Raw genomic sequence first — 57671 nt, forward strand, 5'->3', positions numbered from 1 at the left:
GCTCGACCCCTGGCCGGCCGGTGGCTCGACGGGCCCGCGCGCGACCGCGGCGTGACCGCCTACCTGGCCGCTCACCGCGCTCCCGACCGGGTGACCGACACGGTCCTGCGCAACTCGCTGCGCGTGGTCCTGCACTCGGGTCACGAGTCGACCGCCAGGCTGCTCGGCAACGCCCTGCCGGCCTGCCTGGACTCCCCCGGCTCCCTGGACGCCCTGGCCGGTGGCGTGACCGACACCGCGCTGCACGAACTCGTGCGGTGCGCCGGACCGGTCCAGGCCGAAGCCCGCGGGTGCGTCGAGGACACCGAGGTCAACGGGAACCCGGTCCGGCGCGGCGAGGTCGTCACCGTCCTGATCGCGGCGGCCGACCGGGACCCGCGCGCCTTCACCGACCCGGACGCCCTGCGCCTGGACCGCCACCCGAACCCGCACCTGGCCTTCGGGCGCGGCCCGCACGCCTGCCTGGGCGCTCCCCTCGCCCTGCTGGTGACCCGCCTGGCGCTCGGCGCCCTGGCCCGCCACCACCGACGACCCCGGCCGGTCGGCGAACCCGTGTTCCGCCGCAACGCCACGCTGCGCGGCCTCGACCGGCTCGACCTGGCCTGGGGCTGACACGCGAGCCCGCGGTTCGGCGGAGGGAGGAGGACGTCATGCGTCACCTGCACTGAACCGACACCGTACGGCGGTGCCCGTCGCGCAGTTCGGCAACCGGCACCGCGCCGTGCCCGGCGGCCGGTCCGCCGGTCGCGTCGCCGGACCCCCGTCGAACAGCCCGGCGTCGTCCGGTGGTCCCGGGTGGCCGGCGCCGCACGTCCGGACCCCCACCGGCGGAGGAGCGCCCCGCCACCCGGTGCGGGGCGGCGAGGCGTCCCGGTCCGGTCTCAGCCTCGCCACTCGCTGGGGCGACCGGTCCTTCGGGTCCACTCGCTGGGGCGGCCGGTGCGGGGGGACTTGAGGTTGTCGATCACGGTGATCTCCCTGGTGGGTGACGGATGTTCCCTGGTCGTGTCCCCCGACCAGCCCCTGACACTGCGTTACCGGTCAGTTACAGTCGATTGTCCTGTGGAGGGATCGGGGGTAGAGCGTGAGTCGGCTGGACCCACGCCGTTGGGCTCTATGGTCGCTGCCCGGCGGCGTGCTGGCATACGTGGTCGCCGTTCAGGTGATCGCGTACGCCGTCCTGCTCGCCACCGCTGTGACTACCCCGGTCTCGACGCGGTCGTGGACGTGGTTGGGCGTGCTGGTGGTGGCCTCGGTCATCCACCTGGAGGCGGCCCAGGGCATCGAGCGGGTCCGGGAGCTCGCCGCGGAGGGCACCCCGTACACCCACCTGCAATCGGTGTGGTTCTTCGCCGGGGTGCTGCTGCTGCCCGTGCCGTTGCAGGCGGTGCTGATCGGCGCGTCGTTCGCCCACGAGTGGCTGCGGGTCTTCCGGCGCCGGGCGGTGCCCCACCGCAAGGTGTTCTCCGCGTGCACCGTGCTGCTGGCCACCGCGGGCGCGACCCTGGCGCTGGCCGCGTTCTACCCCGGCGTCGACCCCGGCCAACCGCTGGTCACGGCGCTGGACGGGCCGCGCGGTGTGGTCGCCCTGGTGCTGGCGGGGCTGATCTACCGGCTGGTGAACTACGCGCTGGTGGTCGGCGCGATCATCGCCACCAACCCCGACGAGCCCGCGCACCGGGCGCTCGGCCCGGCCTCGGACCAGCTGCTCATCGCCGCGGCCGTCGGGTTGGGCTACGCCGTGACGGTGGTCATGGTGCACCAGCCCTGGACCGCGCCGCTGCTGCTGGTCACCGTCCTCGCGCTGCACCTGGGCCTGCTGCTGCCGCAGTTCCGGGCGGCGGCCCGCACGGACGGCAAGACCGGACTGGTCTCCGCGCAGTGGTGGCACGACCAGGCCGCCGCCGAGCTCGAACGCGCCCGCCGGCTGGGCGGCCCGGTCGGCGTGCTGATGCTGGACCTCGACCGCTTCAAGCGCATCAACGACCGCTTCGGGCACCTGGCCGGGGACGAGGTGCTGCGCGCGGTGGCCGAGGCCGTCCGCCGCGAGGTGCGGGGCACCGACCTGGTCGGCCGCTGGGGCGGTGAGGAGTTCGCGGTGCTGCTGCCCGGCGTGGACGCCACGGGCGCGACGAGGACCGCCGAACGCATCCGGGCCGCTGTCTCCGTGCTCCACGTGACCGCCCGCGACCACACCGGCCAGGACGTCGTCATCACCGGCTTGAGCCTCTCGGTGGGCGCCGGGGCGTTCCCCACCACCGCCACGACGGTGACCGACCTGCTGCTGGCCGTCGACGCCGCCCTCTACGAGGCCAAGGACCACGGCCGCGACCAGGTCCGCGTCGCCGGCGCCGGCACGGCCTGAAGGACGCGCGCCACGTGACCGGGGAACGGCACGGCACGGCCGGGTACCGGGAGGTCTTCGCCCTGCGCGCGTTCCGGGCGCTGTTCACCGCCCACGTGGTCTCGGTGGTCGGCGACCAGCTCGCCCGCGTCGCGCTGGTCGTGCTGGTCTACGACCGCACCGGCTCCGCCGCCCTCTCCGCCCTGGCCTACGCGTTGACGTTCCTGCCCGCGCTGGTCGGCGGCCCGCTGCTCGCCGGGCTGGCCGACCGCTACCCGCGGCGCACCGTGATGATCACCGCCGACCTCGTCCGCGCCGCCGTCGTCGCGGCCATGGCCTGGCCCGGCCTGCCCTGGCAGGCGGTGTGCGCGCTGCTCGTCGTGGTCCAGCTGGCCGGCGCCCCGGCCGTGCCCGCGCGCTCGGCGCTGCTGCCCGCGCTGATCCCCGACTCGGCCGTGATACGCACCGGCATCGCCGCCCTGTCCACCGTCACCCAGCTCGGCCAGGTCCTGGGCTTCGCCGTCGGCGGCGTCCTGGTCGCCGCCCTCGGCCCCGGCGGCGCGCTCCTGCTCGACGCCGCCACCTTCGGCGTCTCCGCGCTGCTGGTCGCGGCGTTCGTGCCGCCGGTCGCCGTCGCGGGCCCGCACGCCCTCGGGTGGTGGGAGCGGGTGCGGGCGGGAGCGGGCGTGGTGTGGCACGACCGGCGCCTGCTGGTCCTCGTCGGCTACGCCGCCCTCTCCGGCACCTACATCGTCGGCGAAGCCCTCGCCGCCCCCTACGCGGCCCACCTCGGCGGCGGCCCGGCCGTCGTCGGCGTCCTGTTCGCCGCCTACTCCGCCGGCTGCGCCGCGGCCTCGCTCGCCGTCGCCGCCCTGCCCGAGTCCGTCCAGCTCCGGCTGATGCCGCTGCTGGCCGTCGGCACCGGTGTGCCCCTGCTGGGCTGCCTGGCCGATCCCCCGCTCCCCGTGGTCGTGGGCCTGTTCGCGCTGTCCGGCGCCGCCTCCGGCTACCACGTCGTGGCGCAGCCCACCTTCGTGCTGCGCACACCCGACGCCCACCGCGGCCAGGCCGTCGGCTTCGCCATCACCGCCATGCAGACCGCCCAGGGCATCGGCATCACCCTCGGCGGCCTGGCCGCCGAACGCACCGCACCGCACCTCGTCACCGGTGCGGCCGGGGGCGTCGGCGTCGTGGCGGCCCTGGTCCTGGCGGCGCGGTGGCGAGCGGTTCAGCGCCGGGCGTGATCCCCCGGGAACGGGTCCCGCTGAGCAGCATGGGCCGATCCGACCGACGGGATCTTCGCCGGGAGTGAAGAGCCGCCGTGCCGCACCCACCTCCGCCGCCGCACCCGCGGGTGACACCCGGGGCGGCGCCGTGATCGTGATCACCGGCGGCGCACGGGGGGTGGGAGCCGCGACCGCGCGGCTGCTGCGCGAGCGCGGGCGAACGGTGGTCACGGTGGACGTGCTGGACGGCGCCGACCGGACGCTGGACGTGCGGGACGCGGTGGCGTTGGCGCGGCTCGTCGACGAGCCGGGCGCCGTGGACGTGTGGATCGACAACGCGGGCGTCCTGCCGTTCGGCAGGTTCACCGATCACGAGGCCGAGGTGATCGACGCGGTGATCGACGTCAACTACCGGGCGCTGGTGCACGCGTGCCGCCTGGTGGTGCCCGGCATGGTCGCGCGGGGCCGAGGTCAGGTGGTCAACATCGCGAGCATCGCGGCCGTCGAACCGGTCCGCGGCATGGCCGTCTACAGCGGGACGAAGGCGGCGGTGCCGGCGTTCTCCGAGTCCTTGCGCCGTGAACTGCGGGGCACCGGCGTGGCCGTGTCGGCCGTCCTGCCCCCGTTCGAGGCAACCGTGACGACGAGGGACTTCCGCCCGCTGATGCCGGTGATCACCGCGGAACGCGTCGCGCACGCCGTCGTCCGCGTGCCGGCGACGCGCAGCGCCGCGGCGGGCGTGCCACGGGGGGGTGGGCGCGGCGCTGCGGCTGTACGCGGTCCTGCCGCGAGCCCTCCCGGGCCAGGCTCGACCGCGTCGCCGGGGCCTGGCAACCGTAGGACCCCGACGAAACCGGCGGTGGCGCACTTCGACGACGGCCGAGCCGAGCAGGACGGCCACGCCCCAGATCCACGGCGCACACCCGGGCCCGACCCGGGTGGCACCGGTCGCCGCGTTGCCCGCCAGTGCGATGAGGACGATGGTGACCACCGACGGCCGCCTCACGCCATCCCCCCATCAGGATCCGGGCAGGTGTGCGGCAGTGTGCCAACCTCCGCCATCCGGCCGGCGCGGTTCCGCCGGCGGTCACCCGGCCGCGCAAGGCCCTTACGCCCTACGCGCACACTCCGGCAGACGATGGCGCGCTGCGCACTGAGCCGTACGGCTTTGCGAACGCCACGGTCGGCCCACAGGGCGTCCAGGTCGGTCGCCGCACGGCCCACAGGGCGTCCGGGTCGGTCGCCGCCCGGCCCGTCAGCCGCGGTAGTGGTCGGCCAGGGCGGCGAAGGCGGCCTTGGGTTCCCAGGTCATGTCGGGGTAGGTGTGGCCGTGGCCGTGTTCGAGGACTTTGACGATGCCGAGACTGGCCAGGTCGAGGTCGCGACGGGGATCGTCGGGGCGGTGGGGGAAGTTGTAGAGCGCGAACAGGTGCACGAAGGCGCTGTCCACGCCCTCCTCGTCGAAGACCTCCAGCAGCTCGCGCAGGTAGGTGGCCTGGCCGGGCTCGTCGCGGAGGTAGTCCCCGTTCAGCCCGACCGGCCGACCGGCCGCGTCGTGCTCGACGATCTCCATGCTGCGCGGGGCGACGTCGCCCGCCCCGCGCCAGGTGGCCGTGCCGAAGCCGGTGATCGCGACCGGTTTTCCCGACGCCACGAGGGTGTGCACGCCTTCCCGGAACCGGTCGGCCACCTCGGCGGATCGGATGAGTTCGACCGACATGAGGTCGAAGCGCGTCCAGTCGACGCGCTCGAACGGCACGCAGGCGTAGGTGACCCTCCCCCCGAAGTGCTCGCGGACCGCGGCGACGGCACGGCCGAGGAAGTCGTCCAGGCGGGCGCTCGCCCCCGCGATCCGCTCGGCCCGGCCGGCCGGCTCGCCCAGCAACCGGCCGAGCCGCTCTTCGAGGGTGTCGCCGGGCAGGAACTCCCGGTTCATGATGGTCAGCTCGACGCCGGTGACGAACACGACCTCCGCGCCCGCGCGCCGGACCCGTTCCGCCCGCCGCGCGCAGTCCGTGAGCAGCGCCAGCGCCTCCGCGGTCGTCAGGTTCAACGGGTAGGGCGAGAACCAGACCTCCAGCCCGAGTTCAGCGGCCTGGCGGGCGGCCTGTTCCAGCCGCTGCGGGACGCCGCCGATGAGCTGCACGGCGGTGCAGTGCAGGTCGTCGCGGATGATGGCCAGTTCCCGCCGCACCACGTCGAGGTCGAAGTTTTCGCGGGAGAGCTCTCCGTCGAGGAGCAGGCCGGTGTCGTAGGCGATGCCTTTGGCGCGCATGGATCCGATCCCTTCGCATCGGGGTGTGAGGGCCCGAGACTAGGGATGAAAAGTGCGTGCGCGCAAGTTTGCGTGTACGCGCTTTTCCTGCGATGCTGGGCCCGTGGCGACACGGCGGACGGGGCTGCGCGAGCAGAAGAAGCAGGCCACCAGGGAGGCGTTGCGCGAGGCAGCCCTGCGGTTGGCCCTGGCGCGCGGACCGGAGAACGTGCGCGTCGACGACATCGCCGAGGCGGCCGGGGTCGCGCCGAGGACCTACAACAACTACTTCTCCAGCCGCGAACAGGCGATCGTCGCCGCGGTCACCGCCGAGCGGGAGGCACGCGTCGCGGCGGCGGTGGCCGCCCGGCCCGCCGACGTCGGCCTCGCCGACGCCGTGGTCGAGGCGATCGTGGAGCAGTACACCGACCCCGGCGGGCCCGACCGCGACGCGCTGCTGCTCATCACCACCCACCCCCCGCTGCGCGAGGCGTTCGTCGACACCGCCACCGCGCTCGAACACCCCCTCGCCGACGCGATCGCCCCGCGCCTCGCCGACACCGACGAGGACACCGCCCACGTGCTCGCCGCGAGCGTGGCCGCCGCGGTTCGCGTCGCGCTCCAGCGCTGGGTGCGGCTCTCGGCCACCTCACCTGCCGCCGGCGGGCTCGTCGTGCCGTCCGGTTCGCTGCCCGACCTGCTCCGCGCGGCACTCTCGCCGCTCGGACCCGCCCTCGACGCCGCGGCGGAACGACCGAACCGGCGTCCCGACGCGTGATCCGGCGCCCGCTGCCCGACCACCGGCCGGGGCCGGGTCATCGCCGTTCGGACGTGTCGCCGGCGGGGGCGTTGGTGGCGGTCCAGCTGGCCAGGAGGCGGAGCTTGTCCTCGGCGTCGCTGCCGGGTTCGGTGCCGTAGGCGATGAGGGTGAGGCCGTCGGCCGACAGGTCCAGGGACTCGTAGGTGAGGTCCAGGGTGCCGACCAGGGGGTGCAGGAAGGGTTTGGCGCCCTGGTGGTGCTGACGGACGTCGTGGCGGGCCCAGCGGGTGCGGAAGTCCTCGCTGCGGGTGGACACCTCGCCGATGAGGTCGGTCAGGTTCTTGTCGAAGGGGTCGCGGCCGGCCTGGGCCTGGAGGAGGGCGACGGTCTCGTCGGCGGCGCGCTCCCAGTCGCCCCAGAAGTGGCGGGAGCGGGGGTCGAGGAAGATGAACCGGGCGTGGTTGGGGACCTCGCCGCGGGCGGCCTCGATCATGGGTGCGTAGAGGGCGCGGCCCAGCGCGTTGGTGGCCAGGACGTCACCGCGGGCGTTCATGACCAGGGCGGGGGCGTCCACGATGGAGTCCAGCAGCCGCTGCACCGAGGGGCGGACCGCCGTGGGGGCGGGGCGGCGTCGGCGGCGCGGCGCGGGACCGGCGGCGCGGGCGAGGTCCTCCAGGTGGGTGCGGTCGTCGTCGCCCAGCCGCAGGGCGCGGGCCAGGGAGTCCAGGACCTGGTCGGACACGCCGGACAGGTCGCCGCGTTCCAGGCGGGAGTAGTACTCCACGCTCATCCCGGCGAGCTGGGCGACCTCGGAGCGGCGCAGTCCGGGGACCCGGCGGGTGCCGTGGGAGGGCAGCCCGACCTGCTGCGGGGTGATCCGGGCCCGGCGGGAGGTCAGGAACTCGCGGATCTGGCTGCGCTGGTCCACCTCCCCAGGCTAGGTGCTCCCACCCGCGGCAGGGGTGCCCTGCCGGTACACCTCTCAGCAGGAACTCCCTCGTCGCGGACGCCGGTGGTGTGCTGGGCACCGGGGCGGTCGGCCGTTCGTCGCCGCTCACCCCTTCGGGGCAATTCCCGACGTGGGACGCCCCGACCCCGGTTCCGGCCGCACCAGGCGGGCACCCGAACGGAAAGAGTTGAGGAGAACCACATGCTCGGTGCTGTCCTGCACGCCCCCGGCGACGTCCGGGTCGAACAACGCGAGGACCCGAGGATCGTCAACCCGACCGACGCGGTCATCCGGCTGTCCGCCACCTGCGTCTGCGGTTCCGACCTGTGGCCCTACCGCGGGATCGAGCGGGTCGACGGGCCGAGCCCGATGGGCCACGAGTACGTCGGCGTCGTGGAGGAGGTCGGCGACGAGGTGCGCGACGTCAGGCCCGGCCAGTTCGTGGTCGGCTCGTTCTTCGCCTCCGACAACACCTGCGAGATCTGCCGCGCCGGCTACCAGTCCTCCTGCGTGCACCGGGTGCCGATGGGCGGTATCGGCGCGCAGGCGGAGCTGCTGCGCGTGCCGCTGGCGGACGGCACCCTGGTGGCCACCCCGGAGATGCCCTCCGACGACCTGGTCCCCTCCCTGCTGGCCGCCTCCGACGTGCTGGGCACCGGCTGGTTCGCCGCCGTGGCCGCCGAGGTCGGCCCCGGCAAGACCGTCGCGGTGGTCGGTGACGGCGCGGTCGGGCTGCTGGGCGTGCTCGCGGCCCGGGAACTCGGCGCGGAGCGCGTCATCGCGATGAGCCGCCACGAGTCGCGGCAGAAGCTCGCCCTGGACTTCGGCGCCACCGACGTCGTCACCGAGCGCGGCGACGAGGGCGTGGCGCGGGTCAAGGACCTCACCGACGGCCTGGGCGCGCACTCGGTCATCGAGGCCGTGGGCACCCAGGAGTCGATGATGCAGGCCATCCACTCCACCCGCCCCGGCGGGCACGTCGGCTACGTCGGCGTCACCCACGACGTCGCGCTGCCCGGCATGGAGCTGTTCTTCTCCCACGTCCACCTGCACGGCGGCCCCGCCCCCGTGCGCCGCTTCCTGCCGGAGCTGATCGACCTCGTCCTGGAGCGGCGCATCGACCCCGGCAAGGTCTTCGACCTCACCCTCCCCCTCGACCAGGCCGCCGAGGGCTACCGGGCGATGGACGAACGCCGCGCCGTCAAGACCCTGCTGCGCCCGTAACCCCCGGTGATCCGCCGTCCGGCTCCGCGGAGCCGGACGGCGCGCGGGTCAGTGCTCGTCGTAGTGCTCGCCGTGCACGGCGTGGCGGTGGCCGTCGTGCAGGTAGTCGACGTGGTCGCCGTGCGGGACCGCGACGTGGCCGCAGCCCTCGCCGTGCCCGTGGTCGTGCTGGTCGTGGGCGCCGTGGCCGGCGGGCTCGCACTCGTCGAAGTGCCCGTCGTGCGCGCGGTGCAGGTGGCCGTCGTGCACGTAGTCGACGTGGTCCTCGTGCGGGAAGGCCACGTGGCCGCAGCCCTCGCCGTGGCCGTGGTCGTGGCTGGTGTGCTCCAGGTGCGCGGTGGTCATGGGCGATCCGCCTTCCGTGTCACCGGGCCGCTGCGTGCACCCGGTTGCCTCAACGCTGTTGACCGAACGCAGCAACACATTAGGCCATGCGCATGTATGTCGCAGATCCCGACACGCCCGGAAGGCGTTGCCGGGGGCCGGTCGGTCGGGGCACGGCTCCCCCTCACCCGTTGAAGCCACGCGAACCCACCACCGGTCGCGGATCATGGGTGCGTGGATTCGACGACGGGAGCGCAGGACCCGGCCACCGAGGTGACCCGACCACCGGTACTGGGCGGTCACCCGGTACACGAACGGCTGACCTCCGAACTGCCGTCACTCGTCGAACGGGTGTTGGTCGAGCTCGTCACCCGCATACCGGACTACGACCGGCTCCCGCGCGAGGAGTTGACCGGCGACATCGCCCGCGTGGTCGAGCGGGCGCTGCGGTCGTTCACCACCTTCCTGCGCAGCGGCACCGCGCCCGGCCGGGCGGAGTTGGCGTTCCTGCGCGAGTCCGCAGCCCGCAGGGCCGAGGAAGGGATACCCGCCGAGGTCGTGCTGACCGCCTACCACGTCGGCGTGCAGGTGGTCTGGGACTCGTTGGCCCCCGACGTCCGCCCCGGGGACATCGGGGCGGTCATGGCGGTCAACTCCCTGGCCCTGCGCTACCTGGGGCTGGTCACCCCGGCGGTGGCCGCCGGGTACGTGGACGAGCGGCAGGCGATCGCCGAGGACGAGCGGTCCGCCCAGCACACCGTGCTGTCCGCGCTGCTCTCCGGCGAGGGGGTCGACGCCGCGGTGGCGCAGTCCGGAACGCCCCTGCCGCCGTGCTACCTGGTGCTGGCGCTGGGGGTGGGGCCGCACCGGGACGAGGCGGTCGAGGGCGTGGACGCGGTGGTGGCGGGGCGGCGCAAGCTGCGGAGGCTCCGGGCGCGGCTGGACCGGCGCGGGCCGGTGCTGTCCGCGCTGACCCCCGAGGGCGGGACGGCGCTGCTGCCCCGCAGGGTCGGGCCGGGGGTACTGCCCGAGCGGACGTGGGCCGAGGTGGACGAGCTGGTGGGTGAGCTGGGTCGGGCGGCGGGGGCGGTGGTGACCGCGGGGGTGGTGGCGGCCGAGCCGTCCGATGTGCCGGAGGCGGCGGTGACGGCCCGCGAGGTGCTGGACGTGGCGCTGCGGTTCGGCCGCTCCCCCGGTGCCTACCGGCTGGACGACCTGCTGCTGGAGTACCAGATGTCGCGCCCCAGCCGGGCGCTGGGCCGGCTGGCCACCCTCCTGTCCTCGCTGGAGGAGAACGACGAGCTGCTGCGCACGCTGGAGGTTTTCCTGCGCGCGGGCGGGCGGCGGCAGGCGGCGTCCGAGCTGCACGTCCACCCCAACACCGTGGACTACCGGCTGCGGCGGGTCCGGGAGCTGACCGGCTTGAACCCGGCCGAGCCCGGTGATGCCGCCCTGGTCAGGGCCGCGCTCGTCGCACGGGCGGCGAGGCGGACCTGATCGGGGGGCGATGTGGCCTCAGCGGCGGGCCGCTGCCGCGACGGCCTCACCGAAGGCGGCCATCCCGGCGGCGTTGGGGTGCAGCGGGGCCGCGGGCCGCGTCGGGATCAGCCCTTCCAGGTAGCGGGCGGCTGGTGCGGCGCAGATGTCGTGGCCGACCGAGACCGCGGCCAGGTCCACGAACGCCGCGCCGTGCCGCCGCGCCTGGTCCCGCGCCGCCGCGTTGATCGCGTCCAGCAGCCCCTGGAGGTGGTCGGCGTCGCGCGCCCACACCGGCTGGGTCGGGAAGCACCCACCGGGCCGGATGTAGGTGGCGTAGCCGGTGACCAGCACCTGCGCCCGCGGTGCGCGGCGGCGGATCTCCGCCAGCGCCGTGCCGAACTCCGCCTCCCAGGCCGTGACCGCTCCGCGCAGGTCGGGGCCGTGGTCGGCGCAGGAGCGCCCGTAGGGGTCGGGCAGGAGGTTGACGCAGCCCAGCGCCGCCTGGAACATGCCGACGTCGTTGGCGCCGATGGTGATCGACACCAGGTCGGTGCCCGGCCCGAGCGCCGTGAACTGCGGCGGCAGGAAGCCGAACCGCCGGCCGGCCAGGTCGTCGGTCGTGGCGCCCGAGCACGTGACGTCGACCAACCGCGCCCGCAACGCGCGGGCCGCGACCGCCGGGTAGTTCCGCTCGGACCTCAGGCACAGCAGGTTGACGTCCTGGACCGGCACCAGCGGACCGGCCGCCGCGGAATCGCCCAGGGCGACGTACTCCAGGGGCTCGGCCGCCTGCCCGGCGGGCGCCACCAGCAGGCAGGACAGGAGTACCGCGGCGCCCGCCGCCCATCGTTCGCGTAGCCGCACCACTACCTCCGAATTCGCCGGACCACCGGCAGGTGGGGATTTCCCCCACATCCTGTCGGCGTTCCCGCCGGTAGACAGTAGGGTCCCCGCCAGAAACACCCCGGCTGATTTGTGACACGTCACAAGGCCGGACCTCACCGGACCTCAGCCGAAGAAGCGCGCCACGTTCCCGGACCCGGTTCCCACGGGCCGGCCCCCGCGTGGTCCTGCGACGAGGCCGGGCGGGCGGTGGACGCCGACCACGCGAATAAATTGAGGATCCCCAGCCAATTCGCCACGTCTGGCCAGGGGCCGGGCGCACCGGGATGGTGACCGCAGGCGGCCGCCGCCCGATCACCCTGTCCGCGGCCGCCGCACTTCGCGGCGGTGCCCGCGGGGTGTGGTGAACGGAGCACACCGATGCGTTCGAGAGATCCAGGGCGCCTGCCCACCACCCGCGTCACGAGCGGACGCCCCCCGCGGAGGGGAACGCCCCCGCGGTCCAGGAGGATCACGACCGTGGCGCTGGGGGTGGTGCTCGGCGTGGTGCCGATGACCGCGGTGGCCACGGCCGCCGCGCCCGCCGCCGCACCCGCCGCCGCGCCCGCCCACGACCCCGGCAACTCCTACGCGGACGACTCCGTGTCCACCTGGGACGGGGTCACCGGCCAGATCTACCGGGGACAGGACGCCACCGTGTCCGAGTTCCCCGCCGTCATCGCCAACCTGCGCGAGGGCGGCAGCCGCCCCCGGGGCCAGTCCTGCACCGGCGCCGTCATCGGCCCGCGCCGCGTCCTGACCGCCGCGCACTGCCACGACCTGGCCGGCGCCAAGACGTTCCTGCACGGCCTCGACGACCTCGCGGTGGGCACCGGCACGACCCTGACCACCCGGTCCTACGTCAAGCACCCCCGCTACACCAACTGGGACCGGGGCTACGACGTCGCGGTGGTCACGACGAACGAGGACATCCCGCTGCCGCCGGAGAAGTGGGCCCGCTACGCCACCTCCGCCGACGCCGGGATCTGGCGGGTCGGCGACACCGGCCGCAGCTACGGCTACGGGAAGAAGACCCACGACGACGTCCCGGCCGACGTCTCGCTGGACAAGCAGGACTTCCCGATCGTGGACGGGGCGAGCCGGTGCCAGGGCGTCGCCGCGGGCTTCAAGGCGGCCACCATGATCTGCGCCGGCCACCCCGACGGCCGCACCACCATCCTCCAGGGCGACAGCGGCGGACCGTTCGTGGTCGACGGGAAGATCGTCGGCCTGGCCTCGTGGAGCCGGTCCGACTTCCGCTGGTACGGCGTCTTCGCCCGGCTCGACAACGAGATGGGCGACTGGGTCCGGGAGCAGGTCGGTGACCCGCAGCCGGTGGAGTTCGGCGTGGCCGTCGACCCGTCGTCGTTGGCCGTGGCGGCCGGTGAGAGCGCGTCCGGGGCCGTCAGGACCACCGCGGGCGCGGCGCCCGAGGAGCTCTCCCTGTCGGCGGCGGACCTGCCGCCCGGGGCGCAGGCGGTGTTCCAGCCCGCGTCGATCACGTCCGGCGGCGCCGCGAAGCTGACCGTCACCACCTCGTCGGGCACTCCCGCGGGGACCTACCCGGTCCGGGTCACCGGGACCTCGGGGTCGGTCAGCCGCGAGGCGACCCTCACCCTGACCGTCCGGGGCACCCAGCAGCCCGGCGGTCTGACCGTCGCGCTGTCGCCGTCGTCGGCGAGCACGTTCCGGGGCGGCTCGGCGTTCCCGTCGGTGGTGGTCACCGGCGCGTCGGGCCCGGTCGCGCTCGCCGCCGCCGACCTCCCGCCGGGTGTCTCGGTCCGGTTCCTGCCCGCGACGGTGAACCCCGGCGAGACGGCCCGCGCCCACGTCATGACGTCGTTCGCGACGCCGGCGGGGACCTACCGGATCAGGGTGACGGCCACCGGCGGTGGGAAGTCGGGCAGCGCGGACTTCACGCTCACGGTCACCTGACGGGTCCCGCGCGACCTCGTCGGTGAGGGCGAACGCGACCCGGGCCGCTCCGCGATCGCGGAGCGGCCCGGGTCTCACCCGACCGGGGTCAGGTCGTCAGGCTCCAGCTCTCCAGCGTGCCGACGTCGAAGCGGTGGACGTCCCGCACTCGCAGCCTCCAGTCGCCGTTCCTCGGCTCGGCCGACAGGTCCACCGGGTACGCGGTGCGCACGTCGTCGGCGTGGTCGCCCGGAGCGGCCTCCTTGAGCCGGTAGGAGGTGCCGTCCGGGGCCACCAGCTCGATCACCAGGTCACCTCGGTACGGGTGGGCGATCGCCACCTCGACCCGGGCCGTCGACGAGCCGTTGCCGGTGCAGCCGGAGACGGAAATCGTGCTGGTCACGGCACTGCCCGCGTCCGGGACGGGCACGTCGGCGTCGTTGGTCCGCCGGGCGCAGGTCGGGTCGGGGCCGGGGCCGGGACCGCCGGTGAGGCCCCTGGCGTTGAGCAGGCGGTTGGGCGTGCCCGAGCCGGCGTTGCCGACCTTGCCGGGGGTGGCCGAGTCGACGACGGCCCGGTTGACCTCGGCCTGGTCCGCGCCGGGGTGGCCCTGGAGGTACAGCGCCACCGCGCCGGTCACGTGCGGGGTGGCCATCGACGTGCCGGACATGCCCGCGGTGCCGGTGTTGCTCGCGTGGGACAGCGAGGTGATGTTGCCGCCGGGGGCGAACAGGTCCACGCAGGTGCCGGTGTTGGAGAAACCGGAGCGGCTGTCGTCGGCCTCGGTCGAGGCGACGGTGAGCACCTCGGGGACGCGCGCCGGGCTGTAGCCGCAGGCGCCGGCGCCGTTGTTGTTGCCCGCGGCCACGACGTAGACGTAGCCGGCGCGGACGGACGCCTGGACCTGCTCGTCACCGAGGCCGGTCTCGTACTGGCCCAGGCTCATGTTGACCACCGAGGGCTTGACGCCGTTGGCGGTCACCCACTCGACCGCGTCCACGGTCACCGAGTCGGGCCCGGCGTTGGAGCAGTCGAACACCCGCAGGGACACCACCTTCGCCTTCTTGGCGACGCCGTAGGTCCTGCTCACCGCGGTGCCGGCGGTGTGGGTGCCGTGGCCGTGGCAGTCGGAGGCGTCGCCGTCCTGGTCGAGGAAGTCGTAGCCGTGGCTCGCCCGGCCCTCGAAGTCGGTGTGGGTGACGCGGACGCCGCTGTCGATGTTGTAGACGGTGACGCCCTCACCGGTGGCGTCGTACTCGTACCTGCGGTCCAGCGGCAGGTTCGCCTGGTCGACCCGGTCCAGGCCCCAGGTCGGGTTGTCCTGGACGGCGGCGCCGCGCCGCTTGCCGTCCTCGTGGACGCCGCGCACCCGGGGGTCGGCGGCCAGCCGCTTCGCACCCCGCTCGCTCAACCCGCGCACCGAGAAGCCGTGCAGGGACACCTTGTAGGTCGAGCGCACGGTGCCGCCGTGCTCCCGGGTCAGCGACGCCGCCGCCGACTCGATGGCGGCCCCGTCGGCGGTCGCGGCCGTGCCGTCGCGCAGGACGACGATGTACTGGCCCTCGTAGTGCTCGCGCGCCTGCACGACCACGCCTTCCGGTGGCGCGGCCACGGCCTGCGGCGGCAGCAGGACCGCCGACGTCGAGGCCACGGCCAGGGCCGCGAGCAGGGTGCGCGTTCTCGTTCGTCGCATGGGATCGACTCCTCGTCCGGGCGGCGAGAGGGCAGGGTGGCGATCTGCTCGCCGCTCGTCCCACCTTGCGTCCACGGCGGAGTCGCGCGCATCGGCGCGGGCGATTGTCGGGAATACCCAATCATTGCGGAGGCCCGCCGGGTCACCTGCCGGGCGGGCCTCCCGTCGGCAGCGGTTCCGCTTCGGGCGCCGATCTCCGGACCACCAGGGCCCTGAGCGAGGTCGGCTGCGTCGGCGACCACCCCGACGACCGGACGACCGGGATCAGCGTCTGCCGATCCGCACGCCGCGAGCACGAAGCCGTGGTGGCCGGTCCGGAACACCGGACCGGCCACCACGGCTGAACGGGCTCTACCTGCGCAAGGTCACGCGGGCCAGGGCCGCGTTGTTGCGGTAATCGGGGTCGAGCACCCTGGTGGACGCGCCGGCGGCGGCGATGTCCCGCGTGCCGGTGAGGGTGCGGTCCGAGGTGATGGTGAGGGTGTGGGTGATCTCCCCGCCGGAGTCGAGCGAGGACAGGCGGAAGGCGACGGCGCGGCCGTTGTCGGTGACGAGGCCGCCACCCCCGTTGGTCACGCGCATCCCCTTGGGCAGGGTCAGGGCCGAGTAGATGGAGGTCGCGGTGGACGGGCCGTTGTTGCGGACGGTCAGGGTCGCGGTGAACGGCGAGCCGCTCCTGGCGCCGGTGGGCGCGGAGATGCTCACGACCACGTCGGCCCTGGCCGCGCCCTGGGGTGCGGTGACGGTCCCGGTGAAGGTGGTCGGGGTCGTCACGCCGCCGGCGGTGGCGGTGACGGTGACCGGACCGGTGGTGGTGCCCGCGGTGAGGGTGGGCGCGGTCGCCCGCCCGTCGGCGTCGGTGCCCACCGTCGCGGTGGTGGCGCCGCCGGGGAAGGTGGCCGTGCCGCCGGTGACCGCGAAGGTCACCTCCGCGTCCGCCGAGGGGGTGTTCGCCGTGGAGGTGACGGTGGCGACCAGCGGTGCGGCGAAGGCCGTGCCCGCGGTGGCGGACTGGCCGCCGCCGGAGGTGGCCGCGATGGACGCCGGGACGGGGGCGGTGACGGTCGCGGTGAAGGTGGCCGGGGTCCGCACCCCGGCGGCGGTGGCGGTGACGGTGACCGCGCCGGTCGTCGTCCCGGCGGTCAGGGTGGGCGCGGTGGCCAGTCCGTCGGCACCGGTGCTCGCCGTGGCGCTCGTGGCGCCGCCGGGGAAGGCCGCCGGGCCCTCGACGGTGAAGGTGACCGGGGTGTCGGCCGAGGGCCGCGCGTCGGAACCGGTGACGGTCGCGGTCAGCGCGGTCGGGAAGGGGGTGCCCGCCGGGGTCGACTGGCCGTCACCCGTCGTGGCGGCGATCGTCGTGGGGCCGTCCGGCGGCGTCGGGTCGGCGATCTCGGCGAAGATCTCCGCGAGCGCCGCGGCGAAGTCCGCCTCGCCGCCGTACGGGAGGTAGAAGTACTTCCCGCCCGTCTCCTCGGCGATGCGCTTGAGCACCACCTGGCTGGACACCTGCTCCGCCGCGGCCGCGACCGCCGTGCCCTGGCCCGGTTGGCCCGCCGCCGCGACCGCCGCGCCCTCGCCGCAGTCACCGGTCAGCAGGACGTTGACCTTGGCGCCCGTGGCGCGCGCGGAGGCGATGATCCCGTCCACGTCACCCGAGTGGGCGGACGCGTCGGTGGCCACGATCATCTGCCGGTCGATCTCCGGGTCGTCGCCCAGCGACGCCAGGCCCGAGGAGATGCCGCCGAGGGCGTCCTCCGGGCAGTCGTCACCACCGTCGGCGCTCAGCGCGTTGACCCAGCCCAGCGCCTGGGCGCGGTCGTCGGTGGTGCCGACGTCGGAGGGGCTGTCCTTGAACGTGGTCAGGCTCCACCGGGTGTACTCGTCCTCGGGACGGGCGGAGATGTAGTTGGCGAGCGCGCTGGAGACGCTGCCGATCACCCCGCTCATGGACCCGGTGTCGTCGATGACCATCGACACCCGCTTCGGTTGGCAGTCGATCTCCCGAGGCGGCGAGTAGATCGGGCCGCCGAGCACGAAGCCGACCCCTCCGGTCACCTGGGCGGAGCGCTCCAGCCTGCCCCGGTAGACGCCGGGGACGCACGGCATGACCGCGAACAGCTCACCGCGCCGCCAGGTCTGCGGGGTGCCCTGGATGCTCTTGGTGATCGGCGCGCCCGCGGCGACCGTCTGCCAGATGCCCAGGAAACCCTGTCGCTCCAGCGTCATCGTGGCGGTGACGAAGATCGGGTCGGAGGAGGGTTGGCAGCTGCCCTGCGTGCTCGCCTTGATGTCGATCGCGTTGTTGTTCTTCAGGTTGTACGATGAGATGTGCGGGTACTCCGGCGTCAGCCACGTGCAGGTGACGAGGTCGATGGCCGATGCGGGCGGCGCGGTGACGACGCCGGCCAGCATCGTCAGCCCTAACAGCAGTGTCAGTCTCTTCCTCAAGACAACGTCTCCTGGTGACTTGATGGCGGGAGCGGGTGAGCGTGGACCGGGACGAGATGGGACGACGGCTGGTGGACAGCGCCGCCGCGTTGCGCGACGCCGGTGCGGCGATCGACGCCGTGCTGCGTGATGAGCAGCGGCTCGCCCACTTGGTCGACAACCAGGACTCCTCACCGGAGGCGGCGGCGACCGTCTCCGCGTTCGGGCGTTCCGTCGAGACCGCCCTCGCGGCCCTGGTCGACCTGGCCGCGCACGACAGCCCGGATCGGGACCACCCCGACCTGACGTGGTTCGAATTCCGTTGTGCGAACGCGGTTTTCGGCAAGCACACCGATGTGATCGGTGAAGAACCCGGGCGCTGATGGGTCAGTCGTGAGGCTGGTCGCGGGTGTTACACCCGCCTGCGGTCCAGCGCCGGGTGACTGCGGGTCCACGAACGCACGGAGCCGCGCTCCGGGTTGCTCGGGCGGCGGTGCTCGGTGGCGTCGTGCTCGGTGGCGTCGTGCGGCATGATCACCCCATGGCGATCCAGCCGACCGACCGCGATCCCGACGCGGACGCGCGAGCCGCGCACGAGCCGGGTACGAGCGGACCGGTCGTGGCCTGCGGCACCTACGTCAACGGCGTGCGGCAACCCGGCCACCGCTCACCGGCCGAGGCGATCGCCGAGGTCCGCGCCAGTGGTGAGGGCTTCGTCTGGATCGGTCTGTTCGCGCCGGACGAGGAGCACGTCCGCGACCTCGCCGACGCCTTCGCGCTGCACGAACTGGCCGTCGAGGACGTCCTGCACGCCCACCAGCGCCCCAAGCTCGAACGCTACGAGCACAACCTGTTCATGGTGTTCAAGACGCTGCGCTACGTCGAGCACGAGTCGCCCACCACCGCCAACGAGATCGTCGAGTCCGGCGAGATCATGGTCTTCCTCGGCCACGACTACGTCATCACCGTCCGCTACGGCAGGCACTCCGCGCTGGGCGACCTGCGCACCGACCTGGAGGCCCGGCCCGAGTGGCTGGCCACCGGCCCCGCCGTGGTGCTGCACGGCATCGCCGATCGCGTCGTCGACGGCTACCTGGAGGTCGTCGAGGCGTTCCAGAACGACCTGGACCTGGTCGAGGCCGCCGTCTTCGCGCCTCGCGACGCCATCGGCGTGGACCAGGTGTACCTGGTCAAGCGCGAGCTCATGGAGCTGCGGCGGGCCGTGATGCCCCTGGCCGGGCCGCTGCTCGGGCTCAGCGACGGCACCAGCGGCCCCCTGGTGCCCGACGGTGTGCGCTCCTACTTCCGCAACGTCGACGACCACCTGACCACGGTCACCGAGCGCGTCACCGGCTTCGACGAGCTGCTCACCACCCTGGTCAACGCCACCCTGGCGAAGGTCTCGCTGCGGCAGAACAACGACATGCGCAAGATCTCCGCCTGGGCCGCCGTCATCGCCGTGCCCACCATGGTGGCCGGCGTGTACGGCATGAACTTCGACCACATCCCCGGACTGCGCTGGAAGTACGGCTACCCCCTGGTGTTCGCGACGACGCTGGCCGTCTGCCTGGTCCTGTACCGCCTGTTCAAGCACAACCGGTGGCTGTGAAGGACCGACGACGCGAGGGGCGGGTGCGCGAGGGGCACGTCGACGCCGAGCCCGACAGGGCGCGGGGTGCCTCGGGTGATCAACCGTCCCCCCTCGTCGCGGCCCGCCCTCCGCAGCACGCACTCCCGAGCCCGTCCGCGGCGAACTACCGCCCCCGGGCCCGGGACACCGGTGCGCGCCGGCGGTCGTCCTCTTCCCGCCGACCACCCGCGGCGGCTCCGCTACGGCGCCGGGACCGTGAGCTTGACCTGGACGGCCGGGTGGCCCCTGCTGGCGAGGCCGAGCTGGGTCAGGCAGCAGTTCCGCAACCGCGGCGAGTACATGAACCCGTCGATGCGCTCGCCGAGGTCGGGTCCGTTCGGTTCGAGGCCCGAGCGCCTGCCGATGGCGTTCGGGTCGTCGTCGACGACCTTGTTCCAGTCCGCGCCGAGCACGGTGGGCATGTCGGTCAGGTCGGCGAACGCGACGACGCTGTCGGCCATCCTGTCGTACGGTCCGCCGGGCCCGGTCTGGCAGCGGAGCGGCGGCATGTGCAGCGACGCCACCCGGATCCACCGGCCGTTGGTGAGCTTCACCTTGATCTTGGCGAGCCACCTGGTCATGATGCCCCCGCGCGGGCACGGACTGGCGTCGACGCCCTTCACCAGTCCGTAGTCCGCCACCTCGGTGGCGACGGCTCGGCGGATGAGCAGCGCGCTGCCGAGCTTGTCCTCGCTGTCGTCCTCCGCCGCCGACGTGCCGTGCCGGATGATCCAGGTCGACGTCTCGACGAAGTCGGAGAGCCTGACGTTCTTGGCCTCCTGGAGGAACACGACGTCCGCGTTCGGGGCGATGAGGTTCCTCCACTTGTCGCGGACCACGCTCTGGTCCGCGTCGAAGTTGATGTTCGCGGTGACGAAGCGGAGCTGTACCGCCCCGGCCGCCGACGCGGGGGCCGACGGGGCGAACGCGGTGAGGCCGGAGGCCACCAGGGCGGCGACGGCGGTGATCAACGTACTTCTCCTGTGCACGGACATGCCTTTCGTGGTCAGAAAAACGCACCGACTGAGGGGGTGGCGCCGCTGCCCCAGTGCAGGATCGCCGCGTAGAGCGCCCGCCGGCGATCGGCGCCGTTCTCGATCTGCGCGGTCGTGCACGGTGCCGTGCCGGCACCGCACACCCAGCCGTGCAGGAAGATCCGCCACCCGCCGTCCAGCGACGGGGTGACGTCCGCACCGCCGGGACCGCAGATCCCGGTGCCCGCGGTGGTCGTCAGGGCGTGCTCGGTCGCGCCCGCGAAGTCCCACTTGTCGCGCGAGCGCAGCCAGACCGTCGCGTAGCTGCAGTTGTGGTACCCGTACCGGGAGGCGAACAGGACGTACTCCGACCCGCGCTGCACCATGACCGGGTTCTCGACGATCCCGTCGCGCCGCAGGAGCTCACCGCTGGGGTTGCCCGTCCAGTGCAGTCCGCCGTCGCCGAGCCGCAGCATACGCAGCGACGACGGGGTCTGCTGGGTCTTGTACAGCAGGAACCGCCGCCCCTCCCCGTCCACGAACGGGGAGGGGTCGATCACGCCGGCACCCGCGACCGGGCGGCCCGGCACGGTGTCCTCACCGTCGTGCCTGCCGCCGGGGCACACCAGCGGGGTGTCGCCGACCGGCGTGTACGGGCCGCCCGCCTGGTCCGACGTCGCGGCGCCGATGCAGCGCTGCCCGCCGAAGCCCCTCGCGGCCGCCGAGTAGTACAGGACCCAGCCCGCCGAGGTGCGCCACGCGTCCGGCGCCCAGACCGCCTGACCGGTGTCCACCCAGGACGGCGGGTCGGACAGGTCGACGGCCGGGCCGACCTGACGCCACGGGCCGTTCGCCGTGTCGCCGCGGCTGACCCTGCCGTTCCCGGCCGTGCTGAACACGTAGAACTCGCCGTTGACCCGGAGCACGCCGGGGTCGGCGACGGATCCCTCCGGCGCGTAGACGGGCGACGGGCCGGCCGCCGTCGCCGGGGGCGTCACGAGCACGAACGCGCTCACCACCGTGAGCAGTACGGCACCGAAACCGGTCTTCCGGTACATGGACATCCTCCGAACGGATCAGCTTTCCCGGTTGAACGACCGCGTGCCGGACTCCCGGACGACCCGCCGATCGGCCCCAGGCGGGTGCGCGGGTCGTCGAGGTCCGGGCCCGCGCTACGCGGACGCGGCTCCCATCAGCGTGATCGTGATGACCGCCAGGACGGCCGGGATGATCACCGCGGTCCAGATGAGGATGCGGCGGATGGAGTGCAGGACCATGACGGTCTCGGCGGCGGCCTGCGCGGTGGCCTCGGCGGGTCCGCCCGCCTCGTTGATCCGCCGCAGGGACCGGGCGGCGTGGGCGGGTGACCAGGTGGGGCCGTTCCCGTAGTGGTCGCGCGGCGTGTCGGCGGCGGCCTGCCACGTCGGCGCCTGGGTTCGTTCCTCGCTCATGTGCTCTCCGCGTCGTGTGGGAGGTCAGTTGTCGGTCTCGTGCCGGTGGAGCCGGATCAGCGGGCCGGGTGCAGCGTTACCCCGGTCGGGACGGCGAAGACCGCCACCGCCCCCGGAGCGCCCGGCGGGCGCGGGGTCGGGCCCGTCCCGACCAGCACCGCCGCGCCGCCCGCCACCGTCGCGGAGGGCACCGAGGCCAGCGGCCCGTCGGGGCCCGTCCGCCACGACGCCGGCCCCACGGCGAAGCCCTGCTCACCGGCGGGTTCGTCGACCTCCACCCCCGACGGCCCGACCGACCGGGACGGGGACGACGGTTCGGGAGGTGGCGGGGTGCACCCCGTCACCACGAGCACCGCCGCCGGCAGGGCCAACCGCACAACGGCTCCTCCCGACCCGCGAACTCCGGCGGCTTCGACGTCCCGGGAGGGCCGCGGGTTCCGACCCGAACGGGTCGGTTCGGGGGAGGTCCTACGGCGTGCCGGGGAGCCGGACCGTGACGACCAGGCCGCCGGTCGGGCCGGGGGCCAGGTCGAGGGTCCCCTCGTGGGCGCGGACGATGCTGTGCACGATGGCCAGGCCGAGGCCGACGCCGGCGTGTTCGCCGGTGCGCACGCGTTCCGTTCCGCGCTGGAAGGGTTCGGTGAGGGTCGGCACCAGGTCCGGTGGGAGCCGGTGCCCCGTGTTCTCGACCTGCAACGTGCTGGTGCAGCCGTGCACCCCGGTGCGCACGGTGACGGTGCCGCCGGTGGGCAGGTTGTGGACGATGGCGTTCTGGACGAGGTTCGTCACCACCCGCGACAGCAGCTCGGTGGAGCCGTTGGTCCGGGCCTCCCCGCCGATGACGTCCAGGGTGGTCCGGCGCTGCTCGGCCAGCGGCAGCAGGGTTTCGGCGGCTTCTTCGGCGAGGAGGGAGAGGTCGACGTCCTCGCGGGTGAAGTTCCCGCGGTCGCCGCGGCTGAGCAGCAGCAGGGCCTCGGTGAGGTGGACGGCCCGCTCGTTGACGGCGTGCAGGCGTTCGACGAGTTCGCCGGGGTCGTGGGTCGGGTCGTTGCGGGCGACGTCGAGGAGGGTCCGCGAGATCGCCAGCGGGGTGCGCAGCTCGTGGGACGCGTTGGCGGCGAACCTCTGCTGCTCGGCGACGTTCGCTTCGAGCTGGGCCAGCATCGAGTCGAACGCGTCGGAGAGTTCGCGGAACTCGTCCTGGCCGCCCTCCAGGCGGATCCGGTGGGACAGGGACCCGCCCGCGGCCACGCGGGTGGCGTGGGTGATGCGGGTCAGCGGCGCGAGCATCCGGCCGGCCAGGACCCACCCGCCCAGCAGGCCGAACACCAGCAGGAGCGCCAGCACGACGGCGGCTCTCGGGGCGAAGGCGCGGAGCAGGTCGGAGCGGTTCGGCACGAAGCTCACGGGGAGGCGGGAGCGGCCGGGCGCGGGCGGCTGGGGGTTGTTGATCACCTCGGGCACGTAGCGCAGCAGGAACACCCACACCGTGACGAAGAGCAGGCCACCCGCCACCACCGCGAACCCGGCGTAGCTGAGGGTCAGCTTGAGCCGGACGCTCAACCCGGGCTCCCTGTTCACGATCCCCTCCCCCGCACCCGGCTGTCGGGCGCTGTGCCGATGCGCGGGTGAGCCTCGTCCTCCACGATCGGTACCCGCGACCCGGGGCCGCGATTCACCCCGCCGGGGTCGGCGCCGGGCGGCGCGGGTCCGCCGGCTCCTCCGCCCCGGTGCGCCACCAGCGGCGTGACGCCAGCGCGGCCAGCACGGCGCCGGTGGCGTTGACCAGCACGTCGTCCACGGAGGACACCCGGTCCAGCCGCAGGACGTACTGCGCGACCTCGACCAGGGCCGAGCAGCCCGCCCCGAGCGCCAGGACCCGCGGCACGGACGCCAGGGCCGCGAACCTCATCGGGGCGAAGAACCCCAGCGCCGCGAAGATCACCAGGTTGCCGCCGATGCCGAGCGGTCCCATGGTGACCAGGTCCCGCAGCGGGACCAGGCTGAACCGGCCGGGGACGGTGCCGGCGCCCGGTCCCGGCATCATGGTCAACCACACGAACGGCACCGTCCCGTAGACCACGCCCACCTCGGCCAGCGACAGCCGCCACGCCGAGGTGACGCCGGCGGCCCGGCGGCGGCGCGCCAGCGCCCACACCACCAGACCGGCCAGCGGCACCCCGACCAGCACCATGAGCACCACACCGTTCTCGGTGTCGTAGCAGCCGCGCCACCGCCCGGCCAGGCACCTCGGGGCGGCCATCAGCAGCGGCCGCCGCAGGGCGAACAGCACGCCCGCCAGGCCGAGGACCACCAGGCTGATGAGCACGATCCGGCGCGTGCGGTGGGGCGGTGCCGGCGGGGGTGGGCTCTGGGTCACACCTCCATTGGAGACGGAGGGCCGTTGCGGTGGCGTATGCGGTTTTGGATACGCCCGCGATACGCGAACCCGGCGCCGGCCCACCCGCCCTCGCGTCACACCACGTGCTTGTCCGCGTGGTTCAGCGCCTCGTCGAGGATCGCCAGGCCCTCCAGGGCCTCCTCCTCCGTGGTGTTGCACGGCGGGACCACGTGGATGCGGTTGTAGTTGTACACGGGCCACATGCCGGCCGCCTTGCAGGCCGCGACCACCTCGTTGACCGGCTGGTTCTCGGCGCCCGAACCGGCGTAGGGCACCAGCATCTCCCGGGTGCCGCGGTCGCGGACCAGGTCCAGCGCCCAGAAGACGCCCAGGCCGCGGACCTCGCCCACGGACGGGTGGTGGGCGGCGATCTCGCGCAGGCGGGGACCGATGACCGACTCGCCCAGCCACGCCGCGTGCTCGATCATGCGCTCGTCGCGCATCGCCTCGATGGTGGCGACGGCGGCGGCGCAGGCCAGGGGGTGGCCGGAGTAGGTGAGCCCGCCCTGGTAGACGCGGTCGCGGAAGGTGTCGTGGACGGCGTCGGAGATGAGGACGCCGCCCAGCGGGACGTAGCCGGAGTTGACGCCCTTGGCGAAGGTGATGAGGTCGGGCGCCACGTCCCAGTGGTCGACGGCGAACCAGGCGCCGGTGCGGCCGAAGCCGGACATCACCTCGTCCGCGATGTAGACGATGCCGTGGCGGTCGCACAGCTCGCGGACGCCGGCGAGGTAGCCGGGCGGGGGCACCAGGACGCCGGCGGTGCCCACGACGGACTCCAGGACGACGGCGGCGATGGTGCCGGGACCCTCGAACCGGATCACCTGGTCGAGGTGCGCCAGGGCGCGCTCGCACTCCTCGGCCTCGGTGGTGGCGTGGAAGTGCGAGCGGTAGAGGTAGGGGCCGAAGAAGTGGACGATGTTGGGTCCGCTGTGGGCGGCGGCGTCGTTGTCCCAGCGGCGGTGGTCGCCGGTCAGGCCGATCGCGGTGGCCGTGGCGCCGTGGTAGGAGCGGTAGGCCGACAGGACCTTGGGGCGACCGGTGTGCAGGCGGGCCATGCGGACGGCGTGCTCGTTGGCCTCCGCGCCGCCGCTGGTGAAGAACACCCGGTCGAGGCCGGGGGGTGCCAGCCCGGCGATCAGCCGCGCCGCCTCGCCGCGCACGTCGTTGGCGAAGGTGGAGGCGATCATGCAGATGCGGTCGGCCTGCTCCTTGATCGCCGCGACCACCTTCGGGTGACCGTGGCCGATGTTGGAGTTGATGAACTGGGAGGCGAAGTCCAGGTAGCGCTTGCCGTCGTAGTCCCAGAAGTGGCGGCCCCGCGCCGCGGCCACCGGGATGGGCGACACCGCGTCCTGGGCCGCCCACGAGTGGAACAGGTGTGCCCGGTCCAGTTCCCGGACCCGGACGCCCTCGTCGGGGTCCGGGGTGAACCCGTCCGGCAGCGCGGTGTTCGCCTCGCCGATGATCATCGTGGCACCATCCCTCGGTCTTGTTGGAAGTAGTGGATGTCGGCGCTGGTCGCGGCGAACACGCTGCGGTCGTCCCCGGGGCCCAGGAGCGCCGCGTTGCGGCGGCGGACGGGGTCGGAGAACGGGAGGCGGGCGCTGTCGCCGTAGCGGATGGCGCCGCTCGGGTCGCGGCGCGGCACCACCTCGGCGCGCGCGTGCCTGCTGGCGCTGAACGGCACGTCCAGCCGGCCCGCGGCGAACGCCGCCTCGATGCCCAGGGCCAGGTCCGGTCCCTGGAGCACGGGGTCGACCAGTTCGGCGACCTCGCGCTCGATCCAGTGCTGCTCCTCGGCCACGCGGTCCTCGTCCAGGCGGGCGAAGCCGAACAGGTCGGCCGCGCCGAGGGCGGCCAGCGCCAGGCCGTCGGCGTTGGCGCGCGCGTCGGGGATGCCCTCGGCCTCCTGCTCGGTCTTGGTGACGACCTTCGCCGCGCCGCCGAGCCGGGCGACGAGCCCGCCCTGCACGATGAGCGCCGAGGCCGCCGGGCGGCTCCTCGGGAAGGGCCCCATGTACTGGTGCAGCACCGCGTGGACCTCGACGCCGAGGTAGCGCCGCGCCAGCGAGCGGATGGCGCGCAGCGCCGCGACGTCCTGGTGGGTCTCGCCGCCCTGCGGGTAGGAGACGGACAGGCACCGCACGCCCGCCTCGACCGCGCCCACCGCCTCCAGCAGGGTCATCGCGATGCTGGTGGACGGCGGGACCAGGACCGCGGTGAGCGTGCCGAACAGCTCGCGGTCGACCACCACGCCGTGCTCGGCCAGCAGGCCGCACACCTGGTCGACCTCCCGCCACGCGCGCAGCGAGACCGCGAGCGGCACGTCCTTGGCGTAGGGCAGGTTGTAGCCGATCGGGCCGCCCTCGAAGGAGGTGATGCCGGCCGCGAGGGCGACGGCGAACAGGTCCCGGGGGTCGGGCGAGCCGTGCCGCACCTGGAGGGGGACGCCGACGGACGCCACCAGCTCCCGGCCGCGCCGCCACCCGTGGGCGACGAGCGGGTAGCCGTTGAGGTCGGCGGGGCTCCCGGCCGCCAGCCGGGCGGCGGTGGCGAAGTCACGCAGGCGGGTGTGCGAGTCGATGGTGATGGTGAGGATGCCGGGGCCCGCGCGCTCCAGGGTGCGCAGGAGGTCGACCATGCCGTCGTGCGCGCCGATCCCGCAGCGCGGCTGGGTCACCGGGACGCCCGCGGCGCCGGCGTCGGCGAGCACGTCGGCGACGCGTCGCCGCCCCGGGGTGGCCAGCCGCTCCAGCACCTCCGACCACGGCGGCAGCGCCGCGGCGACCTCGGGGTCGAGCGACAGGCCGGGCACCTCAGCCATCGACGGCGCCCACCGGGGTCGCGGCGCGCAGCACGTCCAGCAGCAGGACCAGCTCGGTGGCGTCGGTGAGCACGTGGTCGACGCCGAGTTCGCGCAGCCGCTCCGCGGCGCGGCCGTCCTTGCGGCTGCCCACCGACAGGTTGCCGCCGACGACCACCGGCCGGTCGAGCAGGCCGGCGGCGCGCAGCCGCGGCAGGTCGGCCAGGTCGGTCACCGCGTGGCCGTTGACGCTGCCGATCAGCACCGCCTCGGCCTCCGGGTGCTCCAGCAGGGCGGTGGCGAACTCGGTCAGCGGCGTGCACACGCCGAGGTTGACCACGGTGAAGCCGTGCCCGGTCAGCTGCATGGCGATCAACCGGTTGGCGACGGCGTGCGCGTCGCTCGCGGCCACGCCGAGGATCACCGTCCGTCCGGTGGGTTCGTTCACGGGGGCTCCTTTGCCGTCCTGCGGGATCACGTCCTGCGCCATCATGTCCTGGGGGATTCCGTGTCGCGGGTTCCGTGCTGCGGGATTCCGCGCCGCGGGTCAGTCGTCGAACGCGGCGAACAGCTCGCGGCTGGAGACGTCGGCCAGCCGGTCCGGGTCGTACTCGGCCGGGTCGGCGACGCGCAGCGAGTCGAAGACCGCGTCGATGGCGGGGACCAGGCCCCAGACGTGCCGGTAGGGCGGCCAGCCCGGCGTGCCCGCCGCGGCGTCGGCCTCGCGGGCGAAGATGTAGTCCGCCCACTGCCGGCTCATCGGGAAGCGGTGGTGGAAGTCGTGGCAGACGGTGTCCCCGGTGAGCACGAGGTAGCGCGCCGGGAAGTGCACCACCAGCAGCCGCGCCCACCACCGGGTCCACGCCGCGGCGGCGCGCGGCCCGCGCAGCGCGCGGTCCGGGGCGCGCTCCCCGATGAAGATCGCGTTGGTCAGGCTCGCGAAGTACGCCCGGCCGCGCCGGTCGCGCTGGTCGGCGGTCGGGAAGGTGTGCTTGACGCACAACCGCAGGGTGTTGCTGACCTGGAAGAACACCGTGAGCGGCAGCAGCCAGCAGACCAGCAGGAACACCGCGGCGTCGGCGGCCACGGCGGTCGCCGCGACCGAGCCGTGCAGGGCAACGGCCCCGATCCTGGCGCGGGTGGACGAGCCGTGCGCGTAGGAGCGGACGCGGGCGATCAGGAACGTGGTGTGGAACCGCGGGGAGACCAGCAGCCCGAGCACCCGCCGCCACATGTCCCGCCGGGACATGCCCGGCCGCAGCCGCAGCGTCAGCAGGAACGCCTGCACCGTCGGGTCGCGCAGCGTCATGTGGTTCACCGCGTGGTGGTCCACGACGTGCTCGCGGCTGTAGGCGGTGAAGCCCTGGATGACCAGCAGCGCCGCGATGAACCGCCCCAGCGCCGAGTCGGCCCGGCGCCGGTTCCACATGTTCCGGTGCGCGCACTGGTGGAACATCATCATGCGCAGGTTGCGGATGCCGTGCAGCACCATCGACCAGCAGGGGACGAGCAGCAGCAGCGCCCAGCCCGACCAGCGCAGCGCGAACCACCCCGCCACGAGCCCGCAGCCCACCGAGAGCAGCGCGTTGACCAGGTGCGCGGTCGGGGTGAAGCGGAACGGCCGCTGCCCGGCGGTCGGCTTGCCGGTGAGCAGGGTCAGCGGCAGCGCCAGCACCCCGAGGCGCGGCATGGAGTCGCGGACGGACACCCCGTCCCGGTGCTCACCCATCGGGACGTCGTGCACCGGGGGCAGCGGCGCGCCTCCCCCCGCCGAGCCGATCACCGCTCCCCCGCCGCTCTGGTGTCGAGCTCCTCCGCCAGGGCCAGCAGGTCCGCGATGACGGCGTCCACCTGGGCGGGGGTGGTGTCCGGGTTGAGCATGATCAGCTTGAGGTAGACCCGGCCGCCGTTCAGGTGGGTGCGGGCGATCAGCGCGCGGCCCTGCTCCATCACCCGGCGGCGCAGCGCGCCGTTGAACGCGTCGGGGTCCTGCGGCCCGTCGGGCAGGTAGCGGAACAGCAGCGCCGTCATGGGCGGGTCCACGGGCACCTCCACCCGCGGGTGCTCGGCCAGCCGGGCGGCGGCGTGCCGGGCCAGGTCGTGGCAGGTGTCGACCAGCTCGGCCAGCCGGCGCGCGCCCAGGGTCCGCAGCGTGACGGCGATCTTGAGCGCGTCCACCCGGCGCGTGGTCTGGAGCGAGGTGTTCTGCGAGCCGATGTAGCCCGCCAGCGTGTCGTCGTCGGCGCTCAGGCAGGTCGTGGGGTCGAGCCCGAAGGACGCGAGGGTGTCCGCGGCGCGCACCAGCATGACCGCGGCCGAGGCGGGCACCCAGCCGAACTTGTGCAGGTCGAGGGTGACCGAGTCGGCGCGCTCGATGCCCTTGAGCAGGCCGCGCAGGCGCGGGGAGAACAGCGCGCCACCGCCGTAGGCCGCGTCGGCGTGCAGCCACACGCCGTGCCGCTCGGTGACCTCGGCGATCTCGTCCAGCGGGTCGACCACGCCCAGGTCGGTGGAGCCCGCGCAGGCGATGACCGCCACGGGGACCTCGTTCTCGGGCAGCCCGGCCAGCACGCGCTCCAGGGCGTCGCCGCGCATCCGGCCGTCGGCGTCGGTGGGGACCGTCCGCAGCGCGTCCTCGCCGATGCCGATGATCCGGGCGCCGCGCTGGATGGAGAAGTGGATGCCCTCGGGGCACACGACCACCGGCTGCACGCCCAGGGCGGGCAGGCCCTCCTTGGCCGCGAACCGGACGGTGCGCAGCCCGAGGGTGGTGTCCCTGGCGGCGATGAGCGCCATCAGGTTGGACACGCTGCCGCCCGCGGTGAGGGTGCCGCCGCAGGTGGCGGGGTCGTAGCCGACCAGCGCGCCGAACTCGGCGATGACCCAGCGGTCCAGGGCGAGCCCGAACGGGCCGCTCTCCCACGCGTGCAGCGACTGGTTGAGGGTGGCGGCGACCACCTCGGCGGCGACGGCCGCGGCGGTGGGCGGGCACTGCATCCGGGCCAGCGCGGCGGGGTGGGTGACGTCGACCGACCAGTCCGCGAACGGGCCCGCGAGCGCGGTCAGCGCGTCGGCCGGGTCGCAGCCCTCCTCGGGGAGCAGCGGCCCGGACAGGACGGCGTCGGCGGCGGCGCGGGCGCCGGCGGGTCCGCCCGCCCGGACCGGGCCGGGGCGGTCGACGGCGGCCTTGGCGACCAGGTCCAGTGCCGTGTCGAGCAGGGTGCGCAACTCGACGAGCCCGGCCGGGGTGCCCGCGGGGCTGTACGACGTCTCGGATCGTGTCATGGTGATCTTCCTCGGTGCGTTACGCGGCGGGTGCCTTGCTGGGGACGCTGTCGGGGTGGTCGGGGAATTCGGTCAGCCGCGGGACGGGCGAGAACACGACCCACAGCAGGGCCAGCACGAAGGAGCAGGCGGCGGCGAAGAGGGCCGGTCGCAGCCCGATGGACTCGCCGAGCACGCCGCCGACGAACGCGCCCAGCGGCAGCGGGCCCCAGGCCAGGAACCGGCAGCCGGAGTTGACCCGGCCCAGCAGCCGCGCCGGGGTGATGGCCTGGCGCAGGCTCACCACGTGGATGGTGGCCGTCGTGGCGCCCAGCTGGCCGAGGAACAGGCCCAGCGCCATCATCGCGATGCCCGCCGCGCCCCCGGGCGCCAGCGGCAGCAGCAGCGGCGCCAGGCAGCACAGCAGCACCTCGGCGACGATCGCCCGGCCCAGGCCCAGCCGGCGCTTCACCGCGCCCGCGGTGATCGCACCCAGCAGGGAGCCCAGCGCGCCCAGGGCGAACAGGAGGCCGATGGTCGACGACGACAGGCCGAGCTGGCGCGCGGCGTAGACCACGAACACCGTCTGGAGGGCCATCCAGCAGAAGTTGTAGGTGCCCGCCTGGAGCGCGCACGCGCGCACGTAGGCGTTGCCGAACACCAGGCGCAGCCCCTCGCCGATGCTGCGCACGACGGACGTCCGCTGCTCCGGCCGCTCCGGTTCGGGTTCGGGGCGGCGGATCGCGGTCAGGCCGAGCACGGAGACCACGTAGGAGGCGCCGTTGACCAGCAGCGCGATCGGCGCGGTGAGCCACCCGACGAGCACGCCCGCCAGCGCGGGTCCGCCGACCTGGGCGACGGAGCTGCTGGCCTGGAGCTTGCTGTTGCCCTCCACCAGGTGCTCGCGCGCGATGAGGGAGGGCAGGTAGGACTGGTAGGACACGTCGAAGATCGCGGTGAAGGTGCCGATGGCGAAGGCGACGGCGTAGAGGTAGCCGATGTGCAGCACGTCCAGCACCGCGCACAACGGGATGCTGGTCACCAGCACGGCGCGGGCCACGTTGCTCCACACCATCAGCGGTTTGCGCGCCCGCCGGTCGACCCACACCCCGATGAGCAGGCTCAGCCCCAGGAACGGGGCGTAGGACGCCGCGTTGAGCAGGCCGAGCTCCGCGGGGCCGGCGTCGAGCTGGTAGACCGCCGCCAGCGGCAGCGCCAGCTGCGTCACCTGGGCCCCGAACTGGGAGACGGTCTCACCGCCCCACAGGCACAGGAAGTCCCGGTCGCCCCACAGGGCGCCCATGCGCCTCTTCACGCGCCGCCGTCCGGGTGGTCGACGTGGAAGGCGCAGCCGATCTGGGCGCCGTTGGACATGCTGACGATGCCGGTGTGCACGTCCGGGATGCCGCGCACGAGCATCCCGGCGTAGCGGGAGCCGACCATGAGCACCCCGTAGGCCACCACCATGTCGCGCAGGCCGGGCGCGTCGTCGGCCACGAACCGCTCGGTCAGCGGGTAGACGCGGCGCTGCACCACGAAGGGGCCGTCGACCGCCCCGGTGACGACGCGGTGCCACTCGTCGGCCGGGGTGGTCCACCCGGTGACGACGCCGACGCCGCCGTAGAGCAGGGTCGGCTTCAGCACCAGGTGCTCCTGGTTGGCCAGCGCGTAGGGCAGCAGGTCGACGGTGTCGCCGTCCACGTGGACCTTCTCGTCGCGCACGAACCGCGTCCACGGCAGCACGCGGTCCACCAGCGCCCGCTCGGCCTCGTCGAACGCGCCCGCGTTGCGCTCGTCGCTGAGCATGGCGAGGCTGCCCTTGTTGCCGTACAGCTCGCAGTCGAGCCCGGCGAACATGAACGTGTGCCCGGCCTCGTGGGCGGCGAGCAGCGGCGCGACGAGGTCGTGCCCGCGCTGGTCGTCGGTGATCTCGCCGGGCAGGAAGATGCGGTAGACGATGTCGACCTTGCGCCCGTGGACGTAGGGGACGCCGTCGCGGTACTCCAGCTGCCCCAGGTGGCACACCACCGGGTCGAAGCCCAGGCGCATCCACACCGGGACGGTGAAGTCCAGCCACGGCTTGCTCTTGTCGAACCCGTCGGGCCACTCGGTGATCGCCAGCAGGGGCCGCGACGGCATGTCCCGGTCGGCGCACTCGGCGCGCAGCAGGTCGGCGATGGCCTCCAGCGGACGGGCGGCGACCAGGTCCTCCTCCGCCATGAACCGCCGGAAGGGCAGGTCGTGGCGCATGGCGTCGGTGAACTCGGTCATCTGCCACCCGCCGAGCGCGCTGCCGGTGTTCAGCTCCATCAGGCGGAACCCGTCGGGCTCGCGGTACATGTCGGCGCGCGACATCGGCGCGGGCGGGCGGTCGGCGCCGCGCAGCACCAGGTCGGTCTGGGTGCGGGACATGCCGACGGCGGTGGCGAACGCGCGGCGGTCGCCGCCGAACAACCGCTCGGGCAGCGCCGTCAGCAGGTCGAACACGCCGTTGAGGTCGTCCTCCACCCGCTGCCGCTCGGTGGTGGACAGGAACACCGGCCGGTTCAGCGCCTCCCCGCCGCCCGCGCCGTAGCGGAACCACTCGACCCCGCGCACGCCGGAGACCACCATCCGCTCCCGGCCCCGCTCGGCGGCCAGGAACCGGCGGGTGACCGCGTTCTCGGCCCGCGCGCCCAGCGCGGCGGCCGGGCCGCCCGACTGCACCACGCGCACGGCGTCCTCGGCCAGGTCCAGCGCCACCGAGCAGTTCCGCGCGGTGTCGGCCACCGCGATCAGGGCGGCCGTGCGCGGGGTGAGGGACTTCGGCGGCAGGGCCAGGGCCGTGCCGGGCGCGGCGAGGGCGACGGCCTCGGCGATGCCGGGGACGGCCTGGGCGGTGGCGAGGTCCACCGACTCCACCACGCCGTCGCGCAGCGGGTACAGGAACCGCACCTCCGCCCACCCGGTGACGCGGGGGGTGAGGTCCGGCGTCGCGCCCATGGCCAGGTCGGCGGCCGCCAGGGCCAGGTCGATCCCGGTGGCGAGCCTGCCGACGTGCGGGATCAGGTCGCCGCCGAGCCGGCCGTTCAGCTCCACCACGCGCGGCCCGGCCGCGGTCAGGCGCAGCTCGGTGTGGGTGACGCCGAGGGTGACGCCGAGCGCGGCGTGCGCGGCCCGCACCTGCTCGGTGACGGCCGCCGCCCAGGGCTCGTCCCGCCACGGGCCGACCAGGTGGCCGACCTCCTCGAAGTAGGGCGGGAACCCCAGGCGCTTGCGCGCGACGAACACCGGGTGGACGACGCCGTCGACCACGCAGCAGTCGACGCTGATCTCCGGGCCCGCCAGGAACTCCTCGACCAGCACCCCGGGTTCGACGCGCAGGCCCGCGAACCCGGTGCCGGCCGCGGTGGCGTAGGCGGCGTCCAGGCCGTCGGCGTCCTCGGCGACCACGACGCCCAGGCTGCCCGCCAGGGAACGCGGCTTGAGCACGACCGGGTAGCCGATCTCGGCCGCGGCGGCGCGGGCCTCCTCCACGCCGTGCGCCAGGCGGTGGCGGACCGCGGGCAGGCCGGCGTCCCGCAGCGCGGTCCTGGCCCGGTACTTGTCGCGGCAGGCCGCGGCGGCCGACGGCGACAGGTGCGGCAGCCCGAGCCGGTGCGCGACCTCGGCGGTGGCGGCCAGGGACACCTCGTCCCAGGTGTAGACGCCCTCGACGCCCAGGTCGGCGACGGCGGGCGCCAGCGCCTCCGGGTCGGTGGTGTCGGCGGTGCGCGAGTCCACCAGGTACGGGGCCTCCCAGGTCACCGGCTGCCCGGTCACCAGCGCCACGTCGTAGCGGGCCGCGATGGCCGCCAAGGCGTACTCGCGGTACTCGCGCAGCCTGCTGCCCACCACGGCGATCCTGCGGCGCCCGACGCTCATCCGGCCATCCCCTCCTCCTGGCCCGGAACGTGTTCCAGGACCTGTTCCACGACGTGCTGCCACCCCGGCTCCGGCACCGGCACCGGCTCCGGCACCGGCGCGCACCGCAGGCGCAGGGCGGCGAGGGTACGGCCCACGGCGGCCTCCACCTCGGCGCTGGTCGGGCCGCTGAACCGGAAGCGGGCCCCGACGTGCTCGTAGCCGCCGACCCTCGGGATGACGCTGCCCTCGGCCGGGACGACGGCGGCGTACGGGCCGTCGGCGAGGTCCAGGCCCGACTCGACGACCACGCAGGGCGTGGGCACCGGGACGGGGACCAGCAGCCAGCCGCCGATCCCGCCCAGCCCGGGGTCGGCGCACACCGGGGCGCGCCCCAGCTGGATGTCGACGGCCGCCGCCATGAGGTCGATGCCGTGCACCTCCCGCCACAGGAACGGGATCTCCGCGCCGCCCACCCGGGCGCCCGCCTCCAGGAAGGTCAGCAGCACCCCCTCGGGGGTGCGCTCGGCGAACGCCTCCAGGTGGAACACCCACGGCCCGTCGCCGAGGGCGGCCCCGACCCGCGCGGCGAGGCTCCCGGCCGCGGCGCGCACCGCGTCGTCGTCGGACTCGACCGAGCCGAGCGCGACGCCCTCGGTGAACTCGCGGCAGGTGTTGACGTAGCGCGAGACCCGCCACGGCCCCAGCGCCTCGCCCGTCCACAGCCCGTCGACGTGCAGCACCTCGTGCGGGACGTGCGCCTGCACCAGGTGCGGCTCGGCGGCCAGGTCGGCGGTGAGGTCTGCGCCGGCCAGGTCTGCGCCGGCCAGGTCTGCGCCGGCCAGGTCGGCGGGCCCGCGCAGCACCCGCACGCCCCGGCTCGCGGTGCCCCGGCGCGGTTTGACCACCACGGGCCAGCCCTCGTCGTCGGCGAAGGCGAGCACGGCGGCGGTGTCCGGCGCGGCGGCGGTGGGCGGGACCGGCACCCCGGCGGCGGCCACGGCGGTGACCATCGTGAGCTTGTCCCGGAACGGCGCCAGCGCGTCCGGGCCCTGACCGGGGCAGCCGAGCTCGTCGCGCAGCGCGGCGGCGGCGTCGAGGTCGCCCTCGTTGAGCGCGACGACCCGGTCCGGCCTGCCCAGCCGGTCGACGGCGGCGCGCAGCTGGGCCAGGTCGTCGGTGGCGGCCACGACCACGACGTCGGCCGCGGTCGGGGGCACCGACTCCGCGCCCAGCGCCGTCGTCACGTACGACACGCGGTGGGCCGCGTGGTCGAGGTAGTCCGCGTACCGGGCGTGGTGGTCGCGCCAGCGGTGGACCACGAGGATGTGCTCACGGGTCATGGTGCCGTCCCGCCTGTAGCGCTCCGGTCTTGGGCGCTCCGGTCCTGCGCGCTCCCGGCCTGCGTGCTCCGGGCGTGGGCGACGAGGACCTGGCCCAGCGCGATGCCGCCGTCGTTGGTGGGCACCTGCCGCTGGCAGTGCGCCGCCAACCCGGCCCGCCGCACCTCGACCAGGCAGTTGAGCAGGAGGAACTCGTTGAGGAACACGCCGCCGGAGAGCACGACGTCGCGCGGGGCGCCCGGGGCGCCCGCGATCAGCGCGCACTCCTCGGCCACCACCCTCACCACGGCGCTGTGGAAGCGCCTGCTCAGCTCCGGGGTGCCGACGCCCGCCGCGAGGTCGTCCGCCAGCGCCCGCACCACCGGGGCGGGGTCGAGCTCCACCAGGTCGTCCACCGGGGTCCGGTCGAAGCGGTACCTCGGGTCCGGGGCCGCCAGGGTGTGGTCGCGGTCGAGCAGGCCCTCCAGCTCGATGGGGCCCTGCGCCTCGTACTCGGCCAGCGAGCACACGCCCAGCAGCGCCGCCACGGCGTCGAACAGCCTGCCCATGCTGGAGGCCGGCGGGGCGTTGACGCCGCGCCGGGCCATGGTGGCGAAGACGTGCCTGCGCTGCTCGTCCAGCTCCGCGAGCGCGGGGAAGGCGGCCACGGCCGCGCCCGGCTCGCCGAACACGTCGAGGGCCAGGGCGTAGCCGGTGCGGATCGGCTCGCGCACGGCCTGGTCGCCGCCGAGCAGCGGCAGCCTGCGCAGCCGGGCCACGCGCACCGCGTCCGCGTAGCCGCCCACCAGGAACTCGCCGCCCCAGGTGGTCTCGTCGGGGCCGTAGCCCGCGCCGTCGAAGACCACGCCGATGGCCGGGCCCGCCACGCGGTTCTCCGCCATGCAGGAGGCCATGTGCGCGTGGTGGTGCTGCACCCGGTGCACCTCGTCCACCGGCTGCTCGCCGACGGCGAAGCGGGTCGCGCGGAACTGCGGGTGCAGGTCGGTCGCCGCCACCCGGGGCGCCAGCTCGTGCAGGTCGGCGAGGTGGCGGGCGGTGCGCCGGTGGGACTCGAAGGTCTCGTCGTTCTTGAGGTCGCCGATGTGCTGGCTGAGGTAGACGCGGGTGCCGTGCGACAGCGCGACGGTCGTCTTCAGCTCGGCCCCGTAGGCCACGACCGGGGTCAGCGGCACGCCGGTGTCCACCGGGTAGGGGGCGTAGCCGCGCGAGCGGCGCAGGAAGCTCACGACCGGCTCGTCCAGCTCCGGGTGGCTGGACCAGCGGACCACCGAGTCGTCCACGCGGACCTCGATGTCGCGGTCGTGGTGCAGGACCAGGTCCGCCACGGCGAACAGCCGGGCGAGGGCGTCCGCGTTGCGGTACTCGATGGGGAAGCCGGAGATGTTGCCGCTGGTCATCACCAGCACGTCGAGGCCGGGCCGGTCGACGAGCAGGTGGTGGTGCGGCGCGGACGGCAGCATCACGCCCAGGTTGGGGTTGCGCGGGGCGATGGTCCCGGGCAGCGCGCCCGGCCGCTTGCGCGCCAGCACGACGGGGCGCGCGGGCGAGTCGATGAGCTCGACCTCGCCGGGGGTGGGCGCGGTGACCTCGGCCGCGGTGGCGAGGTCGCGGACCATGATGGCGAACGGCTTGGCGTCGCGGCGCTTGCGGGACCGCAGGCGGGCGACGGCGGCCCCGTTGCGGGCGTCGACGGCGAGGTGGAACCCGCCGACGCTCTTGATCGCCACCACCTCGCCGCGCGCCAGCGCCGCCGCGGCGGCGTCGAGCGCGGCCGGTCCGTCCACTGCCGACCCGTCGGCGGCGGTCGCGGTGAGGCGCGGCCCGCAGTCGGCGCAGGCGTTGGGCTGGGCGTGGTAGCGGCGGTCGAGCGGGTCCTCGTACTCGGCCCGGCACGGGTCGCACATGGTGAACGCGGCCATCGTGGTCTGCGCCCGGTCGTAGGGCAGCGCGCGCACGATCGAGTAGCGCGGCCCGCAGTTGGTGCAGTTGATGAACGGGTAGCCGTGGCGGCGGTCCGCCGGGTCGCGCAGCTCGGCCAGGCAGTCCGCGCAGACGTAGGAGTCCGCCGGGACGATGGCGGACCTGTCGCCGCCCAGCCCGCTGGCGCGGATGGTGAAGGCGTCCTCGCCGGGGACGGGGACGACGTCGCGGGTCACCGCGACCCGCTCGACCCTGGCCTGGGGCGGGGCGAGCGCGGTGAGGCCGTCGGTGAAGGCGTCGAGTGCGTGGTCCGCGCCCTGCACCTCGATCAGCACGCCCTGCGGGTCGTTGAGCACCCAGCCGGTGACGCCGAGGTCGACGGCCAGCTTGTAGACGAACGGCCGGTAGCCCACGCCCTGCACCACGCCCGCGACCCGCACCCGCCGGCGGGCGGCGGTCCCGGTCAGCACAGGCGCGGCAGCTCGGCGCCGAGCAGCTCGTCCACGCGGGCCGCGGTGCCGTCCTCGGCGCGGGAGAAGACGCCCGCCCCCTCGTCGGTCCCGACCTCGCCGATCGTCACCGCGTGACCGCCGTAGCGGTGGGCGCGCAGCGCGGCCAGCACGTCGGCCTCGGCCGCCGGGTCGACGAACAGCGCCAGGCAGCCCTCGTTGGCCGTGTGGATCGGGTCGATCCCGAGCATGTCGGTCGCCATCCTGGTCTCGAACTGCACCGGCAGCGCCGCCTGGTCGAAGCGCACCGGGCGGCCGACCGCCGCCGCGTACTCGTGCAGGACCGCGGCCAGCCCGCCCCGGGTCACGTCCCGCATGGAGCGCACCGCGCCCGCGGGCACGGCGGCCAGCAGCTCGTCGACCATGCCGTTGAGGGGCGCGCAGTCGCTGAGCACGCGGGTCTCGAAGCCCAGGCCCTCGCGGATGGACAGCAGGTGCACGGTGTGGTTGCCGATCGGCCCGGACAGGACGACCCGGTCACCGGGCCGCACGTGCCGCATCCGCAGCGGCTCGCGCTCGAACACCCCGACGCCCGCGGTGTTGAGGAAGATCTTGTCGGCCTCGCCGCGCCCGACCACCTTGGTGTCGCCGCACACCACGTGGACACCGGCCTCCAGCGCGGTGTCCCGCACCGAGGTGACCACCTGGCGCAGCCGCTCCATCGGCAGCCCGGCCTCGATGATCATGCCTAGGGTGAGGTAGAGCGGGCGGGCGCCGACCACGGCCAGGTCGTTCACCGTGCCGCAGACGGCGATCTTGCCGATGTCGCCGTTGCCGAAGAACGGCGGGTCGACGACGAAGGAGTCCGTCGTCATGGCGATGCGCCCGCCGGGCAGCGGCAGGGTGGCGCTGTCCTCCATCTCGCCGAGGTACGCCTCGCCGAGCAGGTCGACGATCTCGCCGATGAGTTCCTGGCTGAGCTTGGCGCCGGTTCCGTGGTCGAGCACGACCTCGGCGGAGGTGGCCAGCGTCATGGGAGTGGTCCCCTTTGTCCTCGGTCTGTCCTGGTCTGCGTGCCGGCCGGGGGCCGGGCTCTTCGGGGGCCGGGCTACGGGTAGATGCTGACCTTCTTGCGCGGCAGCTCACCGGACTCGTCGAGGATGCGCAGGATGTCGGAGGACTCGGCGATGGTGGCGCAGTAGCCGTCCAGCCACGCCAGCGACCGCTCCTTGGCCTCCGGGTCGCCGGAGACCACGCAGTCGGAGGGGACCCACACGTTGTAGCCGCGGAAGAAGGCGTCCGCCGCGGTGGTCTGCACGCAGATCTGCGTCTGGAGGCCGGTGACCAGCACCGTGTCCACGCCCGCCGCCTGGAGCCGTTCGTGCAGCTCGGTCTCGTAGAAGCCGCTGTCCTTGTGCTTGACCACGACGTCGTCGGCCGGGTCGAGGAAGTCGGCCAGGATCGCCGCGCCCGGGGTGCCCAGCTGCACCGGCAGGTGGCCGTTGGCGTCCCACTCCGCGTTGGGGTCCTCCGGCAGGTTGATCAGCTGGAGGTGGAACACGCGGTGCCCCCGGCTCCTCATGCCGTCGAGGAACGCGACGAAGTCCGCCTTGGCCTCGGCGATCCCGGCGGCGCGCTGCGGCGTCTTGTCCACGATGTCGGACTGGAGGTCGTTGGTGAGCACGGCGACTTTACCCACGGCAATTCCTCGATCTGGACAGGGCGGCAGACCCGTACCGGCAGTACGGGTAGCGGCCATTCGGATCAGCGGGACCGGCATTCGGACAGGGACCAGCCCCCGCCGCCCGAAATGGACGGCAGCGAGAACATACCTAGCCGATCAGCCGCTTACAACGAGGCAATATAAATTGCTTGGAGTGATCAGCATCACATAAAACTCCGGCCACTCGACCGCTTGACAGGGTTGTTTTGTTGCCTTTTTTCCAGGTCGTGAACATTCCCGCAATCCGCTGGTCACACCGGCTCCGGTGCGAGGTCCCGACTGGTCAGGAGAGCGGTTCGGGATGCGCCCCGGGCGGTCGCGAACGGTTCACCGGGACTTCTCAGGATCGTGCGGTGCGCCATCCCGTGATGTTCGTCGCCACGTGCGCCGCCGCAGCGGAGAGTAGGCGGTTGATGACCGGAAGGGGTGGGAAAAGAACACCACAAGCACCTGGGTGATGCGCGGACAATGACCCGCGAGGGTGATTTAACGGTTACCCGTCGCGCGGGTGCCGAGGCGGTCAGGACGGGTCACCGGCGGGGAGTGCGCGCCGAAGACCGGCACGTCGGCGTCGCGCCGGCGGACCCGGTCGCAGCGCATCACTGGAAGACGACGTCCGTGCAGGAGTAGTAGGCCCGGTCCGAGCCGGGGGCCTGCCACACCGAGTAGATCACGTGGCGGCCGGTGCGGTCGAGCGCGTTCACCGTGAACGAGACCTGGTCGACGTTCGTGATACGACCGGTGGTCACGACCAGGTCGAGGTGGTTCCAGCCCAACGGCGAGGTCGTCGCGTCGTAGCCCTGCTTCGTCAGGTACACCCGCAGGTGGTCGGCGCCGAGGCGGGGCCGGTCGGTCACGACGACGGTGGACAGCCTGCCCCTGACGGCCGCGCGCCACCCACCCGGTTCGTCCAGCGCCGCGTAGCGCGCCTGCCCGGCGCTGCACAGCCGGCCGTTGGGGACCGGACCCGCCGCGCCGTCGCGGTACACCCCCTCCGTGTACCACCTCCCGCTCGGGTCGGCCTGCCAGAGCCGCCGGCACATCGGGTCGGCCTGGGGCATCGTCGGGTCCAGGGGGTTGGTGTTCCACCGCTGCCAGCAGCCGTAGGTGCGCGACGGCGGATCGGTGGGGGTCCCGTACGCCTCGGCGAGGCCGGTCGACACGCTCGCCATGAGCGCGCCGACGACCAGGAGCGTCGCGGAGACCCGGGCGAGCAGGCTCCTGCCGTTCGCCGGCAGCGGTGTGAGCGCCACTTTCTCCTCCTCGTCGGCGAAGTCGACCTCACCGAACGCCCGGGTGGTCGGACGCGCGTCACGCCCGGGTGAACACCGCCTCGAAGCCCTTCGGCACCAGCAGGTTGTGGAACTCGGGCGTCGACCGGTCCGCGTCGGGCGCCGACACCCGGTGGTGGCGGGTGAGCCAGAACGCGGCCAGCGTCAGCTGGACCATGCCGAGCTGCGTCCCCACGCACACCCGCGGCCCCGCGCCGAAGGGCACGTACGAGTGCTTGCGCGGCGTCCTCCGGGGGTCCAGCCAGCGGTCCGGGTCGAGCACGTCCGCGGCCGGCCACCACCGCGGGTCGCGGTGCAGGAGGTAGGGGCTGAACATCACCTGGTCCTCCGGCCCCAGCTCCCACTCGCCCAGCGTGGTCGGCCGGACCGCGGTGCGGCCCATCAGCCACGTCGGCGGCCACAGCCGCAGCACCTCCCGCACCACCGCCTCGGTGTGCGGCAACGCCGTCGGCGGCGGCTCCCCCGCGCCGTCCCACGCGGCCGATTCGGCGGCCACCCGCGCCCACAGGTCCGGCCGGACGACGAGGGTCCGGACCAGCCACGTCAGCGACGCCGCCGGCACGCCGTACGCGGCCAGCAGGAGGCCCCGGATCAGCCGCTGGACCCGCAACTCGTCCAGCCGCGGTGCGCGCGCCGCCAGCAGGACGTCCAGCAGGTCACGCGGTTCGCCCGACGGGCCGGCGGACAGCCTGCGGCGGATCCGCGCGGTGATGGTGTCCAAAGTGGCGTCGCGGGCCCGCACGAAGCGCTTGACCTTCCGGGACGGGAACCACTCGGGGAACAGCTGCGAGCTGCCGGACAGCGGCTCGATCGCCTCGGCGTTCTCCGCGACGACCCGCGGCACGCCGTCGGCGTCGGCCCCCAGGCAGAAGTCCGCCGCCGCCCGCCCCGAGAAGGACTTCATCAGGGCGAGCACGTCGACCCGCCGGCCGCCGGACTCGTCCAGCGTCCGCTCGAACAACGCGCGCAACCGTCCTGTGTGGGCGGTCGCGGCGGCCCGGTTCAAGCCGTGCCAACCCGAACGGCGGGCGCTCATCCAGGTCTGCGCGTCGTCCGAATCGCGCCGCGCGTCGAACCGCGTGGCGACCGCGGAACTCGCGCTGGAGAAGTCGTCGTTCGTCCTGGCGAACAGCTCGTGCACGAGGTCCGGGTCCCGGACCACGATCGTGCGCTCGTCGAACGAGAAGACGTCGCCGTACTCGTCGTGGCAGCGCCGGAGGAACCCCATGCGGTCGCGGTCGTAGTCGATCGTGTTGCCGACGAGCCACCGCCCCGCCGGTCCGGGCGGGCGCGCCCTCGTGCTGGTCAACGGTGCTCCAGGGGTCCGCGGCCGGGGCGGGCGGGCAGCCCGCCCCGGCGGCCGGTCAGTCGGCGATGGCCCAGTACACGTAGAAACCGCCCATGCGGGTCTTGCCCAGCAGGCGGGCGGCGACGTGGCGAAGGTGCTTCATGGTCCCTCCAGTGGTCCGAGCCGTTCCCTGGTGAACGTCACCTTCATCATGCCCACCCACCACCGGGTTGTGAACAACTCCATTGGAGTGGAATGCAAACCCGCGATGTCATGCTGTTCGAGCTGGAATTCCCGGGTATTTCGACAGAAGAGCCCCGGTAGGCGCACCGGCGGGCACTTCGGTTGATCGAATTGCGGCCGTGACCGCGCGTAACCAGCGGGGTTCACCCGGCCGTCCGTCCGAAGAGGACGGACGGCGGGGAGCCGGAGCGGACCGGCCGGTCCACGGCACCGCGGCGGTGGTGGCCGAGCGGTGGTGGGAACTACGAGGACGGCCGCGTCGTGCGACCGGTCCGGTCGAGGGCGGGATCGGGGCTGGGATCGAGGCCGGGGTCGGGATCGAGGCCGGAGTTGAGACCGGGATCGAGGTCGGGGTCGGGTTCGCCGCCGTCGCCTTGCCCCGCGCCGCGGGCACGCCCGACCAGCGTGTCCTGGTAGCGGAGCGCCCACCGCGCGATCAGCGGCGCGACCGCCGGCAGGACGAGGTCGAGGACGTTGCTCAGCGGCGGCACGCCGGCCAACCGAGCGGGCCCGAGCCAGCGGGGCACGGTGACGGTGCGGTGCCCGTACCCGGTGAGGCACCGGTGCACCTCGTCGGCGACGTGCTCGGGCCGGGTGCCGAACGTGCGGCCCCGCCGCCCCTCGTCGTCGTCCGGTCGGAGGCCGGCCGCGCGGAGGAGCCACTCCGTGCGCACCGGACCGGGGTTGACGCTGTGGACGCGCACGCCGGGCGGCGCTTCCCGCCGCAGGGCGTGGACGAGCCCGTCGACCGCCGCCTTGGTGGCCGAGTACAGCGACAGGGGCGGGATCGGCACCCACCCGGCGACGGAGGCGACCATCACCACGTCGCCGCGCCGCCGCGCGAGGTGCGGCAGGGCCAACCGGGTCAGGTCGGCGACCGCGATCACGTTCAGCGCCACCACCTCGTGGACGGCCTCCGCGTCCAGGTCGGTGAGCAGTCCCGCCCGGCCCTGGCCCGCGTTGTTGACCAGCGCGTCGAGCCGGCCGTGGCGTTCGACGACGTGCTCGACCAGCTCACGGCGCTGCCGGGGGTCGGTGAGGTCGCAGGCGACCGGGTGGACGGTGCCGGGCAGGTCGCGGGCCGTTGCCCGCAGCCGTGCCTCGTCACGGGCGCACATCACGACGGTGGCGCCGGAGGCCGCGAGGCGCGCGGCGGTCGAGCGCCCGATGCCGGCGGAGCCGCCCGTCACCAGCACGACCCGACCTTCGACCGGCCGTTGGGGGAACATGGGGGTGGCGTACCCGTTCGACGCCGGTCGACACCGGGATGCCCGGGTCGGGTCAACCCGTCACGGCGGGGCACCGCGCCGCATTGCCCGGATCGGGGTACCCCGTCACGGCGAGGTACCCCGTCACGACGGCATCCCGCGCCGCGCCGCGGCGGTGATCACCGCCGCGGCCAGCGGGACGTCGAGCGTGCCCGCCCCGAGGCCGATCTCGACGAGGCGGTCGAAGGCGCGCCGGTCGTCGCGGGCCGCGGCGGTGGCGAGGTCGACCAGCCAGGGCCGCCGGGTGAGCCGGGCCAGCACGTCGGTGTGCCGGAGGTGCCTGCCGAGCCGGTGCCGCAGGGACCGGCGGTAGGAGCCGGCCGGGTCCGGTGTCGTGGCGGCCGCGCCCGCCAGCGCGCCGGAGAGGACCGCGTAGTAGATGCCCTCACCGGTCAGCGGGTTGATCAGCGACGCGGCGTCGCCGGCCAGCAGCACCCGGCCGTGCGCGACGCGGGGTCGCCCGGGTGACAGCGGCAGGCGGTGCCCGCGCAGCGGCACCGGCGGGAGGTCGGGGAGCAGGTCGTGCAGCCGGGCGGTCAGCTCCGCGCGGGTCGGCGGCGTGCCGCGGACGAGTTCGCCGTAGCCGACGTTCGCGGTGCCGTCGCCGACCGGGAACACCCAGGCGTAGGCGGGCCAGTGCGCGGTGGCCATGACGAGCCGCTGTTCGCCGGCCGGCCACGGCTCGGCACCGGTGTACCCGCGCAGCGCGATCGCGATCGTGCCCGCCCGCGCCCCGCCGGCGCCGCACCGCCGCCGCACGACCGACTCCGCCCCGTCCGCGCCGATGACGGTCCGGGCGCGGACGGCGCCGTCGACGAGGACCGCCCCGTCCTGCTGGACGAGCGTGCGGACGCGGTGCCGCCGGAGCACCGCGCCCGCGTCCCGGGCGGCCCGCACCAGCCTCGCGTCGAGGAGCACGCGGGGGATGACGGAGGCCGGTCGGGCGAAGTCCCGCCCGGCTCGCGCGCCCCTCGGCGACACCAGGCGCAGCGCGGTGACCGGCCGGGTGCCCGCCGCGAGTTCGTCGACCGGCACGCCGAGACCGGCGAGCACGTCCAGGGCGTGCGGCGCGACGCCGTCACCGCAGACCTTGTCCCGGGGGAAGTCGGCGGCGTCCAGCAGGAGCACGCGGGCGGACGGGTCGGCGCGCAGCGCGGCGATCGCCGCCGTCGACCCGGCGGGTCCGGCTCCGACGACCACCAGGTCCCAGTCGGTCCCGGCCATCAGCGCGCGAGCTGGTCGACGACGGCGGCGAACAACCGCGGGGCCAGGACGGTGGCCGGCACGATCCGCCGGGCGAGCGCGGGGCGCCCGCGCGCCCACAGCAGGGTCTCGGTCAGCCAGCGCGACCGCCGCGACGTCCGCTTCCAGGCGCGGTCGTAGTCGGCGGGCCGGTCCGCGCGCAGGCAGCGGACGAGTTCGGCCGCGGTGCTCAGGGACAGCGCGAGCCCCTCCCCGGTGAGGGCGTCGACGTAGCCGGCGGCGTCCCCGACGAGCAGGACGCGCCCCGCGACCCGGCCGGAGGCGCGCTGCCGGAGCGGGCCCGCGCCCCGGACCGACGAGACCGGTTCCGCACCGGAGATCCGCGCCGCGAGGTCGGGGAAGGCGGCGAGCTGCTCGGTGAACCCGCCGCGCACCGAGGACAGGATCGCGACGCCGATCGCGTCCGGTCCGACCGGCGTCACGTACGCCTCGGACCGCGCCGCCCACGTCACCTCGACCGCGTCGGTGGTCGGCGCGAGGGCGTAGTGGCGGCGCAGCCCCCAGCGCGGCGGGCCCGCCGACCCGGCGGTCCCGTCCCCGGCGAGGCCGACGAGGTCTCGGACCGCGGAGTGCAGCCCGTCGGCCGCGACCAGGTAGCGCGCCCGCAGGCCGCCGGCCCGCACGTGGTCGCCGTGCTGCGAGAGGTCCGTGACCGCGATCGGCAGGACCGGCACGCCGTGCCGGATCACCTCGGTGCGCAACGCGTCGTGGAGCACGGTGCGCCGCACTCCCCTACCGGGGCCCCCGCGGAACGCGGCGTGCGCGGACAGCGCGCCCTGCCGGTAGGTGATGCCCCCGATGGGGTACCCCGGTGGGTCGACCCCGAGCGCGGTCAGGGCACGCACGGCACCCGGCATCAGCCCCTCCCCGCACGCCTTGTCGACCACCCCGGCGCGCTTCTCGCACACCACCGCGTCCAGGCCCGCACGCGCGCACCCCAGTGCGACGGCGAGCCCGGCCGGACCGCCGCCCACCACGACCACGTCGTGCAGGCGCTCAGGCATCCACCGACCTCAGCGCCCGGTCCTCCGCCCGGATCCGCACCGTCAGCAGCCCGGCGTTCACCGCGGTGAACACCGCGGCCGTCAGCCAGGCGCCGTGCACGAGCGGCAGGGCGAAACCCTCGACGACGACGGCGACGTAGTTCGGGTGCCGGAACAGGCGGTACGGGCCGCCGGTGACGAGCGGGAGCCCGGGGACGACCACGATGCGGGTGTTCCACTGGCGGCCGAGCACGCGGATGCACCACCACCGCAGCGCCTGCGCCGCGATCACCAGGGCCAGCATCGGCCAGCCGAGCAGGGCGGTGAAGGGCCGGTCGGCGACCCACACCTCGGCCAGGCAACCGGCGAGGAGCCCGGTGTGCAGCACCACCATGAAGGGGTAGTGCCCGAACCCCGTCTCACGCCCTCCCCGGGCCAGGCTCCACGCCAGGTTGCGCTTCGCGACGACGAGTTCGCCCAACCGCTCCACCGCGACCAACCCGACCAGCACGGCGTACCACACCTGGCTCACCACCGCAGCAGCACCAGTTCGGCGCAGAACCCGGGCCCCATGGCCACCACCACTCCCCAGTCACCGGCGGACGCGGGCCGGCCGGTGAGCGTGTCGGCGAACACGTGCAGCACCGAGGCCGACGACAGGTTGCCGATCCGGTGCAGGGAACCCCACGTCAGGGCTAACTCGTCCTGGTCGAGGTCCAGCACCGACTGGATCGCCTCGATGACCTTCGGCCCGCCGGGGTGGCAGATCCAGCGGGCGACGTCGCCGACCTCCAGCCCGTGCGGCGACAGCAGCCGCTCGACGTCCTGCGCGAGGTGGGTGCGCACGAGGTCCGGGACCCCCGCGCCCAGCACCACCTTCAGGCCCGTGCTGCCGATGTCCCAGCCCATCGCGCGTTCGGAGTTCTCGTACAGGTGGCTGACCGAGTCCACGACCCGCGGCCCCGACGCCGCGGCCGGGTGCCGGTCGCCCACCGCGACCACCGCGGCGGCGCCGTCGCCGAAGAGGCCGGAGGCGATCATGTTGGCGGTGCTGGAGTCCCCGCGCTGGAGGGTGAGGGAGCACAGCTCGACCGACACCAGCATCGCCACCGACGTCGGCCAGCCGCGCAGGAAGTCGTGCAGCCGCGCGATGCCCGCCGCGCCGGCCACGCAGCCCAGCCCGAAGATCGGCAGCCGCTTCACGTCCGGGCGCAGGCCGATCCGCGACGCGATGCGCGCGTCGAGGGAGGGCGCCGCGATGCCGGTCACGGTCGTGGAGACCACGAGGTCCACATCGGCGGGGGTGAGCCCCGCCCCTTCGAGGGCGGCGAGCGCGGCCTCGCAGCCGAGGTCCACCGCGACCGACAGGAACGCGTCGTTCGCCGCGGTGAACCCGTCGAGCTCGGCGTAGCGCTCGATGGGCAGCGCCAGGTGACGGGAGGCGACCTTCGCACTGGTGTGGAACCGGCTCGCCACGGCGCGCGCGGTCTGGTCCGCCAGGCACAGCCGGCCGAACACCTCGGTCAGCTGCGCCTGCGGGTATCGATGCGGCGGGAGCACGCCGCGGACCGCGGAAATCGTCGTCACCCGTTTCACGGTACGGCTTGTGCGTACACTCGGCAGATGATCGGCTCGCCGGCAGGTGCTCCGCGCCGGGCGCGGACCGGACGGGGGTTGGCGCGGGGTCTCCTCGAAGCCTGCCACCCGGTGCCGGGACTGGCGGTGACGCTGGTGGCCGTGGCGCTGGCCGTCGGCACCGGGCTCACCCCGGGGCGGGTCGCGCTGCTCGGCGCCGCCGTGTTCACCGGCCAGCTGTCGATCGGCTGGTCCAACGACTGGGTCGACGCCGCGCGGGACCGCGCCGTCGGGCGAACGGACAAGCCGGTCGCGACCGGCGCCGTACCCCCGGCGGTGATCGCCACCGCCGCGTCCACCGCGCTGGTGACCACGATCGTGATGTCCTCGCTGCTCGGGGTGATCGCCGCCGCGGCCCTGCTGATCGGTGTCGCCGCCGGGTGGGCCTACAACCTCGGGCTCAAGGCCACGGTCTGGTCCGGCGCGACCTACCTGATCGCCTTCGGCGCCCTGCCCGTCGCGCCGTACGTCGCCTCGCCCGGACAGCCGTGGCCGCCGTGGTGGGTGCCGGTCGTCGGCGCGCTGCTCGGGTTCGGCGCCCACTTCGCGAACGTCCTGCCCGACCTGCGGGCGGACGCGGAGACCGGGGTGCGCGGGCTCCCCCACCGGCTCGGCCCCCGGACCGGGGTGATCGTCATGGCCGGGGCGCTGGCCGCCGCCTCGGTCGTGCTCGGCGTCGCACCCGCGACCACGTCGACGGCGTTCGCGCTGACCGTGTCGGCGACCGGGATCGCGCTGGCCGCCGCCACCACCGCGGCGGCGGTCCGCGCGCCGCGCGGTCCCCTGGCGTTCCGGCTGACGATCGGCATCGCGGTCCTGGACGTGGCGCTGCTGATCACGAACGCGATGTGAGTCCGGCCCGGTCGGCGCCGGGGTCCGGGACCTCCTCGCCGACCGGGTGCCGGGTGTCAGGCGATCGTGAACGCCTGGCGGCCGCCGCCGTCGTGGGGCCGCTGCTCCAGCTGCCCGCCCTGGGCCGGTGGCGCGGTCAGGTACAGGCCGCTGAAGCGGTTGGCCAGCCGGTACCGGCCGTTGCCCGCGTCCTCGAGCAACCACTCGTCGTTCGTGTTCGCGCCCGGCTCGTAGGAGTATTGGACCACCTTGCCGCCCGCGTCCCGCGACGCGCCGTGGACGACGACGTCCTTGCCGCTGTGCTGGTTCACCAGGCGCACGTAGCCGTCGCCCACCGGGGTCAGGGTGAAGCGCTGGTTCGCGCCGCCGTTGCCCGGCCAGCCGATCACCGGCACCTCGTCGGCCACGCCCGCGTCGTACACGTCGACCGCGAGCCCGGTGCCGGGGTTGGTCAGCACCCGCGCGCCCGCCGGCGCGGTGACCGCACGGGTGAGCTTCACGACGTGACCGCCGTTGGCGACCTGGGCCACGCTCAGCGCCTCGCCCGCCTGGACCACCCTGCTGGTGCGGACCAGGCCGGCCGGGCCGTCGGTGGTGATCTCGGCGTGCCACGCGCCCGGGGGCAGGAACGCGGTGGGGTAGGTGACCGTGCCCGCCGCGCCCTTGCGCACCGCGCCGACGAACCACCGGTCGCCGTCGCGGCGCGCCAGGACCGCTCCCGAGGCCGGATCACCGGACACGAACCGGGTCTCGTCCCACGTGGTCGGCAGCAGCCGCATCCAGCGCTGCGCCTCGGGCCGGGCCTGGTAGTCGGACACCCGACCGCCGGGCAGCATGATGCCGCTCTCGTACAGCACGCCCAACGCGAGTTCCGCGGCGTCGCTGTTCGGGTTGCCCTGCTGGAAGCTCATCGGCGAGTAGTCCGCCGGGCCCAGCGCGCCGCGCGTGAACGGGATCGCGGTCACGTGGTCGATCGTGCGCCCGCCGGGGTACTCCTCGCCGCGCACGTCCTCCGTGGTCAGCACGTGCGGCCACGTCCGGTGCACGCCGACCGGCAGCCGCGAGCCGTGCAGGTCGACCATCAGCCGGTACCGCGCGGTGCTCGCCAGCGCCGCGTCGTACCACTGGTGCCGGGCGCGGGTCTCGGAGTCCATGAAGTCCATCTTCACGCCCACCACGCCCCACCCGGTGATGCGGCTGAACTCCGCGTCGCGCTCGGCCTCGGTGTCCAGGTCCTGCCAGTGGTACCAGAGCATGACGCGCACGCCGCGCGCCCGCGCGTGCTCGACCAGTTCGGGCATCCAGGTGACGCCCTTCCACCCGTCGTCCACCAGCAGGTACGGCCACCCCTGCGCCGAGGCGTAGTCGGCCCACTGCTTGAGCCTGGGCAGGTTGCGCTGCGTGTCGTGGAAGCCGTCGAGCCACGGCCACGCCGCGATGCCCGGTCTGATCCACGACGTGTCGGCGACCTTCGACGCGGGCGCCACGTCGTCCACGAGCGTGGACTCCACGACCGTCGCCGTGGTGCCGATCGCGGCCGTCCGCCACGCCGTCGCGAACGCGCCGGTCCGCGCCACCTGCGCGTCGGCCAGCTTCAGCGCGAACCGCCCGGTGCCGCGCGCGTGGGTGAACCGCCCGCCGGACCAACCACCGTCCACACCGGACTCGGCGAGCAGCACCCGTGAGCCGTTCGGGTTCTGGGCGAACACGCTCATGTCGTACTCGCCGTCGGCGACCGCCGACGCGGCGGAGGTGACGTGGTTGTTCTCGTGGTTGACGCCGAACGGGGCCAACGACACCAGGGCGTCCCCGAGCACCTCGAACGACGTGGCCTCCCGCAGCACGGTCGCGCTGCCGGGCAGCTCGTACCGCAGGGCGACCCCGTCCCGCGAGGTGCGCACGACGACCGTGATCCGGGCGGTGTCCCTGGCGAACACCAGCCGGGTCTCGGTGGCCGTCCGCGAGCGGTTCCGGGACTTCCCGGCGACCACGGAGTAGTCGTAGGACACCGGGGTGTCGGTGCGCCCGACGAACGTCAACCCGGACGTGAAGTCGGCGGCCGCGGTGACCAGGCCGATCGGCGCGGGCAGCAGTGCGGCCCGGCACTCCCAGGTGGCGCCCAGCGCGAGGCTGCCCCCGGCGTCCAGCGCCACCGTGGCCCGCACCCCGTCGCACCCGCCGGCGCCGACCCCGGGCTGGAGCGACGTCCAGCTCCCGGGCGCGGCCCGCGCGACCCCGACCAGGCTCCCGACCACGGACAACGCGATGACGCCCGCACCGAGTGCCCGGTGCTTGCGCTTCCCCGACATGGCTCACCGCCCCTACTGCGGAGGGTGGCGGCCCGTGACTCACGGTACAACCGATCAACCCCATCCGTACAGGGGCACCGCCGGCCCGACCGGCACGGGTCGCGCCGTCGCGAAACCCTTTCGGGCAGACTTCGCCTTCCTGTCGTGATCGACAGCTCCGGCGCCGGTGGGCGCTGGGAGGGTGGTCGGAGCCGCCGCTCCCCCTGCCCGGGAAGGAACCGATGAAGCGAAACCGATCACGGCTCGCCCTGCTGTGCGCCGCCGCCGCGCTCGTGGCGACCGGCCCGGCGACGGCGACCCCGGACGACCGGCCCCACCTCTACCAGGTGCACGCCCCGCTCGGCACCGAGCAGGCCCTGCTCGGCGGGGGCTTCGACGTGGTGGAGCACCGCGAGGGCGACAACCTGTTCGTGCTGGGCGACCCGACCACCGGCGCCGCGCTCGAACGGGCCGGGTTCACCGCCGCGGTGGACCAGGTGCTGCCCGAACCGCGCGGCGCGGCCACCGCCGACACCTTCTACGGCGGGTACCGCACCGTCGACGCCCACCGGCGGCACCTGGACCAGGTCGCCCGCGAGCACCCCGACCTCGCCACCGTCGTCGACTACGGCGACTCCTGGCTGAAGACCCGGGGCCGGGGCGGGCACGACCTGCGCGCCATCTGCATCACCCGCAAGCGCCCCGGCGACTGCGCCCTCTCCCCGGACGCGCCCAAACCCCGCTTCTTCGTGATGGGCCAGCTCCACTCCCGCGAGCTGACCACCGGCGAGATCGCCTGGCGCTGGATCGACCACCTGGTGGGCGGCACCGACCCGGAGGTATCCGGTCTGCTGGACACCACGGAGTTCTGGGTCGTGCCCATCGCCAACCCCGACGGCGTGGACAACGTCCAGCGGGGTGGCGAGTCCCCGTTCTCCCACCGCAAGAACGGCAACGACACCGACCACCAGGGCACCACCTGCGGCACGGCGTCCCACACCCACCACGGGGTCGACCTGAACCGCAACACCGGCTCGAACCAGGGCCTCCAGAACGCCTCCGACCGGCAGTGCGACCAGAACTACCGGGGCACCGCGCCCGACTCGGAGCCGGAGACCCGGGCGCTGGAGGCGCTGTGGCGCTCGCTGTACCGCGACCGCCGCGCGGCCGAGCCCGCCCAGCCCGCGCCCACCGACACCACGGGCCTGGTGCTGTCCCTGCACAGCTACGGCAACTACGTGCTGTTCCCCTGGAGCGGCGGCGCGCCCGACCGGCGCACCGGCAACGACGCGGCGCTGCGGGACCTCGCCCAGGAGCTGGCCGAGCTGGCGGGCCCGGGTTGGCAGTACGGGCAGTCCGGCCAGGTGCTCTACTCCGCGTCGGGCACCACGGACGACTGGGTCTACGACGACCTCGGCGTGGCCTCGTTCGTGTGGGAGCTGGGCTCCTCGCCGGAGGAGACGTGCGGCGGGTTCTTCCCCGCCCACACGTGCCAGGACGGGTTCTTCTGGCCCAGGGCGCTGCCCATGCTGCGGCACGCGGCGCGCCACACCGCGGCCCCCTACGCGCCGGTGCCCGAACCGCCGACCGGGTGCGCCACGCGGACCGACGACACCGACACCCCGGTGGTCACCCGCACCCCGCCGGTGACCGTGAGGATGACCGTCAGCGGCTGCGAGGGCGACGCCCGGTCCGCCTCGCGCGTCGAGGTGCGCTTCAAGAACCTGACGGGTTCCCTCATCAGCCTGGACCTGATCGCCCCGGACGGCACGGCCTACCGCCTCCAGCACCAGTTGGTGAGCACCCTGCCGGACCCCGGCGGCTCCTTCACCGTCGACCTGTCCCGCGAGACCCGCGACGGCACCTGGCAGCTCCGGGTGCACAACGTCATCTGGGTCGGCACGGGTGACCTCGACCGGTGGAGCTTGACGCTGTAGCCGGATCCGTCCCGGGATCGCCGTTCACCCCGCGGTGAACTCCACCCCGGCGGCCCGCAGGTCCACCTGGAGGGCCGCCAGGGTGATCCCGAAGTCCGACGCACCCTCGACCGGCACGTGGCTCAGGTCGTGGAACAGGTCCGCGTCGTCCGGGTGGTGGTCGAGCCGGGTGACCCGCAGGTCCGTCACCCCGGAGAACGCCAGCCGGCAGCCCCGGCCGCCCGCCAGCGAGAACACCAGCTCCACGGTCAGACCGGACGGGGCCGGTCCGATCCGGACACCGGTCACCCCGGCGTCGTTGTGCAGGTCCACCAGGCCGAGCGCGGTGCCCTCGCACTCGATGATCCCGGCGTCCGACCCCCACGGCTCCAAGCCCCGGAACACCGCACCCGACACCTCACGCCTCCAGCAGGTCCCGTTGACCGCCGGTGACAACCATCACCGGCTCGTGGAGTTCACAGTGTCCCCCGGTCGAGAGCCCGGACAGCACTCGGGCCCGCCGGTGAAGACCGGCGGGCCCGAGGGTGGTGGTGCGGTGTCAGTGGTGGGCGCGACGGCCCCGGCTGGTCACCAGGTGGTAGATGCCCAGCACCACGAGCGACCCGAGGATGGCCAGCAGCCAGGTGCTCAGGTCGAAGAAGCTACCGATGTCGGAGCCGAAGATGGCGCGGCCGATGAAGCCACCCAGGATGGCGCCGACGATGCCCAGCAGCATGGTGATGATGATGCCGCCGGGGTCCTTGCCGGGCATGATGGCCTTGGCGATGGCGCCGGCGATGAGACCCAGAACGATCCAACCCAGGATGCCCACAGTGGTTCCTTGTCCTCGTGCCACGCCTGCTCCTGCAACGCGGCGTGATCGCTACCGACACCGGGTTGCCCAACTCGCACGGATTTCACACCTACGAATTTTCGACGTGCCGCGCGCTCCGGGCGCCGAACCGGGTCGCACCCCGGTTGACCTGCGGTCGAGGGCGGGAGGAGGTGCCCGGAACGGCTGGGAACGCTACCGGATCGTTGTCGAAGTCGCGTTGTTCAGCCGGTGGAGGTGAGGTGCGCGGCCCCGGCTCCCCCGGACGACGGCGCCGTGCGGTGCTCGCGGAACGTGGTCGCGGCGACGAGGGCGGCGGGCACGAGGAGGACGGGGGCTTCGAGCCTCGGACCAACCCGCCGCACGACGAGCCGGACCACCTCGACCCGGTGGCCGGGCAGACCCGTACCAGGGTCGTCCTGCGCGCGGCCACCCTGCGCGACGACCTGCCGCGGATCGTCACCAACGGCACCCCGGGCGTGGTCTACGCCCCAGGACCGCTGCGCGGTGGGCAACGCGCTGAGCCGGACCGGAGGCGTCACCGCCGATTCCCTCGTCGGTCGCGCCCCGTTTCGGGGAAATCGCGGAGTGGGTCTTCACCGCGCCGGGGGACCCGTCACCGGGGGCAACGGGTCCCCGGGCGTCCGGTCAGTCGCCCACGACCATGCGCAGGAACTCGCGCGCGACCGCCACGGGGGTGTGGCCGGCCACCTGGTGCGGCGCCTGCCGGGAGGCTTCCCGGTAGGCGTCCGGATCGGCCAGCAACTCCGCGGTCGCCCGCCACAGCCGGGCCGGCGCGTCGTCGAGGTCGATCGTCTTCAGGGTCGACCCGGTCAGCGCGGGCAGGTGGCCGAACCCGCTGACCACGTTCAGCTCGACCATCCTGCCCGCCTTGCCGGTGAGCACGGGCAGGTGGCCGAAGTCGTAGCCGACCACGGGCGTCCCCACCGACAGCGCCTCCGCGGCGACGTTGCAGAACGTCTCCGGGCTGGTGGAGGGCACGAGCACGACCGACGCGCCCGCGAGGAAGGGCTGGGCCTCGGTCCACGGGATCGCCGGCAGGATCTCCACGTCCGGCAGCTCGGCGGCCAACTGCCGGCACTCGGTGATCATGTCGTCCTGCATCCCGGGCCACAGCTCGAACACCGCCTCGGCGAGGACGACCTGCACCGGCCGGTCGAAGCCCTCGGGGTAGGCGCGCAGCAGGTCCGCCACGCCCTTGGAGGGGTCGGCACGGGCCAGGACGCGCACCGGGCCGGTCTGCCTCAGCCGCTCGCGCTCCTCCTCGTCGGGCGGCACGCCGGGGCACAGCAGGGCGTTGGGCAGCGAGTGCCACCGGCTGGAGTCGAGCCCGGCGCGCGCGGCCTCGTCGATCAGGAAGTCGCTGATGGAGATCACCGCGTCGGGGGCGTGGGCGAGGCTCCTCGCCATGGGCTCGTCGACCCGCAGGAAGTAGACCATCAGCGCGGTGCGCACGCCCGCCGGGGCCGCGCCCAGGTAACCCAGGCCCACCCCGGCGTCGGTCCAGCAGGCCACGTCGATCCGGTGGTCCTCCATCAGGCGCAGGACCTCCTGCCGAACTGGTTCGGGGTCGGCGGGCATCACGTTCAGGTCGTCGAACAGCACCGTCGGGGGCAGGGTCACCGTGCTCAGGCGGACCAGGTCCGGCCCGTCGTCGGGGGTGGCGGGACCGGCGGCGACGATGACGGCGCGGTGGCCGAGTTCGCGCAGCCCGTCGGCCAGGGAGGCGATCCCCCGTTCGACGCCCGCCGGTTCGTCGGGGTTGTGGGTCAGCAGGACCAGAGCGATGTTCACGGGTGCTCCACGGTAGGCAGTGGTGGGAAGCGGCCGTCGGGCGCCCGGCCGTCGGGCGCCGGACCATCGGCACTCGGCTGTCGGGCGCCCGGCCGTCAGCGCCCGGCGAAGACCGTGGCGACGAGTTCCTGGCGGGCCGGGCCGTAGTCCTCGAAGGCGCCCCGGAAGACCGACGACGTCATCAGCGCCGGGGTCCGGACCCCCCTCATGCTCATGCACAGGTGCTCGCCCCGACCGATGACGGCCACGTCGGCGGACCCGGTCGCCGCCACCACCTCGTCGGCGATGTCGCAGACCAGCCGCTCCTGCACCTGGAGGCGGTGGGCGTGGCGGTGGGCGATCCGGGCGAACTTGGACAGCCCCAGCACGTCGCCGTCCGGCTTGTACGCGATGGTCAGGGTGCAGGAGAACGGCAGGAGGTGGTGCTCGCACAGCGACCACACCGCGAGGTCCGAGACCATGACGATCTGGCCCTGCGAGACGATCGGGAACCGGGTCTCCGCGCCGCCCGCGTCGTAACCGCTGAACTCGCGCCACCACCGGGCGAACCGCGCCGGCGTCTCCTTCAGCCCGTCCCGGTCCGGGTCCTCCCCGATCTCCACCAGGAGCCTGCGGGCCACCTCCTCCAGGGGGTCCCGCACCGATTCCGGGCCCTCCACAGGACTGGTCATGGTCACTTCCCCCTCCGGTCGCCCCACACCGAGACGTGCAGTCTGGTGGTCAGGTTCCACCCCCTGGCGATCACGGCATCGCCGAGTTCGCCGAGGGTGCGGTGCACCTCGTCCCCGGTCCGGCCCTCCGGCATGATCCACACCGGCTCGGTGCCGTACCCGTCCACCACGGCCGCCACCTCGTCCAGGTCCGCGGGGGTCCGGCAGACGAACTTGAACGCCGTCCCCGGCACCGCCGCGAGCGCGGTGAGCGCGGCCGGGACGAGCCGGCGCGACCGGCGGTCGCCGGAGTGCGCCAGCTTGGGCGAGACGGTGAACCGCGCCAGCCCGGTCAGCTCCGGGATCGGCGCCACGGTCCCGTTGGTCTCGAACTCCACGCCGTGGCCGGAGTCGACCAGCGCGCGCACCAGCGGCACCAGCCGGTCCTGCTGGGTGAGCGGTTCGCCACCCGAGATCACCACCAGCCCCACCCGGTACGCCACCAACCGGTGCAGGACGTCGCGCCAGGGCATCGCGTGGAGTTCCACCTTCGGGTCGTACGCGACCCCGGTGTCCCCCACTCCCCGCCAGTCCCACGTGTACGGCGTGTCGCACCACCGGCAGGACAGGTTGCACCCGCCCAGGCGCACGAACGCGCAGCGCCGGCCCAGCGACGGTCCTTCTCCCTGCACCGCTTCACGTAGGGCCGAAGATCTCGTTCACGACGAGCTTCGGACCTGCTGCGGCACCACCCCCTCCGGGACGCGCCGCCGACCCCGCGGTCACGGCCGGTACTCCGCCCACGTCTTGGGCGTCTCGGAGACGTGGACCGCGCTCAGCTCCGGGTAGTGCGCCGCCCAGCGCTCGTAGATCCAGCAGGCCAGGTTCTCCGCGGTGGGGTTGCGGTCCGCCAGCACCTCGTTCAGGTGGCGGTGGTCGATCTCGTCGTCCAGCCACCGCTTGAGCGCCGACAGCTCGCCGTAGTCCCGGACGAAGCCCACCGCGTCCAGACCGCCCGCGCTCAGCTCCACTTTGACGACGTAGTTGTGACCGTGCAGCCGACCGCACTGGTGCCCGTCCGGCAGCCCGTCCAGCCGGTGGCTGGCGGAGAACTGGAACTCCTTGGTGATGCGAAAACTCATCCCGAACCTCCTGGTCCCGATGCTGCCCGCGCCGCGCCGGGCGGCGCATCACGGCGTTGACCGAGAGGCGGCCGGACGACCTCCGCAGGTGGCCCGGTCTCGGTCGGACCGGTGCGGCACTTCGGGTGCCGCCGTGATGTGCGGCGGAACGGGCGGGGTCGAGAATCCGGGTGTTCATGCGATCACCGGCGGACGGCGACGTCGAGCTGTCGGCGGGCACCCGCTTCGGGGAGGGGCAAGGCCGTGAGGGAAATTCTGGTCACCGGTGGCGCGGGGTTCATCGGTTCGCACTTCGTCAAGCGCCTGCTCCGGGGCGGCGGGCCCGCCCGGGTGACGGTGCTCGACGCGCTGACCTACGCCGGGAACACCGACAACCTGCGGGAGGTGTGGGACCGCCCCGACTTCGCCTTCGTCAAGGGGGACATCCTCGACGAGGCCCTGGTGTCCGACCTCGTGGCGGCCCACGACGCCGTCGTGCACTTCGCCGCCGAGTCCCACGTGGACCGGTCGTTCGCGGCGGCGGGGAGGTTCGTGTCCACCAACGTCCAGGGCACCCAGACGCTGCTGGAGGCGGCGATGCGCCTCGGGGTGCGGAAGTTCGTGCACGTGTCCACCGACGAGGTGTACGGGCCGATGCCGTCCGGCACCGCGCGGGAAGGCGACCCGTTGCGGCCGACGACCCCGTACGCCGCGTCGAAGGCGGCCGGCGACATGGTGGCCGTGTCGTACTTCCACACCTACGGCGTGCCGGTGTGCATCACCCGTTCCTCGAACAACTACGGCCCCGGCCAGCACATCGAGAAGGTCATCCCCTCCTTCGTGTCCACGCTGCTCGGGGGTGGGCGCATCGGCCTGCACGGCAACGGCGAGCACGTCCGGAACTGG

51 protein-coding genes and 1 pseudogene (2 of these 52 cut by a window edge) are annotated in these 57671 nt (G+C 74.1%); 14 read left to right on the forward strand and 38 right to left on the reverse strand.

Annotation, left to right across the window (positions count from 1 at the left end):
- The 5 genes and pseudogenes from Q5530_RS26865 to Q5530_RS26885 form a co-directional block, all read left to right on the forward strand.
- Positions 1 to 55, forward strand: partial view of a hypothetical protein gene (locus Q5530_RS26865; protein ID WP_415365553.1) — the 3' portion only. The gene continues 119 nt to the left of window position 1, outside the view; only the last 55 of its 174 coding nucleotides appear in the window; the start codon falls outside the window, past its left edge; it ends in the stop codon at positions 53 to 55.
- Positions 52 to 612, forward strand: a complete 561-nt coding sequence (locus Q5530_RS26870; RefSeq protein ID WP_415365555.1) for a cytochrome P450 — start codon at positions 52 to 54, stop codon at positions 610 to 612. Before Q5530_RS26865 ends, Q5530_RS26870 begins: the two co-directional genes overlap by 4 nt.
- 523 nt (positions 613 to 1135) lie before the next feature.
- On the forward strand, positions 1136 to 2365 hold the full coding sequence (locus Q5530_RS26875; RefSeq protein ID WP_415365556.1) for a diguanylate cyclase: 1230 nt from the start codon (positions 1136 to 1138) through the stop codon (positions 2363 to 2365).
- Positions 2366 to 2379: 14 nt separating this feature from the next.
- On the forward strand, positions 2380 to 3588 hold the full coding sequence (locus tag Q5530_RS26880; RefSeq protein WP_415365557.1) for an MFS transporter: 1209 nt from the start codon (positions 2380 to 2382) through the stop codon (positions 3586 to 3588).
- 136 nt (positions 3589 to 3724) lie between these two features.
- Positions 3725 to 4219 (forward strand): annotated as a pseudogene (locus Q5530_RS26885) (SDR family NAD(P)-dependent oxidoreductase); the annotation flags it as partial.
- A 606-nt stretch (positions 4220 to 4825) separates the two neighbouring features.
- Here Q5530_RS26885 and Q5530_RS26890 read toward each other — a convergent pair.
- Positions 4826 to 5845 (reverse strand): hypothetical protein, encoded by a 1020-nt coding sequence (locus Q5530_RS26890; protein WP_415365558.1) that lies wholly within the window; start codon positions 5843 to 5845, stop codon positions 4826 to 4828.
- A 103-nt stretch (positions 5846 to 5948) separates the two neighbouring features.
- Between Q5530_RS26890 and Q5530_RS26895 the strand changes: the two genes are divergently transcribed.
- On the forward strand, positions 5949 to 6602 hold the full coding sequence (locus tag Q5530_RS26895; protein ID WP_415365559.1) for a TetR/AcrR family transcriptional regulator: 654 nt from the start codon (positions 5949 to 5951) through the stop codon (positions 6600 to 6602).
- A 37-nt stretch (positions 6603 to 6639) separates the two neighbouring features.
- On the opposite strand, the gene Q5530_RS26900 is transcribed toward Q5530_RS26895, so the two are convergent.
- Positions 6640 to 7512, reverse strand: a complete 873-nt coding sequence (locus tag Q5530_RS26900; protein ID WP_415365560.1) for a helix-turn-helix transcriptional regulator — start codon at positions 7510 to 7512, stop codon at positions 6640 to 6642.
- A gap of 222 nt (positions 7513 to 7734) precedes the next feature.
- Between Q5530_RS26900 and Q5530_RS26905 the strand changes: the two genes are divergently transcribed.
- Positions 7735 to 8757 (forward strand): zinc-dependent alcohol dehydrogenase family protein, encoded by a 1023-nt coding sequence (locus Q5530_RS26905; protein WP_415365561.1) that lies wholly within the window; start codon positions 7735 to 7737, stop codon positions 8755 to 8757.
- A 48-nt stretch (positions 8758 to 8805) separates the two neighbouring features.
- Here the strand turns inward: Q5530_RS26905 and Q5530_RS26910 are convergent, their stop codons facing one another.
- Positions 8806 to 9102 (reverse strand): hypothetical protein, encoded by a 297-nt coding sequence (locus Q5530_RS26910; protein WP_415365563.1) that lies wholly within the window; start codon positions 9100 to 9102, stop codon positions 8806 to 8808.
- 213 nt (positions 9103 to 9315) lie between these two features.
- Here Q5530_RS26910 and Q5530_RS26915 point away from each other — a divergent pair, with 213 nt between their 5' ends.
- On the forward strand, positions 9316 to 10578 hold the full coding sequence (locus Q5530_RS26915; RefSeq protein ID WP_415365565.1) for a PucR family transcriptional regulator: 1263 nt from the start codon (positions 9316 to 9318) through the stop codon (positions 10576 to 10578).
- Positions 10579 to 10596: 18 nt separating this feature from the next.
- On the opposite strand, the gene Q5530_RS26920 is transcribed toward Q5530_RS26915, so the two are convergent.
- On the reverse strand, positions 10597 to 11424 hold the full coding sequence (locus tag Q5530_RS26920) for an SGNH/GDSL hydrolase family protein (protein WP_415365566.1): 828 nt from the start codon (positions 11422 to 11424) through the stop codon (positions 10597 to 10599).
- A 498-nt stretch (positions 11425 to 11922) separates the two neighbouring features.
- Between Q5530_RS26920 and Q5530_RS26925 the strand changes: the two genes are divergently transcribed.
- The gene (locus Q5530_RS26925) at positions 11923 to 13377 is read left to right on the forward strand and encodes a trypsin-like serine protease (protein ID WP_415365567.1); all 1455 of its coding nucleotides are present in this window, start codon (positions 11923 to 11925) and stop codon (positions 13375 to 13377) included.
- Positions 13378 to 13465: 88 nt separating this feature from the next.
- Here Q5530_RS26925 and Q5530_RS26930 read toward each other — a convergent pair whose 3' ends face one another.
- The gene (locus tag Q5530_RS26930) at positions 13466 to 15049 is read right to left on the reverse strand and encodes a S8 family serine peptidase (RefSeq protein WP_415365568.1); all 1584 of its coding nucleotides are present in this window, start codon (positions 15047 to 15049) and stop codon (positions 13466 to 13468) included.
- Positions 15050 to 15400: 351 nt separating this feature from the next.
- Positions 15401 to 17497 carry a hypothetical protein gene (locus Q5530_RS26935; protein ID WP_415365569.1) on the reverse strand — a complete coding sequence of 699 codons (2097 nt, stop codon included), beginning with the start codon at positions 17495 to 17497 and terminating at the stop codon, positions 15401 to 15403.
- Between the two features lie 41 nt (positions 17498 to 17538).
- Here Q5530_RS26935 and Q5530_RS26940 point away from each other — a divergent pair, with 41 nt between their 5' ends.
- On the forward strand, positions 17539 to 17859 hold the full coding sequence (locus tag Q5530_RS26940) for a hypothetical protein (protein ID WP_415365570.1): 321 nt from the start codon (positions 17539 to 17541) through the stop codon (positions 17857 to 17859).
- Positions 17860 to 18017: 158 nt separating this feature from the next.
- The gene (locus tag Q5530_RS26945) at positions 18018 to 19085 is read left to right on the forward strand and encodes a magnesium and cobalt transport protein CorA (protein ID WP_415365571.1); all 1068 of its coding nucleotides are present in this window, start codon (positions 18018 to 18020) and stop codon (positions 19083 to 19085) included.
- A gap of 221 nt (positions 19086 to 19306) precedes the next feature.
- On the opposite strand, the gene Q5530_RS26950 is transcribed toward Q5530_RS26945, so the two are convergent.
- The 24 genes from Q5530_RS26950 to Q5530_RS27065 all read right to left on the reverse strand — a co-directional run bounded on the left by Q5530_RS26950 (position 19307) and on the right by Q5530_RS27065 (position 47360).
- Positions 19307 to 20077 (reverse strand): endonuclease/exonuclease/phosphatase family protein, encoded by a 771-nt coding sequence (locus Q5530_RS26950; protein ID WP_415365572.1) that lies wholly within the window; start codon positions 20075 to 20077, stop codon positions 19307 to 19309.
- 35 nt (positions 20078 to 20112) lie between these two features.
- Complete coding sequence (locus tag Q5530_RS26955) at positions 20113 to 21138, reverse strand: glycoside hydrolase family 43 protein (protein ID WP_415365573.1); 1026 nt, start codon at positions 21136 to 21138, stop codon at positions 20113 to 20115.
- Between the two features lie 114 nt (positions 21139 to 21252).
- Positions 21253 to 21531 (reverse strand): hypothetical protein, encoded by a 279-nt coding sequence (locus Q5530_RS26960; RefSeq protein WP_415365574.1) that lies wholly within the window; start codon positions 21529 to 21531, stop codon positions 21253 to 21255.
- A gap of 56 nt (positions 21532 to 21587) precedes the next feature.
- The gene (locus Q5530_RS26965; RefSeq protein WP_415365575.1) at positions 21588 to 21908 is read right to left on the reverse strand and encodes a hypothetical protein; all 321 of its coding nucleotides are present in this window, start codon (positions 21906 to 21908) and stop codon (positions 21588 to 21590) included.
- Positions 21909 to 21999: 91 nt separating this feature from the next.
- Positions 22000 to 23112 carry a sensor histidine kinase gene (locus tag Q5530_RS26970; protein ID WP_415365576.1) on the reverse strand — a complete coding sequence of 371 codons (1113 nt, stop codon included), beginning with the start codon at positions 23110 to 23112 and terminating at the stop codon, positions 22000 to 22002.
- A 94-nt stretch (positions 23113 to 23206) separates the two neighbouring features.
- Positions 23207 to 23860, reverse strand: coding sequence for a VanZ family protein (locus Q5530_RS26975; protein ID WP_415365577.1), 654 nt, complete (start codon positions 23858 to 23860; stop codon positions 23207 to 23209).
- 146 nt (positions 23861 to 24006) lie between these two features.
- On the reverse strand, positions 24007 to 25404 hold the full coding sequence (locus Q5530_RS26980; RefSeq protein WP_415365579.1) for an aspartate aminotransferase family protein: 1398 nt from the start codon (positions 25402 to 25404) through the stop codon (positions 24007 to 24009).
- The gene (locus tag Q5530_RS26985) at positions 25401 to 26759 is read right to left on the reverse strand and encodes a methylaspartate mutase (protein WP_415365580.1); all 1359 of its coding nucleotides are present in this window, start codon (positions 26757 to 26759) and stop codon (positions 25401 to 25403) included. Before Q5530_RS26985 ends, Q5530_RS26980 begins: the two co-directional genes overlap by 4 nt.
- A complete protein-coding gene (locus Q5530_RS26990; protein ID WP_415365581.1) occupies positions 26752 to 27186 on the reverse strand; it encodes a cobalamin-dependent protein in 435 nt (144 codons plus the stop codon). Before Q5530_RS26990 ends, Q5530_RS26985 begins: the two co-directional genes overlap by 8 nt.
- A 99-nt stretch (positions 27187 to 27285) precedes the next feature.
- Positions 27286 to 28521 carry a fatty acid desaturase gene (locus Q5530_RS26995; protein ID WP_415365582.1) on the reverse strand — a complete coding sequence of 412 codons (1236 nt, stop codon included), beginning with the start codon at positions 28519 to 28521 and terminating at the stop codon, positions 27286 to 27288.
- On the reverse strand, positions 28518 to 30023 hold the full coding sequence (locus tag Q5530_RS27000; RefSeq protein ID WP_415365583.1) for a pyridoxal phosphate-dependent decarboxylase family protein: 1506 nt from the start codon (positions 30021 to 30023) through the stop codon (positions 28518 to 28520). The genes Q5530_RS26995 and Q5530_RS27000 overlap by 4 nt, the downstream gene beginning before the upstream one ends.
- 19 nt (positions 30024 to 30042) lie before the next feature.
- On the reverse strand, positions 30043 to 31305 hold the full coding sequence (locus Q5530_RS27005; RefSeq protein WP_415365584.1) for an MFS transporter: 1263 nt from the start codon (positions 31303 to 31305) through the stop codon (positions 30043 to 30045).
- An 8-nt stretch (positions 31306 to 31313) separates the two neighbouring features.
- On the reverse strand, positions 31314 to 33905 hold the full coding sequence (locus Q5530_RS27010) for an ATP-grasp domain-containing protein (protein WP_415365585.1): 2592 nt from the start codon (positions 33903 to 33905) through the stop codon (positions 31314 to 31316).
- A complete protein-coding gene (locus Q5530_RS27015) occupies positions 33902 to 35227 on the reverse strand; it encodes an ATP-grasp domain-containing protein (protein ID WP_415365586.1) in 1326 nt (441 codons plus the stop codon). The genes Q5530_RS27010 and Q5530_RS27015 overlap by 4 nt, the downstream gene beginning before the upstream one ends.
- A complete protein-coding gene (gene hypF, locus Q5530_RS27020) occupies positions 35224 to 37617 on the reverse strand; it encodes a carbamoyltransferase HypF (protein WP_415365587.1) in 2394 nt (797 codons plus the stop codon). Before hypF ends, Q5530_RS27015 begins: the two co-directional genes overlap by 4 nt.
- The gene (gene hypE / locus Q5530_RS27025) at positions 37611 to 38630 is read right to left on the reverse strand and encodes a hydrogenase expression/formation protein HypE (RefSeq protein WP_380631591.1); all 1020 of its coding nucleotides are present in this window, start codon (positions 38628 to 38630) and stop codon (positions 37611 to 37613) included. The genes hypF and hypE overlap by 7 nt, the downstream gene beginning before the upstream one ends.
- Before the next feature lie 74 nt (positions 38631 to 38704).
- Positions 38705 to 39295: a cysteine hydrolase family protein gene (locus Q5530_RS27030; protein WP_415365588.1), complete on the reverse strand. Its 591-nt coding sequence runs from the start codon at positions 39293 to 39295 to the stop codon at positions 38705 to 38707.
- A gap of 623 nt (positions 39296 to 39918) precedes the next feature.
- Positions 39919 to 40572, reverse strand: coding sequence for a lytic polysaccharide monooxygenase (locus tag Q5530_RS27035; protein ID WP_415365590.1), 654 nt, complete (start codon positions 40570 to 40572; stop codon positions 39919 to 39921).
- A 58-nt stretch (positions 40573 to 40630) separates the two neighbouring features.
- On the reverse strand, positions 40631 to 41920 hold the full coding sequence (locus Q5530_RS27040) for a cytochrome P450 (RefSeq protein WP_415365591.1): 1290 nt from the start codon (positions 41918 to 41920) through the stop codon (positions 40631 to 40633).
- Between the two features lie 464 nt (positions 41921 to 42384).
- Positions 42385 to 43371 carry an SDR family oxidoreductase gene (locus Q5530_RS27045; protein ID WP_415365592.1) on the reverse strand — a complete coding sequence of 329 codons (987 nt, stop codon included), beginning with the start codon at positions 43369 to 43371 and terminating at the stop codon, positions 42385 to 42387.
- A gap of 123 nt (positions 43372 to 43494) precedes the next feature.
- A complete protein-coding gene (locus Q5530_RS27050; protein WP_415365593.1) occupies positions 43495 to 44634 on the reverse strand; it encodes a geranylgeranyl reductase family protein in 1140 nt (379 codons plus the stop codon).
- A complete protein-coding gene (locus tag Q5530_RS27055) occupies positions 44634 to 45677 on the reverse strand; it encodes an NAD(P)/FAD-dependent oxidoreductase (RefSeq protein WP_415365594.1) in 1044 nt (347 codons plus the stop codon). Before Q5530_RS27055 ends, Q5530_RS27050 begins: the two co-directional genes overlap by 1 nt.
- Positions 45670 to 46188 (reverse strand): isoprenylcysteine carboxyl methyltransferase family protein, encoded by a 519-nt coding sequence (locus Q5530_RS27060; protein ID WP_415365595.1) that lies wholly within the window; start codon positions 46186 to 46188, stop codon positions 45670 to 45672. Before Q5530_RS27060 ends, Q5530_RS27055 begins: the two co-directional genes overlap by 8 nt.
- Positions 46185 to 47360, reverse strand: a complete 1176-nt coding sequence (locus tag Q5530_RS27065) for a type III polyketide synthase (protein ID WP_415365596.1) — start codon at positions 47358 to 47360, stop codon at positions 46185 to 46187. Before Q5530_RS27065 ends, Q5530_RS27060 begins: the two co-directional genes overlap by 4 nt.
- Between Q5530_RS27065 and Q5530_RS27070 the strand changes: the two genes are divergently transcribed.
- Entirely contained in the window at positions 47280 to 48143 is an 864-nt protein-coding gene (locus tag Q5530_RS27070) for a UbiA family prenyltransferase (protein ID WP_415365597.1), read from the forward strand. The genes Q5530_RS27065 and Q5530_RS27070 overlap by 81 nt on opposite strands.
- Positions 48144 to 48199: 56 nt before the next feature.
- On the opposite strand, the gene Q5530_RS27075 is transcribed toward Q5530_RS27070, so the two are convergent.
- Complete coding sequence (locus Q5530_RS27075) at positions 48200 to 50452, reverse strand: glycoside hydrolase family 97 catalytic domain-containing protein (RefSeq protein WP_415365598.1); 2253 nt, start codon at positions 50450 to 50452, stop codon at positions 48200 to 48202.
- 221 nt (positions 50453 to 50673) lie between these two features.
- Here Q5530_RS27075 and Q5530_RS27080 point away from each other — a divergent pair, with 221 nt between their 5' ends.
- Entirely contained in the window at positions 50674 to 52368 is a 1695-nt protein-coding gene (locus Q5530_RS27080; protein WP_415365599.1) for a M14 family zinc carboxypeptidase, read from the forward strand.
- Positions 52369 to 52392: 24 nt separating this feature from the next.
- Here Q5530_RS27080 and Q5530_RS27085 read toward each other — a convergent pair whose 3' ends face one another.
- From Q5530_RS27085 to queD, 7 genes are all read right to left on the reverse strand, one after another.
- Positions 52393 to 52752 carry a hypothetical protein gene (locus Q5530_RS27085; protein ID WP_415365600.1) on the reverse strand — a complete coding sequence of 120 codons (360 nt, stop codon included), beginning with the start codon at positions 52750 to 52752 and terminating at the stop codon, positions 52393 to 52395.
- A gap of 154 nt (positions 52753 to 52906) precedes the next feature.
- Positions 52907 to 53179 carry a GlsB/YeaQ/YmgE family stress response membrane protein gene (locus tag Q5530_RS27090; RefSeq protein WP_380631567.1) on the reverse strand — a complete coding sequence of 91 codons (273 nt, stop codon included), beginning with the start codon at positions 53177 to 53179 and terminating at the stop codon, positions 52907 to 52909.
- Positions 53180 to 53403: 224 nt separating this feature from the next.
- Positions 53404 to 53721: a hypothetical protein gene (locus tag Q5530_RS27095; RefSeq protein ID WP_415365601.1), complete on the reverse strand. Its 318-nt coding sequence runs from the start codon at positions 53719 to 53721 to the stop codon at positions 53404 to 53406.
- A 106-nt stretch (positions 53722 to 53827) separates the two neighbouring features.
- The gene (locus Q5530_RS27100; protein ID WP_415365602.1) at positions 53828 to 54994 is read right to left on the reverse strand and encodes a glycosyltransferase family 4 protein; all 1167 of its coding nucleotides are present in this window, start codon (positions 54992 to 54994) and stop codon (positions 53828 to 53830) included.
- Positions 54995 to 55089: 95 nt separating this feature from the next.
- Entirely contained in the window at positions 55090 to 55665 is a 576-nt protein-coding gene (folE, locus tag Q5530_RS27105; protein ID WP_415365603.1) for a GTP cyclohydrolase I, read from the reverse strand.
- Between the two features lie 2 nt (positions 55666 to 55667).
- Positions 55668 to 56336, reverse strand: a complete 669-nt coding sequence (locus tag Q5530_RS27110) for a 7-carboxy-7-deazaguanine synthase QueE (protein ID WP_415365604.1) — start codon at positions 56334 to 56336, stop codon at positions 55668 to 55670.
- Positions 56337 to 56426: 90 nt separating this feature from the next.
- Positions 56427 to 56786, reverse strand: coding sequence for a 6-carboxytetrahydropterin synthase QueD (gene queD / locus Q5530_RS27115; protein ID WP_415365605.1), 360 nt, complete (start codon positions 56784 to 56786; stop codon positions 56427 to 56429).
- Between the two features lie 243 nt (positions 56787 to 57029).
- Between queD and rfbB the strand changes: the two genes are divergently transcribed.
- Positions 57030 to 57671, forward strand: partial view of a dTDP-glucose 4,6-dehydratase gene (rfbB, locus tag Q5530_RS27120; RefSeq protein ID WP_415365606.1) — the 5' portion only. 375 nt of this gene lie beyond the right edge of the window; 642 of the gene's 1017 nt are visible here — the first part of the coding sequence; its start codon is at positions 57030 to 57032; its stop codon lies beyond the right edge, outside the window.

The organism is Saccharothrix sp. BKS2, assembly GCF_047689505.1.
GTDB classification, from domain to species: Bacteria; Actinomycetota; Actinomycetes; order Mycobacteriales; family Pseudonocardiaceae; genus Actinosynnema; species Actinosynnema lopnurensis.

Excerpts from the sequence above, each read along its gene's own strand:
- Q5530_RS26890 (WP_415365558.1), bottom strand. The coding sequence starts at position 5,845 with ATGCGCGCCAAAGGCATCGCCTACGACACCGGCCTGCTCCTCGACGGA.
- Q5530_RS26905 (WP_415365561.1), top strand. The coding sequence starts at position 7,735 with ATGCTCGGTGCTGTCCTGCACGCCCCCGGCGACGTCCGGGTCGAACAA.
- Q5530_RS26910 (WP_415365563.1), bottom strand. The coding sequence starts at position 9,102 with ATGACCACCGCGCACCTGGAGCACACCAGCCACGACCACGGCCACGGC.
- Q5530_RS26930 (WP_415365568.1), bottom strand. The coding sequence starts at position 15,049 with ATGCGACGAACGAGAACGCGCACCCTGCTCGCGGCCCTGGCCGTGGCC.
- Q5530_RS26945 (WP_415365571.1), top strand. The coding sequence starts at position 18,018 with ATGGCGATCCAGCCGACCGACCGCGATCCCGACGCGGACGCGCGAGCC.
- Q5530_RS26955 (WP_415365573.1), bottom strand. The coding sequence starts at position 21,138 with ATGTACCGGAAGACCGGTTTCGGTGCCGTACTGCTCACGGTGGTGAGC.
- Q5530_RS26960 (WP_415365574.1), bottom strand. The coding sequence starts at position 21,531 with ATGAGCGAGGAACGAACCCAGGCGCCGACGTGGCAGGCCGCCGCCGAC.
- Q5530_RS26980 (WP_415365579.1), bottom strand. The coding sequence starts at position 25,404 with ATGATCATCGGCGAGGCGAACACCGCGCTGCCGGACGGGTTCACCCCG.
- Q5530_RS26985 (WP_415365580.1), bottom strand. The coding sequence starts at position 26,759 with ATGGCTGAGGTGCCCGGCCTGTCGCTCGACCCCGAGGTCGCCGCGGCG.
- Q5530_RS27000 (WP_415365583.1), bottom strand. The coding sequence starts at position 30,023 with ATGACACGATCCGAGACGTCGTACAGCCCCGCGGGCACCCCGGCCGGG.
- Q5530_RS27005 (WP_415365584.1), bottom strand. The coding sequence starts at position 31,305 with ATGGGCGCCCTGTGGGGCGACCGGGACTTCCTGTGCCTGTGGGGCGGT.
- Q5530_RS27010 (WP_415365585.1), bottom strand. The coding sequence starts at position 33,905 with ATGAGCGTCGGGCGCCGCAGGATCGCCGTGGTGGGCAGCAGGCTGCGC.
- Q5530_RS27015 (WP_415365586.1), bottom strand. The coding sequence starts at position 35,227 with ATGACCCGTGAGCACATCCTCGTGGTCCACCGCTGGCGCGACCACCAC.
- hypE (WP_380631591.1), bottom strand. The coding sequence starts at position 38,630 with ATGACGCTGGCCACCTCCGCCGAGGTCGTGCTCGACCACGGAACCGGC.
- Q5530_RS27045 (WP_415365592.1), bottom strand. The coding sequence starts at position 43,371 with ATGTTCCCCCAACGGCCGGTCGAAGGTCGGGTCGTGCTGGTGACGGGC.
- Q5530_RS27050 (WP_415365593.1), bottom strand. The coding sequence starts at position 44,634 with ATGGCCGGGACCGACTGGGACCTGGTGGTCGTCGGAGCCGGACCCGCC.
- Q5530_RS27055 (WP_415365594.1), bottom strand. The coding sequence starts at position 45,677 with ATGCCTGAGCGCCTGCACGACGTGGTCGTGGTGGGCGGCGGTCCGGCC.
- Q5530_RS27070 (WP_415365597.1), top strand. The coding sequence starts at position 47,280 with ATGATCGGCTCGCCGGCAGGTGCTCCGCGCCGGGCGCGGACCGGACGG.
- Q5530_RS27075 (WP_415365598.1), bottom strand. The coding sequence starts at position 50,452 with ATGTCGGGGAAGCGCAAGCACCGGGCACTCGGTGCGGGCGTCATCGCG.
- Q5530_RS27080 (WP_415365599.1), top strand. The coding sequence starts at position 50,674 with ATGAAGCGAAACCGATCACGGCTCGCCCTGCTGTGCGCCGCCGCCGCG.
- folE (WP_415365603.1), bottom strand. The coding sequence starts at position 55,665 with ATGACCAGTCCTGTGGAGGGCCCGGAATCGGTGCGGGACCCCCTGGAG.
- queD (WP_415365605.1), bottom strand. The coding sequence starts at position 56,786 with ATGAGTTTTCGCATCACCAAGGAGTTCCAGTTCTCCGCCAGCCACCGG.